This is a genomic window from Psychrobacter sp. UBA3480 (genome assembly GCF_002377945.1).
GTDB lineage: Bacteria > Pseudomonadota > Gammaproteobacteria > Pseudomonadales > Moraxellaceae > Psychrobacter.
Genome location: NZ_DFQV01000020.1, coordinates 484,752 through 542,422, shown reverse-complemented (window position 1 = coordinate 542,422; position 57,671 = coordinate 484,752). Strand labels below are relative to the sequence as shown.

The 57,671-nt window shown below is 42.1% G+C and carries 45 protein-coding genes, 1 tRNA gene and 1 other RNA gene (1 of these 47 only partly in view); 12 read left to right on the top strand and 35 right to left on the bottom strand.

The window, feature by feature from the left end; genetic code table 11:
* The first annotated feature begins 43 nt into the window (after positions 1–43).
* Positions 44–850, top strand: coding sequence for a lytic transglycosylase domain-containing protein (locus tag B2863_RS09555; RefSeq protein ID WP_201571512.1), 807 nt, complete (start codon positions 44–46; stop codon positions 848–850).
* Between the two features lie 171 nt (positions 851–1,021).
* Here the strand turns inward: B2863_RS09555 and tsf are convergent, their stop codons facing one another.
* From tsf to B2863_RS09505, 10 genes are all read right to left on the bottom strand, one after another.
* Positions 1,022–1,903, bottom strand: a complete 882-nt coding sequence (gene tsf / locus B2863_RS09550) for a translation elongation factor Ts (RefSeq protein ID WP_057758434.1) — start codon at positions 1,901–1,903, stop codon at positions 1,022–1,024.
* 360 nt (positions 1,904–2,263) lie between these two features.
* On the bottom strand, positions 2,264–3,055 hold the full coding sequence (gene rpsB / locus B2863_RS09545; protein WP_057758431.1) for a 30S ribosomal protein S2: 792 nt from the start codon (positions 3,053–3,055) through the stop codon (positions 2,264–2,266).
* 466 nt (positions 3,056–3,521) lie between these two features.
* On the bottom strand, positions 3,522–3,971 hold the full coding sequence (locus B2863_RS09540; protein WP_057758429.1) for a chemotaxis protein CheX: 450 nt from the start codon (positions 3,969–3,971) through the stop codon (positions 3,522–3,524).
* Between the two features lie 35 nt (positions 3,972–4,006).
* Positions 4,007–4,456 carry a chemotaxis protein CheX gene (locus tag B2863_RS09535; protein ID WP_201607363.1) on the bottom strand — a complete coding sequence of 150 codons (450 nt, stop codon included), beginning with the start codon at positions 4,454–4,456 and terminating at the stop codon, positions 4,007–4,009.
* A gap of 30 nt (positions 4,457–4,486) precedes the next feature.
* Entirely contained in the window at positions 4,487–4,849 is a 363-nt protein-coding gene (locus B2863_RS09530) for a response regulator (protein WP_057758425.1), read from the bottom strand.
* 61 nt (positions 4,850–4,910) lie between these two features.
* Complete coding sequence (locus tag B2863_RS09525) at positions 4,911–7,091, bottom strand: ATP-binding protein (protein ID WP_296209711.1); 2,181 nt, start codon at positions 7,089–7,091, stop codon at positions 4,911–4,913.
* A 12-nt stretch (positions 7,092–7,103) separates the two neighbouring features.
* Positions 7,104–7,973, bottom strand: coding sequence for a substrate-binding periplasmic protein (locus tag B2863_RS09520; RefSeq protein WP_296209709.1), 870 nt, complete (start codon positions 7,971–7,973; stop codon positions 7,104–7,106).
* Positions 7,974–8,329: 356 nt separating this feature from the next.
* Positions 8,330–9,589, bottom strand: a complete 1,260-nt coding sequence (locus B2863_RS09515; RefSeq protein ID WP_296209707.1) for a multidrug effflux MFS transporter — start codon at positions 9,587–9,589, stop codon at positions 8,330–8,332.
* Between the two features lie 355 nt (positions 9,590–9,944).
* Complete coding sequence (locus B2863_RS09510) at positions 9,945–10,757, bottom strand: crotonase/enoyl-CoA hydratase family protein (RefSeq protein WP_296209704.1); 813 nt, start codon at positions 10,755–10,757, stop codon at positions 9,945–9,947.
* Between the two features lie 223 nt (positions 10,758–10,980).
* Positions 10,981–14,613 (bottom strand): ATP-binding protein, encoded by a 3,633-nt coding sequence (locus B2863_RS09505; protein ID WP_296209702.1) that lies wholly within the window; start codon positions 14,611–14,613, stop codon positions 10,981–10,983.
* A gap of 592 nt (positions 14,614–15,205) precedes the next feature.
* Here B2863_RS09505 and cysM point away from each other — a divergent pair.
* The 6 genes from cysM to B2863_RS09475 all read left to right on the top strand — a co-directional run bounded on the left by cysM (position 15,206) and on the right by B2863_RS09475 (position 23,464).
* A complete protein-coding gene (gene cysM, locus B2863_RS09500; protein ID WP_414706926.1) occupies positions 15,206–16,177 on the top strand; it encodes a cysteine synthase CysM in 972 nt (323 codons plus the stop codon).
* A 142-nt stretch (positions 16,178–16,319) separates the two neighbouring features.
* Positions 16,320–17,144: a 3'-5' exonuclease gene (locus B2863_RS09495; RefSeq protein ID WP_296209701.1), complete on the top strand. Its 825-nt coding sequence runs from the start codon at positions 16,320–16,322 to the stop codon at positions 17,142–17,144.
* A 61-nt stretch (positions 17,145–17,205) separates the two neighbouring features.
* Entirely contained in the window at positions 17,206–18,777 is a 1,572-nt protein-coding gene (gene rlmD, locus B2863_RS09490) for a 23S rRNA (uracil(1939)-C(5))-methyltransferase RlmD (protein ID WP_414706924.1), read from the top strand.
* Between the two features lie 422 nt (positions 18,778–19,199).
* Positions 19,200–21,737, top strand: a complete 2,538-nt coding sequence (locus B2863_RS09485; RefSeq protein ID WP_057758410.1) for a RelA/SpoT family protein — start codon at positions 19,200–19,202, stop codon at positions 21,735–21,737.
* Between the two features lie 55 nt (positions 21,738–21,792).
* Positions 21,793–22,734 carry a bifunctional DNA-formamidopyrimidine glycosylase/DNA-(apurinic or apyrimidinic site) lyase gene (gene mutM / locus B2863_RS09480; protein ID WP_296209698.1) on the top strand — a complete coding sequence of 314 codons (942 nt, stop codon included), beginning with the start codon at positions 21,793–21,795 and terminating at the stop codon, positions 22,732–22,734.
* A gap of 289 nt (positions 22,735–23,023) precedes the next feature.
* Positions 23,024–23,464: a hypothetical protein gene (locus tag B2863_RS09475; protein ID WP_296209697.1), complete on the top strand. Its 441-nt coding sequence runs from the start codon at positions 23,024–23,026 to the stop codon at positions 23,462–23,464.
* 111 nt (positions 23,465–23,575) lie between these two features.
* Here the strand turns inward: B2863_RS09475 and mscL are convergent, their stop codons facing one another.
* The 3 genes from mscL to B2863_RS09460 form a co-directional block, all read right to left on the bottom strand.
* On the bottom strand, positions 23,576–24,031 hold the full coding sequence (gene mscL / locus B2863_RS09470; RefSeq protein ID WP_296209695.1) for a large conductance mechanosensitive channel protein MscL: 456 nt from the start codon (positions 24,029–24,031) through the stop codon (positions 23,576–23,578).
* A gap of 280 nt (positions 24,032–24,311) precedes the next feature.
* The gene (gene typA / locus B2863_RS09465) at positions 24,312–26,162 is read right to left on the bottom strand and encodes a translational GTPase TypA (RefSeq protein ID WP_057758402.1); all 1,851 of its coding nucleotides are present in this window, start codon (positions 26,160–26,162) and stop codon (positions 24,312–24,314) included.
* A 349-nt stretch (positions 26,163–26,511) separates the two neighbouring features.
* Positions 26,512–27,807, bottom strand: a complete 1,296-nt coding sequence (locus tag B2863_RS09460; protein WP_296209691.1) for an OmpA family protein — start codon at positions 27,805–27,807, stop codon at positions 26,512–26,514.
* Between the two features lie 584 nt (positions 27,808–28,391).
* Here B2863_RS09460 and B2863_RS09455 point away from each other — a divergent pair.
* Positions 28,392–29,120, top strand: a complete 729-nt coding sequence (locus B2863_RS09455) for a GspH/FimT family pseudopilin (protein WP_296209688.1) — start codon at positions 28,392–28,394, stop codon at positions 29,118–29,120.
* Between the two features lie 20 nt (positions 29,121–29,140).
* Here the strand turns inward: B2863_RS09455 and B2863_RS09450 are convergent, their stop codons facing one another.
* The 19 genes from B2863_RS09450 to coaD all read right to left on the bottom strand — a co-directional run bounded on the left by B2863_RS09450 (position 29,141) and on the right by coaD (position 48,946).
* On the bottom strand, positions 29,141–29,914 hold the full coding sequence (locus B2863_RS09450) for a pyridoxine 5'-phosphate synthase (RefSeq protein ID WP_296209685.1): 774 nt from the start codon (positions 29,912–29,914) through the stop codon (positions 29,141–29,143).
* A 63-nt stretch (positions 29,915–29,977) separates the two neighbouring features.
* Positions 29,978–30,754 carry a DNA repair protein RecO gene (gene recO / locus B2863_RS09445; protein WP_296209682.1) on the bottom strand — a complete coding sequence of 259 codons (777 nt, stop codon included), beginning with the start codon at positions 30,752–30,754 and terminating at the stop codon, positions 29,978–29,980.
* A gap of 63 nt (positions 30,755–30,817) precedes the next feature.
* Entirely contained in the window at positions 30,818–31,783 is a 966-nt protein-coding gene (gene era / locus B2863_RS09440; protein ID WP_057762330.1) for a GTPase Era, read from the bottom strand.
* A gap of 346 nt (positions 31,784–32,129) precedes the next feature.
* Positions 32,130–32,927, bottom strand: a complete 798-nt coding sequence (gene rnc, locus B2863_RS09435; protein WP_057758394.1) for a ribonuclease III — start codon at positions 32,925–32,927, stop codon at positions 32,130–32,132.
* A 102-nt stretch (positions 32,928–33,029) separates the two neighbouring features.
* On the bottom strand, positions 33,030–33,422 hold the full coding sequence (locus tag B2863_RS09430; RefSeq protein ID WP_290178089.1) for a DUF4845 domain-containing protein: 393 nt from the start codon (positions 33,420–33,422) through the stop codon (positions 33,030–33,032).
* Between the two features lie 131 nt (positions 33,423–33,553).
* Positions 33,554–34,456, bottom strand: coding sequence for a signal peptidase I (gene lepB, locus B2863_RS09425; protein WP_296209677.1), 903 nt, complete (start codon positions 34,454–34,456; stop codon positions 33,554–33,556).
* A 102-nt stretch (positions 34,457–34,558) separates the two neighbouring features.
* Complete coding sequence (gene lepA / locus B2863_RS09420; protein WP_101204270.1) at positions 34,559–36,358, bottom strand: translation elongation factor 4; 1,800 nt, start codon at positions 36,356–36,358, stop codon at positions 34,559–34,561.
* A gap of 363 nt (positions 36,359–36,721) precedes the next feature.
* Positions 36,722–37,963 (bottom strand): capsule biosynthesis protein, encoded by a 1,242-nt coding sequence (locus B2863_RS09415; protein ID WP_296209675.1) that lies wholly within the window; start codon positions 37,961–37,963, stop codon positions 36,722–36,724.
* A gap of 145 nt (positions 37,964–38,108) precedes the next feature.
* Positions 38,109–40,592: a capsular polysaccharide biosynthesis protein gene (locus B2863_RS09410; protein WP_296209672.1), complete on the bottom strand. Its 2,484-nt coding sequence runs from the start codon at positions 40,590–40,592 to the stop codon at positions 38,109–38,111.
* A gap of 75 nt (positions 40,593–40,667) precedes the next feature.
* Positions 40,668–42,440 (bottom strand): polysaccharide biosynthesis/export family protein, encoded by a 1,773-nt coding sequence (locus B2863_RS09405; RefSeq protein WP_296209668.1) that lies wholly within the window; start codon positions 42,438–42,440, stop codon positions 40,668–40,670.
* Between the two features lie 55 nt (positions 42,441–42,495).
* The gene (locus tag B2863_RS09400; RefSeq protein ID WP_102094583.1) at positions 42,496–43,611 is read right to left on the bottom strand and encodes a capsule biosynthesis protein; all 1,116 of its coding nucleotides are present in this window, start codon (positions 43,609–43,611) and stop codon (positions 42,496–42,498) included.
* Entirely contained in the window at positions 43,580–44,251 is a 672-nt protein-coding gene (locus B2863_RS09395; RefSeq protein WP_101204273.1) for an ABC transporter ATP-binding protein, read from the bottom strand. The genes B2863_RS09400 and B2863_RS09395 overlap by 32 nt, the downstream gene beginning before the upstream one ends.
* A 46-nt stretch (positions 44,252–44,297) precedes the next feature.
* Positions 44,298–45,110: an ABC transporter permease gene (locus B2863_RS09390; protein WP_296209662.1), complete on the bottom strand. Its 813-nt coding sequence runs from the start codon at positions 45,108–45,110 to the stop codon at positions 44,298–44,300.
* Positions 45,111–45,335: 225 nt separating this feature from the next.
* Positions 45,336–45,412 (bottom strand) — tRNA-Met (locus B2863_RS09385).
* 121 nt (positions 45,413–45,533) lie between these two features.
* Positions 45,534–45,900: RNase P RNA component class A (gene rnpB, locus B2863_RS09380), an RNA gene on the bottom strand.
* Positions 45,901–45,974: 74 nt separating this feature from the next.
* Entirely contained in the window at positions 45,975–46,691 is a 717-nt protein-coding gene (gene bioD / locus B2863_RS09375) for a dethiobiotin synthase (protein WP_349678897.1), read from the bottom strand.
* Positions 46,688–48,028 carry an adenosylmethionine--8-amino-7-oxononanoate transaminase gene (gene bioA, locus B2863_RS09370; protein WP_296209660.1) on the bottom strand — a complete coding sequence of 447 codons (1,341 nt, stop codon included), beginning with the start codon at positions 48,026–48,028 and terminating at the stop codon, positions 46,688–46,690. The genes bioD and bioA overlap by 4 nt, the downstream gene beginning before the upstream one ends.
* A 55-nt stretch (positions 48,029–48,083) precedes the next feature.
* On the bottom strand, positions 48,084–48,332 hold the full coding sequence (locus tag B2863_RS09365) for a YfhL family 4Fe-4S dicluster ferredoxin (RefSeq protein WP_021814308.1): 249 nt from the start codon (positions 48,330–48,332) through the stop codon (positions 48,084–48,086).
* Positions 48,333–48,427: 95 nt separating this feature from the next.
* On the bottom strand, positions 48,428–48,946 hold the full coding sequence (gene coaD, locus B2863_RS09360) for a pantetheine-phosphate adenylyltransferase (RefSeq protein WP_102094580.1): 519 nt from the start codon (positions 48,944–48,946) through the stop codon (positions 48,428–48,430).
* A 251-nt stretch (positions 48,947–49,197) separates the two neighbouring features.
* On the opposite strand from coaD, the gene smpB reads away from it, so the two are divergent.
* Positions 49,198–49,674: an SsrA-binding protein SmpB gene (smpB, locus tag B2863_RS09355; RefSeq protein ID WP_057758370.1), complete on the top strand. Its 477-nt coding sequence runs from the start codon at positions 49,198–49,200 to the stop codon at positions 49,672–49,674.
* A 140-nt stretch (positions 49,675–49,814) separates the two neighbouring features.
* Here smpB and rarD read toward each other — a convergent pair whose 3' ends face one another.
* A complete protein-coding gene (rarD, locus tag B2863_RS09350) occupies positions 49,815–50,837 on the bottom strand; it encodes an EamA family transporter RarD (protein ID WP_296209651.1) in 1,023 nt (340 codons plus the stop codon).
* Positions 50,838–51,078: 241 nt separating this feature from the next.
* On the opposite strand from rarD, the gene B2863_RS09345 reads away from it, so the two are divergent.
* Together B2863_RS09345 and B2863_RS09340 are read left to right on the top strand one after the other, a co-directional pair.
* Positions 51,079–51,546 carry an Lrp/AsnC family transcriptional regulator gene (locus tag B2863_RS09345; protein WP_101204277.1) on the top strand — a complete coding sequence of 156 codons (468 nt, stop codon included), beginning with the start codon at positions 51,079–51,081 and terminating at the stop codon, positions 51,544–51,546.
* Between the two features lie 161 nt (positions 51,547–51,707).
* On the top strand, positions 51,708–52,466 hold the full coding sequence (locus B2863_RS09340; RefSeq protein ID WP_296209646.1) for a hypothetical protein: 759 nt from the start codon (positions 51,708–51,710) through the stop codon (positions 52,464–52,466).
* A 210-nt stretch (positions 52,467–52,676) separates the two neighbouring features.
* Here the strand turns inward: B2863_RS09340 and B2863_RS09335 are convergent, their stop codons facing one another.
* Together B2863_RS09335 and B2863_RS09330 are read right to left on the bottom strand one after the other, a co-directional pair.
* Positions 52,677–53,318, bottom strand: a complete 642-nt coding sequence (locus B2863_RS09335) for a hypothetical protein (RefSeq protein ID WP_296209643.1) — start codon at positions 53,316–53,318, stop codon at positions 52,677–52,679.
* Between the two features lie 10 nt (positions 53,319–53,328).
* On the bottom strand, positions 53,329–54,612 hold the full coding sequence (locus B2863_RS09330) for an ammonium transporter (protein ID WP_339343198.1): 1,284 nt from the start codon (positions 54,610–54,612) through the stop codon (positions 53,329–53,331).
* A gap of 606 nt (positions 54,613–55,218) precedes the next feature.
* Here B2863_RS09330 and B2863_RS09325 point away from each other — a divergent pair.
* Positions 55,219–57,671 carry the 5' portion of a YgiQ family radical SAM protein gene (locus tag B2863_RS09325; RefSeq protein ID WP_296209639.1) on the top strand. The gene runs 7 nt beyond the window's last position, so only the first 2,453 of its 2,460 coding nucleotides appear in the window; it begins with the start codon at positions 55,219–55,221; its stop codon lies off the right edge, out of view.

Genomic DNA, 57,671 nt, shown 5'->3' with positions numbered 1-57,671 from the left:
AGGCAAAACAATTTGCTGTTATTCGATAAAAAGTGATTTTACTATGATAAATACGGCTACTTTAATGACTCGCTGCTTATCTCCCCTTTTACTAAGTGCCATTGCTCTTTCGACCTTTTCTGTCGCTGCCAATGCAGGCAATATGTATATCTACAAAGACAAAGGTGGACAAGTACTGTTGACCAACGTCAATCCTAGTGGAAATTTTGATAAGTTTACGAAGAAAGTGAAAGTAACTTATTATAAAGACTCTAAGATGTATGACGGAAGTAGCGATAGCTATGGTAGCAGTGCCGCTAGCAATAGCGGAAGTCGCAACTCTTACGACAGCTACATTCGTGCGTCCGCTGAGCGCAATGGTGTTGACCCTGCCCTTATGAAAGCGATGATGCATACTGAATCCGCTTTTAATCCAAACGCACGCTCACCAGTGGGGGCGCAAGGGCTTATGCAGTTGATGCCAGCGACTGCGCGCCGCTTCAATGTCAGCAATCCTTGGAACCCTGCAGATAATATCGAAGGATCAGCTAAGTATATCGCTTGGCTCATGCGTCGCTTCAATAATAATGTCGAACATGCTGTCGCAGGCTACAATGCGGGCGAAGGCAATGTCGATAAATACGGTGGCATTCCTCCGTTCAAAGAAACACGCAACTATGTTCAAAGAGTGATGAGCCGTTATCATAGCTTGTATAAGAACGATGCAGGACTGTTTGGTGCGAGTATCAGTGCTAACAATCAAACCAGTAGCACCAGTACAAGTAATGGCTTACAAAATGTCAGTTATGGCACTAGCAGCAATGTGAATAGTGCCAGCTATGCCAACTCAGCCTATGCTGCTTTACGCTAAGCCAGTTATCTAAAAGTCAGACATAAAAAAGCCCATTAACGAATTAATGGGCTTTTTTATGTTTGGACGCTTTATATCGTGATGCTTTATATCGTGATGCATTAAGAGTGATAAAGCCAAACTGTGAGCCACAATTAAGTACTCACAGCCTATTCCAACACTATTTGATACTTACTTGTTAGCGGCCTGAGTTGCAGCAACTTCAGCAGCGAAGTCTTCTTGCTTCTTCTCGATGCCTTCACCAACTTCTAGACGTTTGAAGCCAAGTACTTTTACGCCTTCAGCTTTTAGGACTTCACCAACTTTTTTGTCGTTGTCCATAACGTATGGCTGACGTAGTAAAGTTACTTCGTCTAGGTACTTACGTAGGCCACCTTCGATCATTTTTTCAACGATATTATCAGGCTTGCCAGACTCACGAGCTTTCGCTTCGATGATGTCTTTTTCGCGTGCCAATACGTCAGCAGCAACATCTTCATCATCTACAGCAACAGGGTTGAATGCAGCGATATGCATAGCAAGGTTTTTACCAGTGTCAGCGTCGCCACCTTCAAAAGATACAACTACACCGATGCGCAGACCATGACGGTATGCAGCGATGTTAGCGCCTTCAAGAGTTTCAACACGGCGAATCTGGATGTTTTCACCGATTTTCTGTACTAGTGATACACGTGCTTCTTCAACAGTCTGACCTTCGCCATAAGACAATTCAGAGATAGCAGCAACGTCAGTTACGTTGTTTTCTAATGCAAGGTTAGCAACTTTTTCTGCAAATGCAGTGAAGCTGTCATCTTTTGCAACGAAATCAGTCTGGCAGTTAACTTCTAACAAGAATGCTTTGTTTTCGCCTTGAGCGATGATGATAGCGCCGTCAGCTGCGATGTTACCCGCTTTTTTAGCTGCTTTAGCTTGACCAGATTTACGTAGGTTATCAATGGCAACTTCAACATCACCGTTTGATTCTTCTAACGCTTTTTTACATTCCATCATGCCAAGACCAGTACGGTCACGCAATTCTTTTACCATTTTGGCAGATACTTTTACTTCTGTCATAAGAGTCACCTTAGTATAGTTATGTATAGGAGTGCTGTATTTCTATTCGATATCTTGGTATTACTTAAAATCTAACAGATAGCTCGTTTTGAACGATTACTAATATAGCCATCAATGATGTCAAACAAATAACATCTGTACAATATAGCGATATGACCAGTAGGAGCGATAATACTCGCCCAATAGCTGCTCGCTTATACGCATAGCATTATTAATAAGGCTTTATTCAATAACAAGGCATGACGAGTAAAACTACATCATGCCTATTATGAGCTTATACGCTGTTCAAAACATTATATGGATGCTGATAGATACACTATCAAGACATCCTTACAAAGTTAAACTTTTTAAGTCAGCTACTTATTCTGCTGGAGTTGCAGCAGCTTCTTCTGCAGCTGGCGCTTCTTCAGTTGCAGCAGGTGCTTGCTCAGCTTTACCACCAGCTTGAGTTTGTGCGTATTCTTTACCAGCGATGATAGCATCAGCCATAGAAGTTACGTACAAAGTCACAGCACGGATAGCATCATCGTTAGCTGGGATGATGTAATCAACGTTATCTGGGCTAGAGTTAGTATCAACGATACCGATAACTGGGATACCCAAGTTTTTGGCTTCTTTGATAGCGATAGCTTCGTGATCTACGTCTACTACGAAGATAGCGTCAGGTAGGCCGCCCATGTCTTTGATACCACCTAGTGAACGCTCAAGTTTTTCCATATCGCGAGTACGCTCTAGCGCTTCACGCTTAGTTAGCTTAGCGAAAGTACCGTCTTCTGCTTGCTTTTCTAGCTCTTTTAGACGGTTTATTGACTGGCGTAGAGTTTTCCAGTTAGTCAACATACCACCTAACCAGCGATGGTCAACGTATGGCATACCAGCGCGAGCTGCTTGCTCACGTACGATACCGCTTGCAGCGCGTTTAGTACCAACAAATAATACTTTGTTTTTCTTAGCAGCTAGGCCGTTTACGTAAGTCAACGCTTCGTTGAACGCTTTTACGGTGTGCTCTAAGTTGATGATATGGATTTTGTTACGTGCGCCAAAGATGTATGGACCCATTTTTGGGTTCCAAAAACGTGTTTGGTGACCAAAGTGAGCGCCTGCTTGTAGTAAGTCGCGCATTTCGATTTTGGTTGGATTCTTTGTAGCCATGAGAATATATCCTATTGGTTGGGTTATGCCTCCACATCACAAAAACAGCCTATTTAGCGACACGCATCTGCTACCGGTTAGTTTTCATTAGTAAAGCACTAACAGATCACAAATTAATCAAGTCGCCAAACACCCAGCAATTTTTTGCCATGATGTGTGTGTCATTGGTTGGTTTAAAAAAAGAAGCTATCGCTAGATTGAAGCAAATGCTCAAATCTAAACTATAAAGTGAATTATAAAAAATAGCTGCGCTGTATTTTATCACATAACGTCTTGGAATCTCCAGCAGTTTGTGTGTAGCGTATCAATAAGATAAAAACAAAATATGGCGATAATAAAACAAAAAAAAGCGACACATTTGCATCGCTTTTTTCATGATTGTCTTTTTAATCGCTATTTTTCAAGCAGGGTTACTGCCGTCACTCTTTTATAGTTATCACTCGTTTACAGAGTGATTGACTATAGCTTATGCAATGCAAATACCAATGACCGCCTTGTAACCACGCCACGTAAATGGTGTGATGTAACTTTGACGATCTTTAGGCAAATAAGACACGCTTGGCGCACTCTCTACAATGTGCGGCGGAGAGATAATAAACTCTGAACCAAATTCTGTCCGAGCGTTACCTGAGATTGTATTGGCCATTTCACCCAACAAATCTTTCATCATGGTGATTGAAGAGTCAGGCTCGCCCATCACTTTGATGACTTCTCGCAACATCACGCTTGGTGCACTGACATAGACGCAGCCCTCTAAAGGCCCTGATATCTTAATGACACCGCTATAATCAAAGCCAATCGCACTTTTGTTGTTGTTCAAGTAAGGGGTATCAATTGACACTTCCGAGCCATCGATTTGCGCAAAAAACGCATTGATCGAGCTTAGAAATACACCCAATTTTTCTACTTTAACCATAATATATTAATATCCATCTGTATTACGTGGCAGCATTAATCTTGCAAACAAACCACAATCTCGCCTACTTGAGAATGCCAAGTGATGGGGATGATAAAAGAACGCTCATCGTTCGGCAACACAATACTTTGTGGCGCACCTTTGAACACAAATGGTACAGAGATATGAAACTCTGAGCCAAACTCTTTACGTGCATTGCCTGCGATGGTATTAGCCACTTCCCCAGCCAGATCTACATAGTTCTCTTCACTTTTATCGGTTTCGCCCATGCTGTCTAATATTGAAGACAGCAATTCACGCGTCGCCGAAAAATATACCACGCCTTTTTGGCCACCAGATATACCAATCACGCCCGTATAATCGTGGACTTTTGGCTGTTTGTTTTCTAGTAAGTAAGGAGTATCGGCAATAAGCTCTTCTCCCCCAAACTGGTCAAAATAATTACTAATAATACTTAAAAAAATCTGTAGCTTTTGCTCTTTCATAATGACATCTGCTTTGGTCGATGAATGGTATTAGTCTTGCATCAGCTCATACAAAGACTCTACAAGCTCCTCTTCTGAAAAAGGCTTGCACAAAAATCCGCTAGCACCTAGCGACAGTGCTTCGATACCGGTGGCTTTGTCCGATAACGCTGATACCACTAAAATGCGTACTTCAGGATCAATCGCGATGATTTTTTCAATACATTCTAGCCCATCCATTTGTGGCATGGTTAGATCCATAGTGATCACATCAGGACGATGGACATTGAACTTTTCGATGGCTTGAACACCGCTAGTCGCTGTCGCAACCAACATGAACTTTCCTGAATCGTATGCGCGCTGAATACGGTTTCTAATAATATTTGAATCATCAACAATCATTAACTTATGCATAACTTATCTACTACCTTTAATGAAGTGCTTGTCGTCCCTGACAATATAATTACTATTTTGATTAAGCTTTAGGTAAAGTAATGACAAACCGTGTCATCTGACCCAGATCGCTATTTACGTTAAGCTTGCCATCATACTCTTTTACTTTTGCTTTAATGATATCAAGTCCAACACCGCGGCCACCATCTTCATCTGAGTGCTCTTTGGTAGAGAATCCAGAAGAGAACAGCTGTTTGAGCAAGTCACCTTTGCTAAGCTGAGTTGCCTCTTCCGTACTGAAACGACCTTCTTGAATCAGTTTATTACGGATGCTGTCGTAGTTGATACCTTGTCCGTCGTCTTGAACAACCAGCATAAAGTTTGAACCGTTGTCTTGCACTTCCAAATCAATGGTCCCAACGTCAGTTTTGCCAGTAGCATGACGCACACTTGGCGACTCGATACCATGGACTACCGCATTACGCAGCAACTGAATACTGATTTCTTTGATTGGCTTTGCCAGATTTGCCGGAATGCTGGTTTGGGTTAGCGTCGTACTTTTTAGCTGTACTTGCTTGCCCTGTCTTGCAGCAATTTCTTTTGTAAATTCATTATAAAAAGACAATAAATCGTCATCTGCTTCATTGTCTAAGTCGATATCTAGCCCACCATCGAAGTCAGCATTGCCAGCTGTATGGTCTGCTACTGGATTTTGAGTAGCGACTGGTGCTTGTACGGTTGACGACTTAGCTGCTGTCGGTGCTGAGCGGTTGATACGCTCACCCAACGTCGCAATCGTGTTCGATAAGCTGAGTAAGTCATCCAAATGTACTGCCAATGGTAAGAAGTCATTACCAGACAACTGACCTTGGTTTTGCAATGCATGCAACTTGTCTTCAGCATCAGAAGCAATCTTCGTAAAGCTGTGTAGTTTTAGTGCTGATGCTTCACCTTTTAAGCTGTGCATTTCACGATAAATAGCTTTCAATTTACCTTCAAGCTCATATTGTGAGCTACCAGGATTTTTCAAGATGTTATTCATCTTCTCGATATGCGCTTGGGTATTACCAATAAACTCATTAATAATCTTTGGATTTACATTCAAGATAGTCGTTAACATCTCAATCTGCATATCGTTTTGCGAACGCTCTTTTTCTAGGCGCTGTTCTAAGTAGACTGCATCTGATACATCATTCACGTTGACCAAGATACGGGCAATGTCTTTATTGTCATAAACACGTGAGAATTTAAAATCTAAGAAGCGGTTATCAAGATTTTTGTCTTCAGACAAATTATGCAGCATGACTTTATTTAATGGATTAAGTGAATCTACCAGCTTTTCTTTAACGCGAGGGTTATAGAGCTGCTCAATGAATTGCTGTGTGGTCTTGAGGTCTTTATCAGAAATACGACCGCGCAAGACATTGGTAAAGTTTTCCCCTGCTAAGCTATCAGAGCCGATGATATTGTTCAACGCTCGAGAATGCTGTTGACCAATATTCAAGTCCTTATCAAGTAGGAAAAGACCCGTGTTTACTGTTTCCATAATTTCTTGCGTTTCTTGGCGAGCGGCAAGTGCTTCAGCATCCGTCTCACGTAGACGACGTACAAAGAAGAATACGAAGATTAGGAAGTAGGTAAAGATAGCGGCAACACCAAGTACCTGAATAAGACGAATGGTAGTTGCTTGACGTTCTGCACTATTAAATACATCTTTTGTCAGACTATCTAAAGAATCGTTAATAAACAAACTTGATGTTTTAGCCTGCTCAACGGCCTGCGTCAATTCATCAGCAGAAGGCACCATAACGTTATCAGCATCTTTTAAGTATGCTTGAATTTTGGGCTCTAGCGCTTTCCATTGCTCATTGGCAGCGGCGATGTTGGTTTGTGCGTTGCTATCAATTTTTGGTAAATCGTAACTATTACCTTCTTCATCTGTGATCGTGCCACCTTGCTCAATCGCTGCAATAGAGTTGGTAATCAACGTTGTGTTTTGCTCTAAACGACTTAATGCTCGTTGTATGTGTGGAGACTTAGTATCCTCACCATAACTGCTGTCCAAGTCGAAAAGATCTTTAATTACCGCCTGTGCACTGTTTGCCACTTGGTTGGTTTGGTCAATTAAAGCGGTGTTTCTTTCTAATAAGTTTGAGGTATAAAACGTGAACGCTAGCAAAGCACCGATTAGAGATAAAAATAGTGCAATTGAAATAATCAGACCTTGATAGCGCTTATTGTCGACATTAGGTACGGTTGCCATCTTCAGAATTCCTTAGTTCACTTGCTTAGTATTAGTATCAGAATCACTTTCTTCAGCAGTCTCTGCTGCGCCCAACCAACGATTCTCAATCTCTTTAAACGTTCCTTTTTGTTTGAGCTTTGCAATACCTTCATCCACTTTACGAATTAAGTCATTATTGCCTTTCGCCATCAGAATAACCTGCTGGGCTGATGGATTGTCTTCACCCTCATAAGAGACGATAGTGACGTCATACTCTGGATGGTTTTTTGCCGTAAACTGTAAAATAGGTAAGTCATGCAGAATGACATCGACCTTGTCCTGCATCAAATCTTCAAATAATAGATAAGCTGTGCTTCGAGTCGTCATTTGGCTATATTTACCCATCGCTCTGAGCTGATCATCTTGCTTTGAGCCTTCCATTGCCGCAACATGCATGCCTTGCAAATCATCTAAGCGATTTATTTTTAGGTCAGCATTTTTGTACATGACTGCAGATGGATTAAAGAAATAAGGAGTAGAAAGGCCATATTTTACAGCGCGGTCATCTTTGTAAGAGATACCTGAGATTGCTAGATCACGTCCACCAGACTCTACTGTGTCAAACATGTTCTGCCAAGTTTCCTTGTAGAACTCGACTTTGAAGCCTTGTTCTTCACCGATAGCACGGATTGAATCAATATCAATACCTTGCATATTCCCATAATCATCTTGAAACGAGAACGGTGGCATCGTACCTGTTGTGGCCACCTTTATGGTTGGCGCCGAAGCAGGCAGCTTGCTCACAAAGCTATCTGTGTTTTCCGTTACTGTTGCGCTTGCATTTTCTTGAGTAGAAGAGTTGCCACAGCCAAATAGGCCAACACTCAATAGAATTGGTAACGCTCGATATAACTGCATCATAATCTATCCTTGAAACCTAACGTTGTTTTACATCTTAGTGAATGACAATCTAGCAATGTTAAGTAATGTCTATACATATTTGCTTACAGAAAGTTACGTTAGATAATACTTGTCTAATTTTATGATTGCAATAATTATGTTTGGTCATTATCTACGATTAGTTATATATAGCAAAGTATGCATATACTTTTGAACAACATATACTCGTTTATAATCAATCAATTCCATCATATAAAACGCCTATAAAATTTAATTTGGCTTTGAATAAAAATATATAGATTGCACAAAAAAGCACTCATACGCTGTGAACGTATGAGTGCTTTTTAAAATACCGCTAACTTACAATAGAGATGCTTTTACTCTGCATCATCCAAATTGAGATTACGATCAATTTTCCAAATCAGGAAGGAACCGAGACTCATTAGTGAAAACAGAGCAATACCAACCTTGAGGACTGGATTGACTGGAAACAGGTTCAATAACAAACCACCAAAGATACCGACTGAAAACATTAGCGAGCCTTGTAGTGCGCTTGCCATACCAGCACGGCGTTTCTGAAAAGCGAGCGCAATTGCAGAAGCATTGGGCTGGGTCAGACCCAGTCCTGCGATACAAAAGAAAATACAAGCCAACACCAGCGGCAACCAAGCATCTGTCCCTAAAAGTAAGCCAACCACAAATAGCACGCCCGCAGAGATAACCTGCATAATTGCTCCAAATCGCAAAATACTTAGTATTCGAAAGCGATTGGTAAGCCATTGGTTCAACTGAGTTAAACCGACAAAACCCGCCGCATTCATTCCAAATAACCAACCAAAATGTGTCGCTGAGACGCCATAAGTATCCATGATTAGCTCTGAAGCGGAGCTGATATAGACAAACATTGCTCCCATTAACAATCCGCCACCAATTGCTGGGTAATTAAAAGTCGGATCTTTTAACAAATCCCAATATTGACTGAGCACTTCTCTTGCAGGGCGTACATTGCGATTTTCTTCAGTCAAAGTTTCAAAAAAGAAAAACTTAGTAAGTAGCAAGTTTAGAGCGCCAAATGCAGCTAAGAACCAAAAGATAGAGTGCCAATCAAAAAACTGTAAGAATAGCGCGCCAAGCGATGGTGCCAATATGGGTGCTAAGCCCATCACTAAAATCATGATGGAAAAAGCTTTCGCCGTTTGTTTGGCAGTGAGGCGATCTCGAATTGCGGCACGAGTAACTACTGCACCGACACATGCGCCCAATGCTTGTAAAGTACGGCCTGCAAACAGTACGTACTCATTATCAGTGGTCGCACAAAGAATAGAAGCGATAACGTATAACGTCATACCTATATATAAGGGTTTGACACGGCCGACACGGTCACTGAAGGGTCCGTAAAATAGCTGCCCAAATACCAAACCTAAAAAGTATGCAGGGACAGAGTTGGCCATAAAGGCCGTTGAAACACCGAAATCATCGGCCATCGATGGCAGCGCTGGCAGATACATATCAATGGATAATGGCCCTACCGCAACCATCAGCCCAAGCATCATAATCCATGCAACAGGCAAATCAGCAGAGCGCACTCGCTCAGAAGCGATAGGTTTGTTTGGAAGGGAGGGTTTTGAAGCAGACATATTTAGACCGTTTTATATAGTGGCTATTATTTTTAATATTTTATTTTTCGACGTTTAATTGCTTGTACGTGTTCTTAGGTAGGCTTTCATCATTTTACTGGCTTATCCAGTAATCAAAATAGATACCTTTCACAACAATAGTGCATCTTTACCCACATCGGTGCAAGCAGACAATGCTATATCGTGCTATCTGCTTGCATTTCAATGGCTATAAGATATTGGCGAAACGACCGCTAACAATTAAAAATCGTCAAAATAATTAATCAAAATATGTCTGGTTTTCTTAGGTAGCAATTTCTTTTATCAGAATGAATCAAACGAAAATAACACTAGAAAATTTACTGATAGCAAAAATTTAGCGGAATTGACGTTTGCCAAATAAGGTGCTGGCCTGCTTTGCTTTTCTGAGGGCAAGCTTACGATTACGACCAAGCATCATTTTAAGCTGCCATGCTTTTTCTTTATATAAAGTCTTAGCAGGCTGATCGTACATCGCATTTATCACACGTTTACTTGCTAGCACCGCATCAGGAGAGCGCTCTGCAAACTCGGCAGCAAGCTTTTGTGCTTGTTCAAGAGGCACTTCACTACAATGGCTAATCAAGCCTAACTCTTTGCCTTCATTAGCATCGATGATACGGGCGCTCATGGCGAGCTCTTTTAGAGTATCTTCTCGTAGGACCCCAAATGCTGACTGGGTCAGTCCCATGTCTGGCACTAACCCCCATTTAGCTTCCATAATAGATAGTTGACAGTCAGGGTGACTGACACGTACGTCACAAGCCAATGCCAACTGTAGTCCAGCGCCGATACAATACCCTTCCAATACCGCTATGACAGGTACTGGCAGATCACGCCATACCAAGCATACTCGTTGGAACGCACTTTGCCATGGTTTAATCAATTCCCAAAGCGCAAATGCTGTGTTCTTTGGATGATTTAAGTCTCCTAAATCAATACCTGCACAAAACGTCCCCTCTGCCCCCTTTAGAATGACCGCGCGCATGGTTCTGTCCTTGCTAATGCGACCTGCCAGCTTAATCAGCTCATTGATTACCTGAAAACTCATGGCATTTTTTTTATGTGGACGATTTAAGGTAACCGTCAGTATGTTGTCTGTAATACTAACTTGTAAGGTCTCATACTGGTAACTTGCAATCGCGTTCATAACAATCCTTATTAATGAATAAAATAAATCTGGTACTGATATTCACAATATTAGCAGGCTTGTCTTTGTTGTACCGTAGTAATAACTGACTGCCACGATACTATAGTCAGTTTCATATACAGCAGATATAGAGTGTTTAGTTGATAACGATAAGCAAATCTAACAAGACTACCTATCACTTTCTGAACCTGAATGATTTTATCTGCTTTACCTTACCCTCAACTTATATCATTTTCCACGTCATATCATTTTCGCTCAAGCGATGATAGTTAAGCTGAGGATAAGAAGATAAATCCACCTTTTGCAAGTTGTCTAGCGCCGTTAACAATGCCTCATAATAAGGCTCAATCATTGCAAACTGCACAGGTGTCGTATGCTGTACATTCAGCAAGCACTTATCTTCCAAATCTTGGCTAGCCTGACGCAGTTGCGGTACACCTGTATATCGACTACCGCCCAGTATACGATGGGCAATTTGTGCCAGCATATTGCGGTCATGCGCTTCCCATGCCTGAATAAGCGCCTGTTCCTCATCATTGATAGTATCAATCATCATGATAATAAGCTTGGCCGCCAATTCAGGTTTGTTCGCTGAACGAGTGAGCGCATCTTGCCAATCTAAAATGTTTGAGGTATCACTTTTGCTTATATTGTTGTGGCTAAGGTCATTATTAATTTGCTCGTGTAAAGTCGTATTATCGTGAGCTGTTCTATCTTGAAAGCTTTGGTCTTGAGGGCTTTTATCTTGAGAGTTATCGATAGACTTTGTTGGTGATTGTAGTAGTGGCGATTGACCTTGTTTTTGTAGACGTAAGCTCTCATAGCGCGGCTGAATATCACGCGCAGCATCTCGTCTATAGCCTTCACGAGGCTGGCTATCGCGCAAATAATCATCACGGATTTTTTTCAGGGATAGTGGACGGGTAATTTTCGGCTCGCTACTGACAGAAGCACTATTACGATCTACCCCGTCTCCTCTTATTATTGGATAAGTAGCGATTGAGTTGTCTGAACTGGCTTGAGTCTCTTGCCCATTTACATTGTTGGAGAGCAAGTCGTTCGATAAATCATTGTCATTGATTGAGTAACCGCGCAGCGAGTCAATAGCAATTAGCTCAGCTTCTGATGAGTCGGTGCCCCGTACATTAGCATCCTGTACATTAGCATCCTGTACATTAGCACCTTTGAAATTATTACCCTGTAAATCTGGATGCTGTAAACCAAAGCTCTGTAAATCTGTATCAGGCAGCGCGGTCAATTGTGGTGTGGTACTCTTGCGACCAAGCCATTTCTGTAGCACTTGCAATAACTGCGGTTGGCTAATAGGTTTGCCAACATAGTCGTTGATACCACTGGCTATAAGTTTGTCACGTTCATCTGCCAACCCATGCGCGGTCAGAGCGATAATAGGGATACGGCTATCCGCATTTTCAATATTTCGAATCTGCTTAGCTGCCTCATGTCCCGACATCCGTGGCATTTGAATATCCATAAATATTAAATCAATATTATCTTTGTCTTGCGTAGCTGCTTTATCGTCAGCGCTCGTGTCTTCATGATAGAACGCGCTATTTGTTTTTTTGTTTATCTCATCACGTGTTTCTGCTTTAGAAAGTTGCGTTTTATTCGATAGGCTTTGCTTATCGCTCTTGGCAGTTTTGATGTTTTTGGTTTGTTGTTTACTGATAATTTCGATAGCATCAAACCCACTGCTCGCAGTAACTACCTGAATCCCTAACTCACTCAATAGAGCATCAAGCACTAGTAAATTGGGCAAATGGTCATCAACTGCCAGCACCGTGACCCCTTTCCAGCGTGGTTCCTGCAGGCTTTGCGGCGTACTACGGCTTTGGGTATCGAGCATCGCGTACAGCTGTCTTTTGTCTAATGGTTCATAAAGTATGTTGGCATGATAGCGGTTGAGTAGCGCTTGATCGGCAGCTACTTGGTAGCCGAATACAGCAAGCTTGCCTTGATAATGCAGACGAATTTGCTTGAGGAGCGCCATCATATCGTCTTGCGTGTCATCATCAACGATGACCCAATCCCAATAGTTACCGTGCTCTTTCAACGACTCCAGTACACCCGGCAACGAGTTGGCTTGAGTCAGCTTAATTGGTAAGTACTGCAAGCTAGCCTTGAGTACTTGTATCGAAGCGGTATGATTGATCCAAACCAGTACATTAAATTCATCGGTCTCGCTTGCTAGTGGCGCCAATACTGGCAATTCAATCGTCTGCCCTGTGGCTGCCTCTAGCACGTCGACATGGGCTGGCATGCGAAACCAAAATGTCGCGCCTTGATTGGCAATATTTTCTTGAGCATTATCATGAAATCCAATATCACCGCCCATCAAGCGTGTTAACTGTTTGGAGATGACCAGACCCAACCCTGTACCACCATACTGACGTGTGATTGATGGATCGCCTTGGCTAAAGCTTTGGAACAGCATTTTTTGATCTGCCAGAGAAATACCTTTTCCGCTATCTTGCACGCTAATCATCAGATAGTTATCACGGTGGTCATCTAAGCTCACACGCACCACCACATCACCACTATCCGTAAATTTAATGGCATTACCAACGATATTGGTTAATACTTGCTTAAGACGTAGGGCATCGCCGTTGATACGCATCGGCACATCATTGTAAAACAGTACTGCCATGCGTAAACCCTTCTCCGCAGAGACAGGAGATAGCATATCGACTACATCATAAATGGTGTCATAGAGATCGAACTCATGGCGATCCAATACCAGCTTGCCTGCCTCAATTTTAGAAAAATCTAAGACATCATTTACCAAAGCAAGCAAATGGGCTGAGGACTTACGTATGGTCTGTACATACAAGTCCTGTTCAGGATTAAGCTCGCCATGACGTGCCAGCAAATTAATAAAGCCATCGATACTGTTTAATGGTGTACGCAGTTCGTGACTGATATTGGCTAAAAACGCAGATTTTGCTTGGCTAGTTGAAATGGCCGCATCACGTGCATTTCGAATAGAGATGTTTTGCATTTCCATCTCATCAAATGCCAAACGTAAATCATCCTCCGTTTGCTCGGCATGGTCTTTGAGCTCTTGAAAGCTTCTATGCAAGCGGCGCAATGTTCTGACTAGATCTTGCTGTAATAAATTCAGCTCGCCATCTGACTCTACTGGTACAGGTTGGTATAAATTATCGACATGGGTACGCTGCAACTGCAAACGCAGCTCATAAATGGGAGCAATCCAACGTTTCGAATAGATATTTAGGCTCAGTAGTAGAATCAAGATAGTAAACAAGCCAGTAATCACTAACGCCATCGCAATACGGTAGCGTGCAATGTAGAGCGGCTCATTATCCATATCGACGAGCAACCACAATGTCTGCCCTTCAAATTCTCCCAATACACTGCCATACGCTGTGCCTACAGGCGTTGGGCGTTGTGACAAAAAACTGGCAGAATCACTGATCAACGGCCACTCTTCATTGAGGCCATAACCGACTGTTGCTAGTACTTGATTACCTTCATTAATAATAGCAATGCGCTGTACATGCTGCTCAGACTGCATACGTCCAAGCTTATCTTGGATACCCTCTAGCGTCGTCATCGCCGCTTGTTGGGTCCTCTCAGCACTACTCCCTACTTGCTGGCGCTCTTGTTCTAGCAGCTCAGGAATCAGTTCAGCTATGACTGGTGTATAGCGAATAAGTACCGCTTCGGCCAATACTTCTTGCTCAGAGTCGCTTGCACGCATGGTTTCGTGAAATACCAAGATGCCGCCTACTGCTGCCAACACACAGATAGGCAAAAACACCAGTATGATCAGCTGACCATAAGCACTACTGGTATCGAAACGTTTTTTATATGCCATGCTAGGTCTACTCTCTACTAAGGTTCTTGCCGTGAATTTTTGTGATAATGTCAGTATTCGTGTTACTTGCAGCGCGTCATATCAGAGCATCTGGGTAAGGCGCTATTTTTAATGAAGCTATTAATCGTTAATAAATTAACTGATTTTGACGAGGCAACTACTATACAGCTCAAGATTATCTTAACAGGATTCTATAAGTACTGGTTAGGCATTCCATGTGATGAATAACGTTATAATTAAAGTGCCAACCACTCTGTGTTAAAGAGAATATGGCTTTAAGCTATCAACTCTACTTTTGCAACCCTCAACGTAATATTGACATTGACCTGATACAGTGACTATTAATCTTTGATGCGATAAGCGCAGCTGAAAACAAAATGATATAATAAAGCCACTTTTTATTTACCACAATATATCGCTCATAGTCATAACATATGAGAGCGCACTCTAATGCCTTTCGTTTTTAGCTCGCTTATCACCGTAAACCTATAACCCAAGCGACTGTCTAAAATTATGATCCAACAATAAAAACAGTGTTTCCATCAAAAACAGGCCATTAAAAACATATTTAAAAAATAAAAAAGGATACTTTATGTCCACTACAGCCATGTCAAATGCTAACTTTATTACTCAAATCACTACCCTCGCTGATTGCGTTGGTCAAACGCCATTGGTACAACTTCAACGTCTGCCTGAGCAAGAGCACATTGCCAATGGTGCCACAGTACTAGCTAAGCTTGAAGGCAATAATCCAGCGGGCTCAGTAAAAGATCGTCCTGCTTTTAATATGATCTATCAAGCAGAACAGCGCGGTGATATCAAGCCTGGTGATATGTTGATTGAAGCCACTAGTGGCAATACTGGTATTGCATTGGCCATGGTCGCCGCGATGCGTGGCTACCCGATAACATTGCTGATGCCAACCAACTCTACCCAAGAGCGTAAAGATGCCATGATTGCCTATGGCGCAACGCTGATTGAAGTAGACGAAGGTATGGAAGCTGCGCGTGATTTGGCATTACAGATGCAAGCAGATGGCAAAGGGGTTGTATTGGATCAGTTTAACAATCCTGATAATAGTCAAGCACATTACCTGACTACAGGCCCTGAGCTATGGGCACAGACAGAAGGTAAAATTACGCATTTTATTAGCTCGATGGGCACGACAGGTACGATTACTGGTGTATCACGCTACCTAAAAGAGCAAAATCCAGACGTCAAAATCATCGGCCTACAGCCTGATGAAGAAGCTTCGATTGCTGGTATTCGCCGTTGGCCAGCGGCTTACATGCCAGGTATATTTGATGCAGATTTGATTGATGAAGTGATGGATATCGATCAGCGTATTGCCGAAGTCTATATGCGTAAATTGGCGAAGACTGAAGGTATCTTTGCTGGGGTATCTTCGGGCGCAGCTGCATGGGCAGCGACCCAAGTGGCAAAAGCAAATCCTAATGCTGTTATTGCCTTTATTGTCTGCGATCGTGGCGATCGTTATTTATCAACGGGTTTATATAACGTTGACGATAGCAATACGGATAACAGCAGCGCAGAAGTTAATTAATGCATAAGAAATACCATTTAGTATCGTTAATTTAAAAGAAGTGCAGAGCAGCCAAGTGCAGATGCAATACTTAAAACCAGGTTAGCGCTGTCATTCTTTTATAATGAATTAACTATAAGCTCATAAATAGTCAGGATTATCTATGTCACAAGCGCTACCATCCGACCCTATATTGGTTTTTGATATCGAGACTGTCGCCGATGTCGATGCAGCACGCCGTATCTATCCGCAATTGGCCGATCTCAACGATGCGGATGCGTTAAGTGCGCTGACAGCGATACGTACACAAGAGGCAGGGCACGACTTTATGCGCTTGCCACTACAGCGTATCGTCTGTATCTCAGCTCTGTATATCAAAGATGGTAAGTTATCGCTATTTTCTTTGACTGCCGATAAATTTAGTGAAAAAGAAATCCTAGCCAAGTTCTTTAGAGCATTTAACGACATTGAGACACTGCCGCAACTTATTAGCTGGAATGGCTCAGGCTTTGACATACCTGTACTGATATATCGTGCCATGCAATATGATTTGTCAGCACCATGGCTGTTCGAAGAAGGCGGGCGTATTAAAAACATGCGCTTTGATAACTATGTTAATCGCTTTCATACGCGTCATCTAGACTTGATGGATCGGTTTAGCCAGTACGGTGCTAGTCGCCGCGAAGCCATGGATATCGTCGCAAGTCTATACGGATTACCCGGTAAAACTGACGTGGATGGCAGCATGGTTGGCGCGCTTGTTAGTAGCGGTGACTGGCAGACCCTATCTATATACTGTGAGTCTGATGTTATGAATACTTGGCTTATTTATTTACGCTGGTTACGTCTAACAGGACAGTTGTCTTCACAAGATTTTGATGCTTGGCAGCAGCAGAGCTATGACTATCTGGCAAAGTATACCCAAGCTGACGGTAGTCCGCGACATCAAGAGTTTATCGCTGACTGGTCATCGGCACCCGAATTATAGAATTCGCATTATTAGTAGTTTTTATTCCCCTCTTCTAGTTATTTATTATTAAGGCAGGTTTATGCAACCCACCGATTCAAAAACATCTACAGCATCTGATATGGCAGCGCAAAACAGTAACGCTCAAACGAATGAAGCTCAAACCAACGACACCCAAACGATTGTCATTCCACCTAGTAAGAAAAAATCAAAGCCATCATCAAAGACACGTCGTCGCCTAAAAGATGCAGAGCCAATTCCATTTAATATTGATGGCTTGTCACATGATGGTCGCGGTGTTGCTGTTTATGGTAATGGTTTTGATGTTGCGGAAGGTCATGCTGAAGACAAACATGGCAAAAAAATCTTTGTTAGCTTTGCTCTACCAGGTGAAAGCGCCTTAGTGAAAATAACCAACAGCCGTGCTAGCTTTGAAGAAGGCGATGCCATTAGTATTACTGCCAACCCAAACCCTGAACGTGCTGTACCACCCTGCCCGCATTTCGGTACTTGCGGCGGTTGTAACTTGCAGCACTGGCAGCCAGATGGACAAATAAACTTTAAGCAGTCAGTACTGGCTGAAATGCTAATGCACCAAGCCAACGCAGAGCCTGACAATTGGCTCGCCCCTGTGGTCGGTGATCGTCTTGGCTATCGTACCAAAGCACGTTTGGGCGTGCGCTATGTTGTCAAAAAAGAAACCGCGCTTGTCGGCTTCCGCGAGCGTTCAAGCAACTTCTTGGCAGAGCTAAATGAATGTCATATCTTAGATCCACGTATTGGTTTTGAGATTGAAAACCTAAAAACGCTTATTAGCACTTTAGAGAGCCGTGACAAGATTGCTCAGCTTGAACTTGCAATGGGTGAGCAACTGCCAGAACTACCTGATGGCAATCAGCCAGTTGCGCTCATCGTACGTAATTTAGAACCATTATCAGACGCTGATATAGACAAACTAAAAGTATTTTTTGCAGCGCGTAATTGGCAGCTATATTTGCAGTCGAAAGGCGTTGATAGCATCCAACGTATTGCGTTGACAGACACTGATGATTTGAGCGAGCAGTTTGGGCGTTTATATTATCAATTGCCAGAGTATGATCTGACTTTTGAATTTATCCCTACTGACTTTACTCAAGTAAATTTATCTGTGAACCGTCAGATGACTAAGCTTGCTTGTGACTTGTTGGACTTAAAAGCAGGCGAACGCGTACTAGATTTATTCAGTGGTCTGGGGAACTTTAGCTTGCCATTAGCGCGCCTCGTTGGTGAGACAGGCTCAGTAGTCGGTGTCGAAGGCAGTGAGGCCATGACCGAACGTGCTGCTGACAACGCTCGTCGCAACGGTATCAACAATACTGAGTTTTACAGTCAAGACTTGACTCAAGACTGTACTGATAAGCCATGGGCCAACCAAGGTTTTGATGCACTGTTGATTGATCCACCGCGCTCTGGTGCTTGGGAGATTATGCAATATTTGCCAAAATTCAATGCTGAGCGCATTGTTTATGTCTCTTGTAATCCAGCCACCCTTGCTCGTGATACAAAAGCATTATTAGAACAAGGCTATCGTCTGACTCATGCTGGCGTGATGGATATGTTCTGCCATACGGGTCATGTTGAATCTATCGCTCGCTTCGAGAAGGTAGCGGTTTAAGTTATTAATTTTCAAAAATGATTAATAGCTAGAAATGACTGATAGTTAAACCTGATTAAAGAGATAATTAAGCGTTAATACAATTGTCTAAAATAACTCAAAGCTTTGATAAGTTTGTGCTAATAAATAGCCATTATTTAGCGTAATTGACCACAGCCGTACAGAGGCTCGCTTGATTTGTCACTTTAAAATGAGATAATAGTAAACAATCTTCCTATGTTTTTGGTGATGTTTCCAATCGCTACATAGCAAGCATTTGCACTCATAGCTTTATATATTTTACGCGCATTTTATAGCTGCTAAAAATAACATTTTTAGCAGTTGTATTGGTTTATAGCTGACACTTTATGGATCGTTAATTCAGAGTGTGTGCATAGTAGATGAGGTTATAATCAATTCAAAATAGCTAAGAGGAGTCGGCTATGGTAAAAATTCGTGAAGGATTACCGCTGGTGGATGGACAGACCACGCAGGCCGATAGTGCAACACTTGCGGCGCAACTGGTGGCGAGCCAACGCTCTCACCAGTCAGCCAATAGCTATGCCCAAATTCCCCTCGACATCAAATACCAGTTGGCAACCCACAAGCTACATACTACTTTTGATCGCTCAGCTGCACACACTTATCATTTGCATGATCCTCACACTGAAGACGAGTATTTGGATGATACCAATACGCTATCAAACAAAGAGCTTGAGGCAGTTGACTTAGATCAAGCCAACATCGACGTACCTACTTGGCTAGATAATGTGGCCAAGCGTATTGGACAAGAGTCAGTACCCAACCTAAGTGCAGCTTGTGAGTTTATTCGCAGTCATATGAATACCAGTGAATCTGAGCGTTCAGGCGCTTATGTGACCGGTATTGGTATGACCGATATTTTGACCTATCTTTATCAAGATGAAGACGCATTGGTCGCGGCCATGCTGTATCGCAGTGCCCGCAAATCAATCATCAGTCTCGCTGAAGTTGAAAAAAACTTTGGTCCAGATATTTTGACACTTGTTAAAGATACCCTTGCAATGGGTAAGCTGTCGGAGATTATCGAGAGCAACAAGCGTTTAGAAGACCATTTCGTCAATAATCAACGTGATCAGCTATCAAATATTTATAGCATGCTCATATCTGTCACCAACGACGTGCGTGTGGTACTCATCAAATTGGCAGAGCGTACCTTTGCCATGCGTGAGTTGACGTTTTCTAGGCCAGAGCGTCAAACTCGTGTCGCACGTGAAGTCATGACTATCTATGCGCCATTAGCCCATCGTTTAGGTATTGCACAGTTGAAATGGGAGCTCGAAGATTTAGCTTTCCGTTATCTCGCGCCTGATCGCTATAAAGAAATTGCTAAGCTGCTGTCAGAAAAACGTAGCGAACGTGAGTCCTATATTCAGCGCGTACAAGACAAATTAAATGAATCATTAGCAGATGCCAGTATTGAAGGCGAAGTATCTGGGCGCGTCAAACATATCTACTCTATCTATCGAAAAATGAAGCTCAAAGGCTTATCTTTCGATCAGCTTTATGACATTCGTGCCTTACGTGTGTTGGTCAATAGCCCTTCTGACTGTTATCACGTTTTAGGCCTAGTACACGGTTTATGGCGTTACATTCCTGAACAGTTTGATGACTATATTACTAACCCTAAGTCTAATGGTTATCGCTCGCTACATACTGCTGTAATTGCAGAAAATAAATCACTAGAAGTCCAAATTCGTACTCATGAGATGCACTTTGAGGCCGAACTTGGCATGTGTGCGCACGTTAATTACAAAGAAGGTCTAAAGAACAAGAAAGACAATTATCTGAATCAAAGAATCAGCTCATTGCGCCAATTATTATCTATTAATAATGAGACACGCAATCAACCACGCTCAGCTGTGGTAGCGGGCGAAGAGATAGACGATATCGAGTTTGACGAAGAAGAGCAACTCGTTGATTTTGATGAGCTAGAACGTATTTATATCTTTAGTCGCGATGGTGATATTACCGAACTACCAAAAGGCGCGACCGTTCTCGATTTTGCCTACTATGTGCATACTCAAGTTGGCAACCGCGCGCAGGCGGCCCGCGTCAATCAACGCTATGTGCCACTGACGTATCAGTTGAAAACAGGTGAGCAAGTTGAGATTATCACTAAGGCTTCGCGTGAGCCCAATCGTGACTGGTTAGTAGCATCCTTAGGTTATATTCATACTAATCGCGCCCGTTCAAAACTGCGCCAGTGGTTTAATAAGCAAGACCGTGATAAGAACATTGAAATAGGTCGCCAAATGCTTAGCAAAGAGCTTGAGCGCCTATCTGTTCATCCTAATAGTATTGATCTGAACGACTATATCCAGCATTTTCATGTCAATACGACCGACGATATTATTGTAGGGCTGGTGACAGGTGATATTGGCCTGAATCAGTTAACCAGTCATATCTCTCGTCAGCTACACCTTGAACCTGAGATACCACCAGAGAGCTTTGTACCTCATGTAGATAACAGAGATACAGGTAAGCTCGATGCGTATAAAATCCATATCGATGGTTTGGATAATATCGAAATCAATTTGGCAGGTTGTTGCCATCCTGTCCATGGCGAACCGATTGCTGGCTACATCACTTTATCGCGTGGCGTCAGTGTTCATAATCGAGGCTGCCCAGAGTACTTACGTCTGGTCGAGCGTGACCCTGAGCGTAAGATAGAAGCCGCTTGGCAAGTGCAGACGGGGCGTTATCAGCCCGTTGATATTCATGTCGAAGCATATGACAGGCGCGGTTTGCTACGTGATTTGACACAGATAATTGATAAAGAAAACGTCAATATTCGCCAAGTGCAAACGTTAAGTAATGACGACAATATTGCTTTTTTAAAGTTCCATATTGAAGTCTCAGGCTTAGCACATCTATCTAAGTTGCTCGCAAAACTAGAGCAGCAACATGGTATTTTGCACGCGCGCCGTGCAGTCGTGTAAATAAAACCTTAAGTCAGTCGTTGTTTATTCCACAATAGAGTTGTCAAAAAATACTATGCCTGAATTACCTGAAGTAGAAACCACTAAAGCCAGTCTTGCTCCATTGTGGGGGCAACAGGTAGTTGATGTTAAAGTATTTCAACCAAAGCTGCGATGGATGATGCCAGATAACTTAGACGAGCTGGTTAATTACACATTGGAGAGTGTCGAGCGCCGAGCAAAGTATCTGATTCTTAATTTTCTGCCAGCAGTTGCACAGAATAACGCTTCAATGTCAGCCAGTAAAGTTGAACCACTTCAGCTTCTTATTCACTTAGGAATGTCAGGCAGCTTACAGCAACATAGCTATGGTACTGATAAGCGTAAACATGACCATCTGGTCGTCGTTTTTAATGATAATGCTAACAAAAAGTCTCAGCTACATTACTATGATCCTAGACGTTTTGGTTCAGTACTATGGCATAAAGATTACGGCAATAAACTACTAGATCATCTAGGTCCTGAACCACTTTCAAAAGATTTTACCGCAGACTATTTATACAGCTTAATCCAGCGTATTGATTTATCTAGTCAAGATAGCAATGGGTCATCGTCAGATAATACTAAAACGAATAAGCGACTGAAACCCATCTCCCGAGCGATTAAATCTGTCATCATGGAACAAGAAGTCGTAGTTGGTGTTGGCAATATCTATGCGACTGAAAGTCTGTACTTGTCCGGCATCCACCCTGCTACACCAGCCAATCAAATTTCGCACGAACAGATTGTCATTTTAGTGAATCATATTAAAGAAATTTTAAAGAAAGCGATAAAATTGGGCGGTTCGACACTACGAGATTTCACAGTAGCAAGCGGTCAGACTGGTTACTTTCAACAAACTCTAAATGTGTATGGCAGACAAGGAGAAAGCTGTCTACATTGCAGTATGACACTAGAAAACATCAAGCTTACTGGTAGAGCTAGTGTTTATTGTCCAAATTGTCAGCCGTTAAAATAGCTAATAACTGATACCCGCTTACTTGTGCTACGTTTATATTAAATGAAGACAATATTTGAACAGAGTATTCATTCTAAAAGTACCAAATATTGTCAAAGCTATAACTAGATTATTCTCATTTTTGTTGCTTATTAGCGCACATCTTGCTTTAATAGTGCTAGCGCTTACATAAATAGTGCGTATTATTTATTTTTCTGTAATATTTAGACTAACTATTGTTGCCGCAAGATTCCTGTGTGAAGATAGCAGCAGCCATTAATCATACTACTATGAGTTTCAGGATATCGTTATGACTGTTAAAGCAAAAACCCAACGCACAGTTAAGCAGAGATTTTTTACTGTATTGTCAACTTTAGGATTGGTAGTTGCGACCATTCAGCCTACTTTTGCAGCTATAGAAATTGATGAAACTGATTTCGGTCCTTCATACGAGACGATGGTAGTCGATACGATTGTTGGTAAGCCACTGCAACTCGTGAATGCTGTTGCTGGTACGGCAGCTTATATCGTTAGCTTACCTTTTTCACTTATTGGTGGTAATGCAGATCAAGCACAGCAGAAGCTATTTGTTGAACCTTGGGATGCTATGGGACGTTGTTTAGGCTGTACAGTTGCTGAAGACAACTATTATAAGTCTCAAGTTGTTGATAATAACGTGGTACGTATCGTTGTCGATCAACCATCAGAAATTCTAATTAATACCAATGACTATGTAGTGGTCACTCCGTAACAATTTGCTTTTAGTAGGCACATCAAATAGTTCACAAAAAATGACTGTGACTATTTCATAGCAAAAAGGCTAACGAGGAGTTAGCCTTTTTATTGTCGAAAAGTCGATAATTTATTTCGTAATACTAGTATTACTTAATTTGGCACTGATTTCGCGCAGCAACTTCACTTCCTCTGATGGCTCTTCTACTGCTTCTTCTATAACTTCCTCTACCTCTTCAGCACGGCGCATTTTATTGACACCTCTCACCATCATAAAGATGATGAAAGCTAAGATTAGAAAGTTAATAAGTACGGTAATAAAACTACCGTAAGCCAATACAGGTACACCTGCTTCTTTGAGCGCATCATAAGTCATAACAATACCATCAGGTGCATCGCCTAAAACTAAGAACATGTTCTCAAAATTAATCTCGCCGCCAAAAATAAAAGCGACAATCGGCATAATAATATCATCTACTAAAGATTTTGTGATGGTAGCAAAAGCCCCGCCGATGATGACACCGACTGCCAAATCCATCACATTGCCCTTGACAGCGAACTCTTTAAACTCTGAAACCATACTCATTGTTTTTTCCTCAAAATTTATCTACAAACCAATAGATATTTATATAATTAGTGTCACATCTAGCTTTCATGTTAATAATTGAATACATTAACGTCACTATTCATTCTGTCTGTATTTTTCCAAGATTACAACCCAAAAAAAAGCAGTATAAAGTGAACCACTAATAGCTCACCTTATACTGCTCATTTTTGAATCACTCAGTGCCCGTAGAAACTACTGACACTAAGCATTTGCGTCAAACATCAATACTATGAATTACTAAGTAACTCACTTATTGATATTAAGCACCTTTCTTACCACGGCCGTGACGCTTACGCTCACTTTCAGTTAAGTAGCGTTTACGAATACGTACCGCTTTTGGCGTTACTTCGACTAGCTCATCGTCTTGAATAAACTCAAGCGCTTGCTCAAGAGTGAATTTCACTGCTGGCGTCAACGTCAATGCTTCGTCAGTACCACTAGCACGTACGTTGGTTAGCTGTTTAGCAGTCGTTGGGTTAACAGTCATATCATCGTTACGAGAGTTAAGACCAACAATCATACCTTCATAAACTTCAAGCTGTGGCTCAGCAAACAACTTACCACGTTTCTGTAGGTTAAATAGAGCAAAACCTAGGCAAGTACCATTTGCCATAGAAACCAATACGCCGTTAGAACGACCACCAACATCACCAATCTTCTGTGGACCGTAATGTGAGAAGCTCGAGGTCATGATACCACTACCTGAAGTCAGGGTTAGGAACTCAGAACGGAAACCGATCAAGCCACGCGCTGGTATGGTTGCCTCGATACGCATACGGCCTTTACCGTCCAGCTCCATGTTAGTCATCTCGCCTTTGCGTAGACCAACTTGCTCCATGATAGAACCTTGATGCTCTTCTTCAATATCGAAGACAACGTTTTCATACGGCTCTTGTAGCTTACCATCAACTTCTTTAACGATAACTTCTGGGCCAGAAACACCTAGCTCAAAACCTTCACGGCGCATGTTTTCGATAAGTACTGATAAATGAAGCTCGCCACGGCCTGATACTTTGAATTTATCAGGAGACTCAGTGTCTTCTACACGCAATGCTACGTTATGAATCAATTCACGCTCAAGACGCTCACGAATGTTACGTGAAGTCACAAACTTACCTTCACGACCAGCAAATGGTGAATTATTTACTTGGAAGTTCATAGATACTGTAGGTTGATCTACCGTTAGTGCTGGTAATGCTTCAACGTTGTTAGGATCACAAATAGTATCAGAAATGTTTAGTGCATCGATACCTGTGATACAAACGATATCACCTGCTTGTGCATCTTCAACGTCAATACGATCAAGACCATGGTAACCCATGATTTTTAGAATACGGCCGTTACGCGTCTTACCATGCTTATCAATAACAGTCACTGGCGTGTTAAGTTTAACTTTACCACGTTGAATACGACCAATACCGATTACACCAACAAAGCTGTTGTAGTCAAGGCTTGAGATTTGCATACGGAACGGAGCGTCAGCATCAACCTGTGGTGGCTGAACAACGTCAACGATAGTTTTGAACAATGGCGTCATATCATCAGCTAAATCATCTGCTTCTAGACCTGCAATACCATTCAATGCTGAAGCATAAACAACTGGAAAATCAAGCTGCTCATCGTTTGCACCTAGGTTGTCAAACAAATCAAAGATTTGATCCATTACCCAATCAGGACGTGAGCCAGGACGATCGATTTTGTTAATAACAACGATCGGCTTTAGACCTTGTTCGAATGCTTTTTGCGTCACAAAACGAGTCTGAGGCATTGGGCCATCAACAGCGTCAACAACCAAAAGTACGCAGTCAACCATAGACATTACACGCTCAACTTCACCACCGAAATCGGCGTGACCTGGGGTATCCACAATGTTGATACGGTATTCAGTTTCTGAAGTTTTATCTGTCCAGCGGATAGCTGTGTTTTTAGCCAAAATGGTAATACCACGTTCTTGCTCAATATCACCTGAGTCCATTGCACGCTCAGCAATGTTTGCACGGTCGCCAAAAGTACCAGACTGATGTAATAACTTATCAACCAAAGTTGTCTTACCGTGGTCAACGTGGGCAATAATTGCAATGTTACGCAGGTGTTTGATATCGTTCGCCATATAAAATGCTCGTTTCGTCTTAAAAAAATGCAGTAGCAGTAAGCGCTGCTGAATAAACTTTCATCATCAATCAGATAGATATTGAATCTAAGATGACGCAGAAAAGAATGCTATCAAATAAAAAATTTCAATACAATCAAATATCTATACTGACGAATTCATCATACAGATTGCTATGCTAATGTACATGCTGTTAATTTACAGAATGTTTGGGTGGCTAGTATAACATTATTGATTCATAAATTTATGTAATAACTCACTTTTCTCAATACATAAATAAAAAAAAGCCACCCGTTGGGTGGCTTTTTTTGTAACTGTATATTTTACTATACGATTATTTTGCTAATACTTACTGAACAACCATATCTTTAGTTTGTTCAACAGTCATTGTTTTGTCACCAGTGATGATGGCATAAACACGACGGTTCATAGCACGACCTTCTTCAGTGTCATTTGAAGCGATTGGGTTGTTGTAACCATAGCCTACAGTTGATAGACGGTTTGGAGCGATACCGAATTCATTAGTTAGCATAGATTTAACAGCAACGGCACGAGCTTCAGACAGACGTTGGTTATAACGTGCTGAAGGACCAGTCTTAGAAGCATGACCTTCTACACGAGCTGTAGAGTTAGGATACTCACGCATCTTCTCTGCTACTTTAGCGATTTCTGGCTTGTACTGGTTTTTGATAGCTGACTTATCGTTATCAAAGAATACACGTAGTTCCATTTTCAGTTCGTCAGTAATGTCTACTGGTACTGGGCAACCGCGCTCATCAACTACAACGTTCATTGGAGTGCCTGGGCATGCATCGATGCTATCAGGTACGCCATCACCGTCAGAATCAAGATCAGCTTCAACAACGACTACTGGAGTGTTGTCAACTACTGGCTCTTGCATAGGTGGTACTGCTACTGTAGGTGCTAAATGGCCACCTAATACTACTTCTAGACCGGCCAAAGCCATGCCTTCCCACCAGTTGTTGTCAAAGTTATGAATCGCACGAGCTTCACCACGTAGGCTTAGCGCGTCATTGATGCGATACATAGCACCTAGACCTAGGTTACCGATAGTGTCTTTAGAGTTTGATACTTCAGTACCAGCAGCAACTACTTCACCGTTAGAATTAGTATACTGTTCTTGGTTCTCTACTTTGATTTTAGACTGACCAGCACCTACTAGTACGTATGGCTTAAGTGCGCTATCAGTGTAGCCAGTGAATTCTTCAGTACCGATCAAGAAGTTACCAGAAATCATTTCTTGTTCAATATCAAAGCGGTTAACGCCGGCATCAGCTGAATCTTCAGAAGCTTCGCCGTTTGCGTCAGATACACCATATTCTACTTGGAACTGAGTAGAAGGAGTAAGTTCGATACCTAAAGCTGCACCAGTATACAGGCTGCTTTCTTTGGCTACGCCACCATTGCTGTTACCACGGCTACCATCACCGATAACATCGCCGTTAGCGTTTTCATACAAGTTTTTACCAGTAGTAAGAACTTCACGCTGTTTGTCAGAGGTATCACTGAATTCTTCAGTCATGTGATAACCAAGTAACAATGGGCTAATAGTAACACCAGCATTAGCTGCCATCGGTGCAGCCGCTACAGCAACAAGGGCTAGAGCTATTTTGTTCAATTTCATGGACTTCCTCCAAAGGATAATTTTAGTGATGCATTAAGCAAAACCGATTCTCAAGACGTACTAAGATAAACATCTCTTACGCATTTTAAGTGACAAAGCAAAACCAATTAAGGAGTAGCTTAGCGATTATTAATTCAGTTTACAACTTTTTTCGTTAACGAGCTACACATTATTACACGATAATGTTGTAACTAAAACACAATAAATAGTCTAAGTTACCCAGAACTAACACACCTTACGCTTCTTATCTTTTACACATCAGTTTGCGATAGATGAATAGTCTATTGATAGCTATTTTCTTGAAGCATTTTATTACAATTAGAATTTTTTCTCTATTGCTAATGTCTTTCTTTCACTAATTGAAACATTTTTTGACAGTCGCTATATATTACATATATATTGTAAAAAACCAATATTCTTCTGAAAATCAAGTGATTAGGTGTTGTATGTGTTTTATATACAGTGGAATAAGAGAAAGTTTAAAGAATTTGGACAATTGGTGTGCTTAAAAAATAGTCAACACAAGGATGTGTGAGACGTTGTTTTCTACTTGAATGACAGATAGCTATAGGATGTAGCGCATTATGAACTTACTTAGTAAGGTACTGGCCCATTACAAGACAATAGTCATTTTTACCTTTTGTTTACCTATTTGCAGAATAGGCAGGTATGGAATTGATAATTTCTTAGCTATTGTATCTAGGTTATTCAATAAACTATTGAAGTTAGTCAGTTATAGGAAATCATTCCTTCAGAACAATAATATTCTCAGTGCTAAGCAATCAAACGGCTTTACTCTCGTTGAGCTAATTGTGACGACAATGGTATTGGGAATTATCGCAGCTATTGCAGCGCCAAATATCTTAACGCACTTAGCACGAATGGAAGCTCAACGTGTCAAGCATCAATTAGAGAACACCTTGTCCTTAGCAAAGGCCGAAAGTTATATAAGTCGGCAGGATGTCTTGGTTTGTTTATCGAATGATGCACAGCAATGTCATAGGAACAGTGATAAGACACTTCTGCTATTCGTAGATAAAAATAACAATAAGCATTTTGATTCTCAAGTAGACACGTTATTAACTCAGCAATCCTTAAACCTAAGATATAGTACAGTGAAGTTAAGAGTTGGCGGTAGGCGACACTATACTAAATTTTGGGGCGATAGCGGCAGACCTCGAGGACACTTTGGCCATATAAAATACTGCCCCACCTCTTCTTATAACAAGTCAATGTACCAAATTTCTTTTAACCAATCCGGTATCGTCAAACATAAACTTAATGCAGACCACCCTACAAAATGTAATGGGTAATAGATGCCGTATATGCAAACCTATTTATACATTGCCTCTTTCATCATTGTCACAGCGCTTTCTAACCCTACAAACACCGCATCTGCAATAAGTGCATGACCAATATTCAATTCGTATATACCATCAATCTTTGCAATGGCATTCACATTGTCACACGTTAAGCCATGACCCGCGTTAACAAGCAATTTCTCGTCTAGGCTCTGTGCTGTAGCTACTGCTTGTTCAATTCTTTGAAGCTCAGCCAACTGTGCGGCAGTATCATTTGCTAAGCCTGCTTCGGCATAAGCACCAGTATGCAATTCTATTGCGTCTGCACCACACTCTATCGCAGCTGAAATCTGCTGGTCATCAGGATCAATAAACAAAGAGACCTTAATATTAGAATCTTGTAGCTTATAAACATACTCTTTTAGAGACGTAATTTGCCCTGCAACATCGAGACCACCCTCTGTCGTTAACTCTGCACGCTTTTCAGGTACTAGACATACCCAAAAAGGTTTAACTTCGCAGGCAATTGCAAACATCTCATCCGTTGCGGCCATCTCTAGGTTCATCCTCGTCGACAACTGCCCTGCCATTTCATAAACATCCGCATCTTGTATATGACGACGATCTTCGCGTAAATGTATAGTGATACCATCTGCCCCTGCCTTTTCGCACAATAATGCAGCAGCCAAAGGACTTGGATAACTCACACCGCGCGCTTGACGAAGTGTTGCCACATGATCAATATTCACGCCTAACAAAGGTTTTTTTGTATTGTTTTCAGATGAGGTAGATACAGAGATACTCATAAAAAATCCTTTGGACAATTAAGCCTAACTTATATAGTTGATACTACGATGATATTTGAGACTTTATTGATAACGTTGCTGCTGCTGCCATAACAGACGGCTTTGTAGTGGCTGATAGTCAAGCAAATGATCAATAAGATTTCGATGTAGCTTTGACCAATGGTTCAGCGTCTGTTCAGTAATACCTAAACGTGCCATTTCTATAATATCCGCACCCTTAAAAACAGTCTGTCCAGACTCACTGGCTAAATGCTCAGACTCTTCATTATGTACCAATACAGGGAGCAAACCTACATCCGGCAAAAAGCGGTAAGTACAATCAGGCTCAATGGGGTCTTCAACGTTGTCATGCGTTAACGTTAAAGTGAATCCTAATTCGGTAAATAGATACTGCTCAAACTGACGTAGACAGAGACGAAGCTCGCTATTACTTAGAGTTTGTTTGAGTTGTTGTAGACTGATTTGATAATGCTGCCACAATACTGGCATTGGGTCTTCAGTAGGTAACAACCGCCACAGAATCTCGTTTATATATAGTGCGGCATACTGATGTTGGCCGCTGATATTAGCGTAAGGTATAGCTTCTAAGACAGCAGGTGTACTATCTTTTTGAACACTGTCAGCTTGAGTCATATCTTGCGAGGCAATATTAATTTGACTAAAGGTTTTTAGGTCGCGTTTGCCAGTAGCAAAAAGCTGTAACGGCATAAATAGTGGCGCGCCTTTTTTTCCAACACCATGTATCACACCATGTTGTTGAGAAAAAAGATAATACAAGGCGCGCTTTTCTTGATAAGGACGCTGATGCAATAAATACCCGACGAGCGCTTCATTACGCATTTTTTATTACCTAAATAGCTAAAAGGCACACAGTGCTTTTGAAGCGTTCGTTTTTAACCGCTATCAATAGCCCAAACTGGTCAACGCACGCTCGTCATCAGACCAACCACGTTTCACTTTGACCCACAAAGTTAACATGATTTTTTTACCGAACAACTGCTCCATATCTTTACGAGCATCCATACCAACTTGTTTGATACGCTGGCCTTTGTCACCGATAACGATGGCTTTTTGACCACCACGTTCAACATAGATAGTCGCATCGATGAAAGTACAAGCTTTGCGTGGACGTCCTGTTTTTGGATCAGTATGTGCAGGTTCGTCTTTAAACTCATCAATCTGTACCGTTAAATCATATGGCACTTCATCACCCGCACTACGCATGATTTTTTCGCGTATGATTTCACTGGCTAAAAATCGCTCAGAGCGATCGGTGATTTGCTCTGTATCATAAATAGGCGCAGCAACTGGTAAATGCGAAGCAATCACTTCTTGCAAACGATCTAAGTTTTGATTTTTTAGTGCAGATACAGGAACGATATCAGCGAAATCAAAACTATCGTTGAAAGTTTCGATAAGTGGTAGCACGCTGCCTTTATCTTTTAGAGTATCTGACTTATTGATAACCAATACGACTGTTAGATTGGTCTCACCGAGCTTTTGCAAGGTCAATAAATCATCGTCACGCCATTGATCTGAATCAACAACAAACAGTACTAAATCTACATCTACTAACGCCGATACCGCCGCTTTATTCATACGTTCGTTAATAGCACGTACTTCGTTACGGTGAATACCTGGTGTATCAACAAACACCGCTTGCATTTCATGGTTTGACAAAATGCCATGAATACGATGACGGGTGGTTTGTGGTTTGCGTGAGGTAATAGACAGCTTTTGACCCAATAAGTGGTTCATCAAAGTTGATTTGCCCACATTTGGACGTCCAACAATGGCCACATAACCTGCTCTAAAATCATCAGCCATACGAGCATTGCCACTCGGTGCAAAAAACTCTTCAATGGCCATATCATTGTCTAATGCAATATCTTCTGCATCAATACCATGAATCTCTTCGGTAACTTCGATATTGTTCTGGCTTGAATCAATATCTGTATTCTCACCCAAATTTTGGGTGCTGTCTTCATTGTTTGATGGCAAATCAGTATGATTGCTCATAAGTTAATCCTATAGGGTTTGTGTCTAGCCGAACAGTCGTTGATGCTAAATTTATTCAGTCACCATTAAAAACGGGCTAGAGACATTTAAAGTTTTAAAATAAATAATATGTGAGGTAGTTTTAATGTATGTTTGCCAAGTTATAAACCAATCTAAACCGATACTATGCATCTAAAAATGCGTTTATGGATATCGGCTATACCCGTTTTTTGGCAGATCCTGGCAATTTATGTAATTGGTTAATCATAAGCTCTGCTGCTTTCTGTTCAGCGATACGGCGGCTCTCACCAGATTCAGTAATATCAGGACAGTTATTGATATTTACATGGCAACGTACAACGAAAATTTGATGCGGTGCATTACCACGCGTTTCCATGAGCTCGTAGTTGGGCAAGTCAAACTGTTTAGATTGTAACCACTCTTGCAATCGACTCTTGGCATCCTTCAATGCTTTTTGGTCATTGACATTATCAATCAAATCACCATACCAAGAGAGAACACATTTACGAGTAATATCCATATCCTGGCTGTCTAAATAGATAGCACCAATCAGAGACTCTACGGCATCGGCTAGTATAGAAGCACGATTGCGACCGCCACCTTTGCGCTCACCTACTCCTAATATAAGATGGTTAGACAACTCTAGGTTTTGGGCGATAATTACCAACGACTCTTGGCGCACCAGTGTTGCACGCATACGCGTTAAGCGACCTTCATTTTGACTAGGATAACGATGATATAAAGCTTCACCCACAATCATCCCTAACAGTGCATCACCTAAAAACTCTAGGCGCTCATAGTTTTTTTTGCTATCAAATGAGCGATGCGTTAATGCAAGTTTAGGAAGGCTCAAGTCATTGAACTCGTAGCCTAACTTACGCGTTAATACTGCTAACCGCTGAATAAATTCTGAGCTAACAACAAGCGTGTCAACAGACGTACTATTTTTTTGGGAAGTAGGAACCGCTTGGGAATGGTGCGAAGTTGGTTTCATGCGTGGTTTGTGGTTATCCCTTCTGCTTGACAGATTTAGTTTAATAATATTATTTGATATATTTTATGAAATAATGAAGGTGCTATGTCGTACTATTGCGACTTACTCTGCTGTTGCCATTTCAATGTTACCTTCGAAACGGTTTATGATATCGACATTGCTAAAAAAGTTATTAGTTACTGCATATTCTTTATAGATAGCCAATTGACCTGTTTTTTTATCAGTAAAGGTAAATACGTCTTCCGCCTTGGTATCATAGTCAGCATTGATAGATAACTGTTTGTTGACACGTTCAACAAATTGCTTGGCTGTTTCGTTATTATTATTGGCTTCTTTTAGCTGTGCACTTAATACCTTGGTCAATTGATAATCACCAATCTGAGCCGGTACAATAGCTACTGTCAACTTAGTCGCAATACCCAAAAGCATAATAATAAGAACAATGTTTGTCACACTGGCGCCGCGCTGCATCGCCAAACCAGATAATTGCTGCATTATGATATCCTTCTAAAGATAAACGACTATTTCGAATAAGTGTATAAATAATAAATAGCTATTGATTATTTATCAACGATATTAGCATAAAACTATTATCAACCAATCAATCTCTAGACAATCTCATAATCTTAATTGATAGTACCATTACGTTCAAAGGTTGGTAGGTTAAGACCAGGTGGTTTATGCATCCAAATATAAACTGCCTTACCTGCTAGGTTTTCATCAGGAACGAAGCCCCAAAATCTACCGTCTGCGCTGCGATCTCGGTTATCACCCATCACAAAATACTGATCTTCTGGTACGTCAATGCGCCACTCAGTACCTTCCGACTTAACCACCTCTGGTGATTGTTGCTGCAAAAATGGCGCGTATTGTGAACTGTTCATGCCATCTAAATAGCGCACGAGGTGCTTATTGTCACCTTGGACTTCTTCAAAATATTGTGCCGCGTCTTCTTCTTGTTGACCCATTGCAGAAGCACTCTTTTCAGTCAACACTTGCCCTGGACCGATTTGCCCTGGTAAGTATAGCTGTGAAGTCAATTCAGCATTTGCCGCGAAACCTACAGACTTAGTCTCAACAGGTACATCATTGATAGATAACGTGCCTTGACTATAGCTTACGGTGTCACCAGGCAAACCGATAACGCGTTTAATATAATAAATGCTCGGGTTTTCAGGATAGCGAAACACTGCCACATCACCATGCTCAGGTTCACCAGTATCTAGCACCTTATTGTAGGTTAACGGCAGGCGCACGCCATATGCATACTTATTAACAGCAATAAAGTCACCCGTATATAGCGTCGGCACCATAGACGATGATGGGATATTAAATGGCTCAATTAAAAATGAGCGTACTATCAATACCACTGCTAACACAGGAAAAAAGTCATAAGCCCAGCGAACTAGTAAGCCTTCTTGACCCCGACCACGAGTTTTGCGCTGTTTGAGCGCTAGCTTATCTAACAGCCAAACAATTCCTAGGACTATAGTTAACGGCACTAAAATTAAATTAAAATCAAAATCCATACCAAATTGCCTATTAACGAGCGGCTTATCTAACACCTTTACGATAAGACTCACTACATTTGACTGTTATCTACAATGACTATCTTAGGTTACGTTTAGCGATTAGCTATCAACTTGCAACACAGCTAAGAAGGCTTCTTGTGGAATTTCCACGTTACCTACTTGCTTCATACGTTTTTTACCTGCTTTCTGTTTAGACAGTAGCTTTTTCTTACGTGACACATCGCCACCATAACATTTTGCTAATACGTCTTTACGCATGGCTTTTACCGTACTACGACCGATAATTTGGCTACCGATAGCGGCTTGAATGGCAACATCAAACATTTGACGTGGAATCAACTCTTTCATCTTCGTAACCAGTGCATTACCACGATAACGTGATTGGGTTTCGTGCACGATCATCGCTAAGGCATCAACTTTATCGCCATTGATTAGTACATCAACTCTCACCAACTTATCGGCTTGATAACGTTCAAAGTTATAGTCTAGCGATGCAAAACCACGTGAGACTGACTTTAGGCGATCAAAGAAATCCATGACCACTTCGCCCATTGGGATATCAAATATCAGCTGTACTTGTCGACCCATAAAACGCATATCAACCTGAACGCCGCGACGCTCAATACATAGCGTCATTACATTGCCTAAGAATTCTTGCGGTACTAAAATCTGACAGCGGGCAATTGGCTCACGGAACTCTTCAATGTTGTTTGGTTCAGGTAGATGTGATGGATTATCTACATAGATTACATCACCGTTCTTTTTCTCAATTTCGTAAATAACTGAGGGCGCTGTAGTAATCAAATCCAGATCATATTCACGCTCTAGACGCTCTTGGATAATCTCCATATGCAGCATACCCAAGAAGCCACAGCGGAAACCAAAGCCAAGCGCATCTGACGTATCTGGCTCAAAAAACAGCGACGCATCGTTGATTTGCAGTTTTTGCAAAGCTTCACGGAATTTTTCAAAATCACTCGAATCCACTGGGAACATACCAGAATAGACTTGTGGCGTGACTTGTTTAAAGCCTGGGATACGATCCACATCAGGGGTCTTAGCGTGAGTGATAGTGTCGCCTACTGGTGCTCCGGCAATATCCTTAATACCCGCAATAACAAAGCCGACTTCCCCTGCTTCTAAAACACCCGTATCTACAGGCTTAGGGGTAAAGACACCAATCGAGCCAACCAGATGTGCCTCTTGAGTCGATTTGATATATAATTTGTCACCTTTACGTATAGTACCTTCACGTACCCGTACCAATGAGACTACGCCCAAATAATTATCGAACCAAGAGTCAATAATTAGTGCTTGGAGTGGCGCTTCACGATCACCAGTTGGTGCCGGAATAAACTCTACTAGCGCTTCTAGCAGCTTATCAACACCAAGACCAGATTTGGCTGATACTCGCGGTGCATCAACGGCATCGATACCGATAATATCTTCAATTTCTTGAATGACGCGCTCAGGCTCAACTTGCGGCAAATCAATCTTATTTAACACCGCCATGACTTCTAAGCCTTGATCAACGGCTGTGTAGCAATTGGCTACTGACTGTGCTTCTACGCCTTGAGCGGCATCAACAACCAATAGCGCACCTTCACAAGCTGCTAATGAACGCGACACTTCATATGAGAAGTCAACGTGGCCCGGGGTATCAATAAAGTTAAGCTGATAGCGCTCACCATTTGGATGATCATAAAACAGCGTTACTGACTGTGCTTTGATAGTGATACCGCGCTCACGCTCAATATCCATTGAGTCGAGTACCTGCGCCTGCATCTCGCGATCTTGCAAGGCACCGCACATTTGAATAAAACGATCGGCAAGGGTCGACTTACCATGATCAATGTGGGCAATGATTGAAAAGTTACGAATATTGGCTAATGCAGTCACAAAGCGCCTACTAAATTAAGGGTGATAGAATAATAAAACTAAAAAATAAATACTGTCAGATGCAATTGATAAGGTGCGTGTACTTCTTTGAAGGTTAACCGTTACAACAAGCCGATTGGGCTAATACCACTGTCTAAAACCTATAGCCAAGCACATTAACTCTTATGCGCAGACATAAAAGAGTATTCTAGCAGTTTTCCACTGCAAAGTAAGGCGATTTTGTTAGAAGAGATGTGACTTGCAGATGAAATGAGAAGCTAAACAAGGATAACGCAACAATCGTTACACTTGTTGAACTTCGTTTCTTTATATAGATACCATTATAGTTACTATGACTTCTTAGAAAGAAAAGCAAATAAATGACTAGGGTAAATTGGTTTTAGACATATCTACGTCTGTCGTTTCGCTGCCAGTTTGGCACAAATACTTATACATCCATGGCGATCTGCCATAAAAAGCACCATTTATTTGAGTTTGCTCTATCAGGTACTCACGAAATCTCAAATAAAATTCATTATCTGGGCCCTTAGGCTGCTGCCAAAAATCATCAAGCGGCTTTTGATCTGTTAGCTTAGGAATATCATAAATTGCACGACCCATAACCTTAGTGGGTTTCTTATGATAAACCGACTGCAAGCCTGTCGTACTGTTAATAGTCACCATGCCAATACTATATTTCATCAAAGTTGGCAGGTGCATATCACAGCCATAGAAAACACGATGAGATACTTGATAGCGCTCTGCTAGGCTGGCTACCAGCTCCCGATAGTCTCTATGACCACGATCTAATGGATGATGCTTAAACACGAGTAACTGTTTTTGCTTAGCAAAATTTGCAAAGCTTGCGATAGACTCGTCAATGAACTGTACCACATCACGATAATCACTATGATGGGTAATCTGTGAGTCATTATGTACTTGTAAACTAATCAAAAAGTAATTGTTACTTTCTTGTTTGGTCAGTCTATTTTGCAGATGTTTGTCTGGTAAATATCCTCGTAGCTTCCGCCACGGTGCTTTTAACCAAGCGATGGCCTCTTGCCAAGCAGTCATACCACGATAATGCGAATAATGTGGATAACGACTTTTATAAAGCCAAGCAATGATGTAATAGACGATGGCCGCGATACTTAAGCGATAAAATCGATTATGTGTGTATAAAGGCTGATCATTGGCTTTCTTAAGTGCTTTAATCTCAGCAGTGTTTAGGCGTGAATAGCCGTTAATCCCATGTTCTTGCAAGGTAATATAATCAGGACGCAAGTACCCTTCTTCAAAGACAAAGAATGAAATACCTAACTTTTCACTGATACACGCTGCTTGAGTATGATGCGGTCGACAATCGCCAAAACATACAATCGCATCAATGGCATTTTCTTTAATGAACGCCTGCAACCAAGAAGAAAATTTCGCTAATGTATTGGTATATTCATAGGTATTGTCGTGATGGTAAAAAAAGGCATCGCCTGCATTAAAATTGATTTTGCTTACTTTAATGTCTTGAGTTTGCAAGAATGACGAAAAGCGATTAAAAAACCCACCCATTTTCCCTTGTAGTAGCAAGACGTGTCGATGAGTAAGCAAGTGAGACATCGAAGCTGCCATAATACAGGGCTACCATTAAATGAGAAAATAAGAGATAAAAACAAGAAAGGTCGTGCAACCGTGTGAAAACACATAGCGTAAAAGTGATTATACCGAAAAAGCACCTATTTGTCGCAATGCAATTATACGGTGCTACTCTAATAAATTAACGAGACATTTTACGCAACTTCTGTTGCCACTGGTGACGCTGCTGCATAAAACGTGTGGTCGCGTGACGTCTTAACTTTGTAGATAAAGACGAGGTCACAGTCTTAAATGAACTATCTAAAGTACTAGCCATTTCAGATTGCGATTTTTCACTATTCTCAAGCAGCTGTAAATCTTTAGGAGGATACAAATAATCGATCACCTGCTCTACTTGTGCTAGCCCGTAGCCATCAGGCAAACGGTAAAGCGGGTAGCATATAAGCGCGCCATATATTAGCTGCTCAAGAGTCAAATATATATCTCGTTGACGTCTTTTTAGGTAAGTCGCTTTCGGTAGCGACTGCCCGTCCATATCTGTGGTTAATCCCCAACCTGCATAAAACGGCAATCCATAACAAGTGACGTCCAATCCACGCAGCAACGCTTCAAAACCAGTCAGTGAGCTGATCGTATGAACCTCATCCACCCATTCTAAGCAATCAGGCATCGCAGTATCGTAGGCAACCGCTTGAACCAGTTGTAGATGGGCTTCTGATACTTTACCTGCTCGCAGTCCTGCTTCTACATCAGGATGCGGCTTATAAATCAAATAAGCGTCTGGGTTATCTTGTCGTACACGTTCGATCAAACCACTGTTTGTCTTTATTGTAGAGCCGCAGTACTGTACTGACAAATCGTCCTCTACCTGACCGATAATAAGAACGCGTCGTCTCCCAGATATTTTGGCCTCCTGCATCCACGAGTTATTTTGAATACTAGAAACATCTATACCAACCCCAACATTGTATTTACTTACCCGCTGATTCAGCAGTTTGTCTTGCAGTTTGTTTACGCGAAGACGCTGTTCAGAACTTAATGGCTGACAATTTTGCAGCAATGTTTCTAAGTCTGAAGGCTGGGTCGCATCGTAATAAATACCTTGTTTATCTATGACAACAGACAGTGGCGCCAGTAAAGTAGCACCTAAACCATTTGATCGGATAAAACCATCTTCCATACAATAAATAACTGGCATATCCGAGCTTTGTTCAGCAAGTTTACTCTGTAGCTTCTTCTGTACTTGCTGACGTTTGGCCAAACCCCATACCAGTAAAGGCTGGCTGAAATTGACACGGAAATGGTCTGGATGTAGAAGGTTTTTTAGACGTGGTTTTGGTTTGATAAATAATGTCGTACGCGGTAGGTCTGTGAAAGCTTTTACAAAAGGCAGTTTCCAACGGCTAAACTCATATATCGTCAAATCGCCTTCAAGGCGCGCTTGCCATCGCCGATTGGTCACCAACCACTCAATGGCTGTATCGATATCACAAGCTTGTTTCGTTGCTGGATCTACATAACGACTGTAATCAATATAAGCACTATAAAATAATGTTTCTAACGTCGTTTTAAGCGTTTTATGTGACGTCGCAGGAAACATTGCTAAGTTCGAAAAACTTTTATTGTTGAGGAGTATCTCAGCTGATGCTAAACGACGTTTTTGAACTGATTTAAGTAAGTTTTTAGGTGCGTTAGCATCATCGGTCAGCCCCCACCCACTGTACCAGCTGACCCCGAAGCAATGCACTTTTTTACCTAGCATTAATGCTTCAAAGCCCATATGTGAGCTGACAGTATAGACCTCACTTACTTGTTTAAGCAGCTCAATAGGATTGAGAGACTCTGTCAATAACCTAACGTTTTTAGGCAGCTTTAAGTTGGATAAGTAGCCTGATTTTGACGCAGGATGAGCCTTTATCCAAATATGGGCATTAGGATGGTTGCGACATGCAGATTTTAGCATTTTCTTAAATTGACGTTTATTCACACCAGCGCCTTTAACAGAGGCATCACCCGCTACTTGGTCAATCAACAGGATATGTGATTGTGAAGCGCTTTCTGTTTTGTTAATATTTTCTTCATTAATCAATTTATCCAACGACAGACAATCGATTATGGAATTATATTTACTAAGTTTTTCCTCACATATGCGCGCCATCAGATGACGAGCACGTGCCTCGCCTGCTGCGCGATTACTGCTAGCACTCTTGGTACGCTCAACAATCAACTGCTCGAGGCGTGAGTGGTGCGTCATGTCAAAGTAGATGCCAATGTCATCGACAACCACGCTTAAGCCATGGCGACTACTAATACCTGAATCCAATGAACGCAAAAATCCATCTTCAATACTTAAAGTATTCAGGTCCTGACGGGTGGCAGCTTTATCAGCTCGTTGGAAGCTTTTCTTATGCCCCCATCCAATAAATGCCTCAGGTTGTGGTTTTTTCTTGCGATTTATCAGGCTTTGTTGCAAGCCTGACCACGGATACCAGCGCTGGATATCAGCTTGCAGCACTTGCGAGAGTAGCAAGTTATTGTGACACATACCCTTACCAATCACTGCCAGTTGCTTTGGCGATTGATACTGTGACGAAGGCGAAAGTAGCGCATGATCAGAGGTAGACATAGTAGATACCTTGACTTCATTCGCTACTTCTTTTGCCATATCTTTAATACCTTTATTCGTTAATTTTGGTTAAATCTGTTCAGCCGACATCGTTACATCATGAATAGTTAACCGTTATAGATCTAAAACAACCTTGGCAGCAATTGCTAACTGATAAACAATCTGTGATAGACCGCGCGCAATCTCCACACGCTTAGTTTTAACTTTCGGTAATACCATAATCTCGTCACCCTGCTGGATACGATACGCAGTATTGACCACTTGGCTCGCCCCATTTTGATGAATAATTAAGATATCTTTTGTATCAGCGTTATCAGAGAAACCACCAGAGTTAGCCACATAATCGCCAACGGTATAGTCAGGATTAAAGGTAAGTGCGCCTTGTGCTCGTACTTGACCGTTGACTGTAATGACTGACGTTTGTGCTGGTATCTCAATGATGTCGCCTTGTTGCAGAATGATATCCTGCCACGAATTTGGCACAACGACAATTTGACCGTCAGTCTGAACATTACGCGCTTTGGCAACGAACTGTTTAACCAATGCTGCATCATCTTGACGTAATGCGGCTTCTTCACGAGTCGTCGACTGAGTGGCAAGCGTTAGCTCTTCTAGACGATCGAGCGACTCGTTAATCATGCGTTTTTGTTGCTCAGCAACAGATTCACGATAGATGGTTAGATGCGTCAATTTTGCCAGTGGGCTTGGCTGTAATTGTGGCACGATATCTTTTAGACGCGCGCCATATGGTACAACCATAGCGCCATTACCAGTATGTGCACCTTTTACCTGCACAGCGATGGTACCTGCGTAACGATCTGACGTTACTACCATTTGATCGCCGTTATAGACAGGAACGTTTTGGGCTTCACTTAATGAGTAGTACTCTGCCGTTTGTGCACGTCCTGCACTACGAGTGATACTGACATTAGTAGCATTGGCTGCCGGATTAGACACTTGTAACACATCACCAATAGTCAGATCATTCACGTCAAACTCAAAGGTATATTCGTTTTGAACTTGACCGCTTACCACAAATGTCTTTTTCTGTGGTGCCACGGTAATGACATCACCATCACGGAATGAAAAAGCCTGTAATTTACCTGCTAGCAAAAAGTCATATAAATTAACTTGCTGTAGCATTTGACCATTGCGCTTAATTTGAATATCGATATAACTACCACGCGTTGGGTCAACGCCGCCCGCTCTATCTAAATAAGACAATACCGAGTCTGCTGCTAGACCACCGTAATAGCCTGGCTGCTTAACAAAACCTGTGACGAATACTTTAACTGGCTGCGCCTGCTCTAATGAAGCATAAACCCCTACATTCGAGCGATAGATACGACTGACAGCATTTTTGACCACGTTTTGTAAGCTACCATTTTGCACACCAGAGACACGTACTGGCCCAACGTTCGGTAAGAAAATATTACCCTGTGGATCGACGGTCATGGTAGCCGCATACTGGTAAGCGCCCCACATTCTTACTTGGACGTTATCACCAGGGTTAATCACATAACTGTCATTAAAAGTAGAGCCTGAAGTCGTCGAAAATGCCCCACGGAACAATTGCTCACCGAACATCATATCTTGAGTTTTAATATCTTGATAAGGACGCGTAGTATTGATAACCGACTGGCTTGGTAAGCTTGCTGCGTTAACCGCTTCTTGAGTCGTTGCTTGCCCTGGAACTGCCCCAGCAAATGCTTGGGTAGACACGTTAATATTGCTCTGGTTCTGAGATTGACTCATGTTATTGTTGCTTGTGCCAAAGCCCGAACCTGATATTTGATCTGCATAACTGCTTGCAGCTATTGCAGACATACTAGTCGCCGCCATTGCCAAGCTTGTCGCTATCACGATAGAACGTGGTTTCATATTCATGAGTTATATTCCTTTCCTGATCTATCGATCATTACTGATATCTGGTTTTTCAAGATTAGCTACGGTGATCACGGACAACTGCCATTACTAAACGCACAAATCCGTATAGCATTAAGAGCAACGCAAGCGATGTCCAAATGAGATACGCTTGGCGCGGATATGTTGCATCTTCAGCTTCATAGGGCGTTGAGATCACAATCAAGTTTTTCATTTTCTTGAATGCTTCTAGTCTTGATTTCTCAAGCGATGACAACGACAATTTATACAACTCGGTAGCAAAATCCACATCTGCTTTGATGGTCTCAAACTGTACCGCTTGACGGTTTAATTTGGTTGTATTTGGCGAGGTCAATTTGGTTTGTTCTTGAGTAATTTGTTCTTCAACAGCCTTTATCTGGCTTCTTAGTGAAACCACTTGCGGCGCATCTGGATTTAGATAACTGAGTAACTGACGCTCTTCGGTACGCAACGAGCTTAGTTGCGCTTGCAAGCTGCCAATTAACTGATTGACGATTTGCGCATTGGCTTGTGGGTCATAGATTTCGTTTTCATTCTGATAGTTTAATAGCTGCTCTTTGGCATCGTTTAAACGCTCTTCTGATTCGTCTAACTGAGTTTCTGCAAACGCCAATTGATCACGAGCCACTTCCTGTGAAATGCGGTTCACAAAACGCTCAGATTCTCCTAAGATAGCTTTGTTCAGCTCAAAAGCATACTTTGAGTCAAAGCCTTCTGTTGATACCGAAAGCACATAGCTTTGCTCATCGAGATCAATGTGAACCCGTTTTTTGAAGTATTCAAGCAAATCTTCTTGAGTCGCATCAGGATCGATTTCATAAATAGGATCAGAGCCATCAACATAGTAAGCGTCTCGGAACTTAAACTTACTATCGAGTCGCTTCACCATATCATTCGACAAAATATACTCTGTCAAATAAGTCGCGTCTTCTTTACTAGTACTATTAACGCCCAATAGAGCTGATAGTCCGCCACCAGATGGTACGCTCGAATCACTGACTTGCTTCACTACCACGTCAGCAGTCGAAACGAAACGCGGATGCGCCAATGTCATTACATAGTATATAACGAGCAACCAAGGAAGGATGACCAAGCCAATAAACAGCGAGAAGTTAATTATCTTACTTTTTTGCTTTGTGGATATGCTTTTCATAAACCTCAATCGCTTCTGTTGTATCGTCAAACACGTGTGCTGTTTGATCCATTAGTACAATACCAATATCGCAGTTTCGTTTGATGTCACCAATATTGTGCGACACTATTAAAAATCCTGCTTGTGCGCGGCGGGCCGCTAAAATCTCTTCACTACGCTTACGGAATGCTGCATCACCAACGGCACCTGCTTCATCGAGCATATAGTAATCAAAATCAAAGGCCAAGCTAAGTCCAAATGTTAAGCGAGCTTTCATTCCTGATGAGTAGCTTTTTACCGGCATATCAAAATAACTGCCAATATCAGCAAACTCTTCGACAAAACGAATTTTTTCATCAATATAAGGGCCGCTTGAATATAAGCGGCAAACAAATCGGACGTTTTGACGGCCTGTTAGACTACCTTGGAAACCACCTGCCACCCCAACTGGCCACGAGATGGTCGAGTCGGTAATAATCTCTCCATGATCCGGTTCATCAAGTCCACAGATAATACGTAGTAATGTTGATTTACCAGCACCATTACGACCGAGCAAGCCCACACTTTGTTTATCACCAATAGTCAGATTTAAATCTTTGAACAAGTAATGACGGCCTTTCTTTGTCATAAATGACTTAGAAATATTTTTTATCTCAATCATTTACTTACCTTTCTTAATATTAGCGCTCATAGTTATTGATATTACCTTAACGAGAACGGATCATGTCACGTTCAGCATACTTATAGAGTAAAAGTCCCAAAAAGTTCACAACGAACATCCATTCTAAAAAGTACCAAATATCAATATGATCGGCTGGATAATTCGGCGCGAAGGCGTGTCTAATCAGCTCAATGTTGTGAATAAAAGGGTTATATAGCAGGTAGCTAAAATAAGGTTCAGGGACTATATGTATAGGATACAGAATACCTGAAGTAAAATAAATTATCGTAAATATAACCGAAATAAATTTACTTATTTCTCCACCATAGAAGCCGATGACCATAGATATGAGTGCCACTCCAAAACTAAAAAGAAACATCGTAAACCAGCAAAACAAAACTATTTGTAGACTATCTAAACTAGGATATATACCAAAAAAGGTCAGACTTGCTAACAATATTAAGAAGGTAACGAAATATATAATCAATTCAAGAAAGGAACGTGCGATGATGACATCAATGTGCTTTATCGAACGATACATCAATAAGCCTTGGTTGGCGCTCACCGCCCCAAGTGATCTTATGGCTATTCGTTGAAACATACGAAAAGGCACCATACCTGCTACTAGGAATAAGGAGAAATCCATACCTGGTACTAAGCGTTCGCGTATGGCACTAAACAACACTAAAAGTATTACTATTTGTATCATCACTTCAAGCGGTGCCCAAAGGTAGCCTAAACGATATCCACCAAAGCGAGTCTGTAGCTCGCGCATGATCAGTGCATGAAATGCTGCACCCATGACTTTAAGGCCACTGCGATGCTTAATAGGACGATAAGGAGGTAGTTGGACAGACATGGCGTTACAGGACTTTACCGAAAACAGCCCCTATGATAAGTAAGCGCGACATAAGTTACAAGAATTAATCTGTATATAGACAGATAAACCTATGATTTAGTAAGAAATCTGTAAGTAAATCACACCTAAAATGCTATGTATCAACAGCTTCTAGTTTATAAAACCATTTATTTTGGGCAAAAAAAAACCAATCTCGATAGATTGGTTTTTTCGTACTGCTATATATGGTGGCGATGAAGAGACTTGAACTCTTGACCTCACGATTATGAGTCATGCGCTCTAACCAGCTGAGCTACATCGCCGTTTTAGGCTGCACATTATGCCCAAGCTGTTGACTGCCGTCAACCCCTAATAAGCATTTTTTGCAAAAAAACGAATTTAATTCAGATTAATTGCAACTATTACTACTACAAACAATAAAAAAGGTTTGGTAAACCGATAAGCCGGGTTCTGTCGTGGACGATCATTCCTCTAGGCGTATCATCGCTAATACGCTCAAGCAACCTACCCGCATCGAACGCGGGCCGCGCCATGCCGATGCCTATTTGGTCTTGCTACGCGTGGAGTTTACCATGCCGTGAGATGTTGCCATTCACGCGGTGCGCTCTTACCGCACCCTTTCACCCTTACCGATAATACCCTAAGATACCAAAGGCGGTCTACTCTCTGCTGCACTGGTCGTCAAGTTACCCTGCCCAGCCGTTAGCTGGCACGCTGCCCTATGTAGCCCGGACTTTCCTCCCCTGCTCATCTGTTGCCAGTGTGCAGCGGCGATCGCCTAGTCTACCAAGCGCGCTAGTATAGCAAACTTATAACAGTCTGCGAATGTCTTTTGAATTTATTTTTAAAGACAACATAAATAGGCTAAACAAAATTTTCTGGCAGTGCTTCAATATTACCGACCAGATTATCTTTTAGATATGGTATTTGTAGCCAATGCGCTTCGGGATAATGATTGTCTAAATAGTTTTTTAGAAATTCAATCGTGCTATTTGCGATTTCAGTATCCGTTTGCTCAGCATCATCATGAATATGATTATAAATGACACTATGTACCATTAATCCGCGCGATTTTATGGCTTCTAAACTCAGCAACGTATGATTGATGCTGCCCAATCGCCCAGAGGTGACCAAAATAACTGGATAGCCTTGCTCGGTAATATAATCTAATATCAGTAGATTCTCTGTAATCGGCACAAGTAAACCACCTGCACCTTCTAGTAGTACCGAATCATATTGTGCCTGCAAACGCTTGGTAGCGTTAGTAATCATATCAGGATCAAGTGTCTCTCCTGATAACTTAGTAGCCAGATGAGGAGACGCAGGCTTCTTATAACGATGAGCACAAGTCGTAAAATTGAGGTCACATGGCTGTAAAGAAATGTCCATTAATTGACGATGCGTAATAATGTCATCAGCGATATTCATTTCACCATTATCTGGATTTATCGATACGCCCGTCTGTACTAGCTTTTGAGTGATGACGCTCACACCTTGCTGCATAAGCGCTTTGGCAAGCAGTCCAGTAGCATAGGTTTTACCGATATCGGTATCGATACCAGAGACAAATAAAACACTCATGATTGACCTCGGTCTTCTAAATACGTACGCACTACTTTCAGTAGTGATTGGCATAAAGTAGTCAGTTCATCATCAGTAATCACGTAAGGCGGCATGATATACACCAGCTTGCCAAATGGTCTGACCCAAATACCACTATCAATCAACAAAGATTGAAATACAGGCATATCAACCGCTTCATGCAACTCAATGACGGCGACTGCACCCAAACAGCGCACTTCAGCAACGCCTTCTAATAACTCAGCAAGCGCTAGTTGTTGCTCCATAATGCGTTGCATATTTGCGGTACGCGCTTCAATGTCATAAGACATAATCAAATCAATCGATGCACACGCAACCGCACAAGCCAGTGGATTGCCCATAAAGGTTGGGCCATGCATCAACGCTGGATAGTCACTATTATGGATGGTATCGGCAATTTTTCGGGTACATAACGTTGCGGCAAAAGTCATATAGCCACCCGTCAGCGCCTTGCCAATGGTCATGATATCAGGGCTGATGCCAGCATGTTCACATGCAAACAATTTACCACTGCGCCCAAACCCAGTGGCGATTTCATCCGCAATCAATAGTACATCATGCTCATCGCACAGTTGACGCAGCAATTGCAGATATTCAGGACTATAAAAACGCATCCCGCCTGCGCCCTGAATAATTGGCTCAATGATAAACCCCGCCAGCTGCTCGCCATGCTCTACAAAAAACTGAGTTAATGATTCACGCTCATCTACTGGCAATGCGCGATCAAAGCCAAGTGGCGGCGCAGGAACAAAATGCTGCATCGGTAACTGTTTACCATATAGGCTGTGCATACCATTAATAGGATCACAGACACTCATGGCATGCCACGTGTCTCCGTAATACCCTGAATGGGTTGAGGCAAACTGCTGCTTATTTGGACGCTTAGCAGCTACTTGATATTGCAGCGCCATTTTTAGTGCCACTTCTACCGCGATACTGCCACTGTCCGCATAAAAAATCGCATCAAGTCCAGCAGGTACAATATCGAGTAGCTTTTTGCCCAAATCTATCGCTGGCTGATGAGTCAATCCACCGAACATGACATGCGCCATTTTACCCAATTGCTTAGTTAGTGCTTCATTCAGTTTTGGATGGTTATAACCATGAACGCTCGCCCACCATGACGACATACCATCGATCAGGCGCGTGCCATCTTCGGTGATGATATAAATACCTTCAGCGCGATCGATTACGATATTAGAATAAGTGGGTGGCAGGCTGGCATATGGGTGCCAAAGATGTTGCTGATCGAAGTCGTTTGTGACTTGGATGGATTGCGTGGTTGTTGTTTGCGTGGTTACTTTTTCCATGGTCATCGTATTGTCCCTAAAACGTTGTAAATCCAAACGTCATCAATCGCTTATAAATACTTTATTGACCCGTAATACGTTTGTATTTAGATAGCAGGTCGCTTTCAGTCTCGACATGATTAGGATCGTGAGGAATACAGTCAACTGGACAAATCACAACGCATTGGGGTTCATCAAAATGTCCAACACATTCTGTACATAGATCAGGGTCGATGACATAGATATCATCCCCTTCCGAGATAGCTTCATTGGGGCAAGCGGGCTCGCACACATCACAGTTGATGCACTCATCAGTGATTAATAGTGCCATGAACTGTTCCTTATATTTTTGCTTATATCAGTCATATATGGCTGCTCTTTGCTATTTTAGCAAGTGCTAGCAGCATATCTTTGATGCAGTACCTTTTATTTACTATTTAATTTTTTGTCGAATGCTTGCAAAACACAGGGTGGAACGAATTTATTGACGTCACCGCCAAGCTTGGCAATTTCGCGAATCATGGTAGATGAGATAAATGAGTAATTTTGAGATGGGGTCAAAAACACCGCCTCAAAGTTTTCATCAAGCTCACGATTCATATTGGCTAGCTGGAATTCGTACTCAAAATCTGACATTGCACGTAAGCCACGCAAAACTGCCGTGGCGTTTTTTTCACGCATAAAGTCAACAAGCAGCCCTTCAAAACCAATTACAGATACTTGCGGTAAATCTGCAAATACGGTTTCGACCAAAGCAACGCGCTCTTCAAAATTGAACAAGGGTTTTTTATGATGGCCTGAGGCAACCGCGATAACGACCTCATCAAATAGCTTGACGGCGCGTGTGACCAAATCTACATGACCATTGGTAATAGGATCAAAGGTACCAGGGTATAGGATTTTGGTATGTAGCTTTGAGGAGTTGGGAGAAATAGAGTGGCTCATAGCATGACTGATATAATCGGTGATATTAGGCCATATGCTAGCAAATTTTGCTCAAACTTAATACTTATCTGCTACATTTGTCCTAACAGCTGATTTACCTTTTCATCAGAGGCTTTGATACAATAGGCAGTTCGACTCATCCATCTCATAATCGAAATAAAAAACAAGACCAGTTATTGGATTAGGATGAGGAATTAGTGGGACTGATTAAATAAGGAGCCTGCGTTTTAGGTCATCCTTATGGAGAAATTATGTCAAAAAAATCAAAAAAGCCAGATAATCAGATTTGTGCCAATAAAAAGGCGCGTCATGAGTATTTTATCGAAGAAACCTTTGAGGCAGGACTGGCATTACAAGGTTGGGAAGTAAAAGCCATTCGCGCAGGAAAAATGACGATTACTGAAGCGTACGTCATATTCCGCAATAACGAAGCTTTCTTGTTTGGTGCGCACATTCAGCCATTACTATCGAGCTCAACGCACGTTAGTCCAGACAGTATTCGTACCCGTAAACTGCTGCTGAACCGTCGTGAGATCGAAAAACTATCTGGGGCAATCAATCAGAAAGGCTATGCTTGTGTACCGCTGTCTTGCTACTGGAAAAACTCATTGGTGAAATGCCAAATTGGCCTAGCCTTGGGTAAAAAGCAGCATGACAAACGTAAAACGCTAAAAGATCGTGACTGGGAACGTGATAAGCAACGCGGTTTCAAACAGCATTTAGATTAAGCGTTATTTAATCTATGTCAAAAAGGACGGCTCAATATTTACTGAGCCGTCCTTTTTTGTTATCCACGATATCTATAAATATTACCGTCCAGCTTTAGCTACCAATAACAACTCATACAAGCATTTAGCAATCCATTCTACTATGCCATCTGCTCTTCTAGAGATAATGCTGTCTTTCTACTAGCCTGACGTAATTGCCTAACACCATGGGCAATCAAACACCCAATACCTAACCAAATCAAACCGTAGCTATAAATCATCGCTGACTCAAATGGATTGCCTAGCACGGTCACTGCCAAAATAAATAGCAACGCTGGCTCCAAATAGCTCATCATGCCATAGACATTGACTGGTAGCATTTGACTGGCATCAATATTGGTCTTCATTGCCAAAACACTGAGCACACCCAAACCTACTAGCATCATGATAAAGAAACCAGAGCCACTAACCAATGCCAAACTGCTTGGGGCAAAGAAGAATAAGTAAGCCAGCGCAAAGGGCGCAAATATCGTTAAATCAACCAATAAACCAGTTACTGCGCCAATTCCCTGCAGTCGGCGTAAAATGTAGTAAATAGGATACGTACCGCATACCCATAGCGTCGCCCAAGAGACACTTTGCGTACGGATAACTTCGCTACCCACACCCAATGCAGCAAAGGCCACTGCCAACCATTGCAAACGGCTTAGTTTTTCGCCAAAGAGGACACAACCAAACACCACCATCATTAATGGGAATAAGAAGTATCCCATCGCGGTTTGCACACCTTGGCCATTCACTGGCGCCCACATAAACAACCAAAACTGGCTAAGGAATATCGGTGTAGGTAATAGCAACCAAGCCCACTGCTTAGCGCCTTTGAGCAATTTTAACTTATCAATGTGCAATCCCAGACGCCCACTTACCATTAAGTATCCGACCAACGCTGCCCACATCGCGAGCATACGCCAGATAAAAACTTGCGTCCCTGATAATGGCGACAAAAAACTGCTATATGCATAGAGTACGCCAAATAGCACATTGGACAATATGGCAAAAGACACCCCTAATATCAGAGTGCGTTGTTGTACGCTACCTGTCGTCCAAATCGCAGGTAGTGGCAAACGTGCAGCAGTCGTTGCTAGCGTATTAGCGAATACATTGGAGAGCATTGAGATAGACATGATAAGCACCGTAGCTATTAATAGATGATAAAAAACCAATTGCTAGCTCTTTTTTAAAGCAGTTCTGATTGGTATGCTCTATGTTACTAGGGTGCTTTGATATATTATCTCTATATAGATGTACTTATGAATAAATATCTCAAATAGGTGTCATATAAATGATTATTTTCTTATATTAGGATTTTTAGTGATAATATTTATAAAAATCGATAGAAAACTCTCCTATTAAGGATGCCCTGATATGAGCCACACTTTAGATAATATTGATAAAGCTATTTTGAACTTGCTGCAAGACGATGCGACATTACCGCTTAAAACTGTCGCAGAGCGAGTGCATGTATCCATTGCGACGGCGCAGCGGCGTATACAAGCGCTAATAGATAGTGACGTGATTACCAAACAAGTAGCCATCGTCAATCCTGACAAAGTAGGCTATGGTCTGACAGCAGTAGTAATGATAGAAATGGAGCGCTCTAATACCTCAATGCAACATCGGTTTGAGCGCTTGATGGATGCGCAATCACGAATCATGAGCTGCTATGAAGTATCGGGTGATTTTGACTTTATGTTGATGGTGAATGCAAAAAACATGAGCGACTATCATCAGTTCACTCGCAGCTTACTGACTTACGAAAATAATGTGCGCAATTTTAAAAGCCAGTTTGTGATGAACTTTACTAAGAGTGGAACCAAAATCACCCTAGATTAATTATAATTAGTTAGTCACCGCTACACTTACCTATCATATGACAATGGATGATAAGTAGCTAAGTTGCCTCTGAACCCTGTACGATATCACCAAATATCTTATGGAAATTAAATTCTAATAGCTGATTCATGAGCCTATTTTTTAGACAAGGAAGCCTAACCATGATTGACCACACAAACGCTGCTAATAAGAACATGAAAGCGTCACTAAAACCGTTAAACCCATTAAATTCAAAAAAGATAATAGCAGGTGCTCTGTTTGCTACGGTACTCGTCAGCTCAGGCTGTGCGACTAGCTCACTATTAGACAATAGTGGACATGTCACTACGAACACGACGAAGCAAATACTGTCTGAAGATCAAATTGTTGCCTTTGGCCGCCCTGCGCAGGCGTTACCAAAAATGCCAAACGCGTCGATGGTTATCGTAGGAGAAAAGAACAGCTACGTTCTCACCCAAGGTGGGATAGAAATGGTGAACTTACTGAGTAACCTCACGCAAAAAAACATTCAAGTGGATAACGACATGAGCTTTCATGTACCCAATAACGATGGGTACTTCCAAGGTGAGATGAAACTGTCTTATGCTAAATTAAAAGATGAGTTTGGGCGCTCAGACTATCAGTTCTTTTTGCAAAACAACGGTAAAGAGTGTACCTCAGCGAGCGATCAACGTATCAATGCTCAGCGCTTTTGTTTTAGCGTTCCTGTCAAAGGCGCTATCTATCCGCAAGTTAGTAACTTGGGGTTAATTCAGTCAAACTATCGCGCATTGACCAAACCATATACGGTGAGTTTTTATACACAAACTCAGCAAGATGTCGTCACTCGTAGCGGTCCAAATGGCGCACAAAAACTGGTACTGCTACCCTTTGCCCTCGCCTTTGACGTGGTTACTTTCCCGTTTCAGCTATTAGATTAGATAGTTAACTATTATACCGCTCATCGTCTAGTATCAAGTTTCAGGCTACGTCATGAAAGCTACGTCATGAAAGCTACGTCATGAAAGCTACGTCATGAAAGCTACGTCATGAAAGCTACATCTTGAAAGCTACGTTATAAAAGCCCCTTTATATAAGGTACGTTATCGAAAGGTATTCCATACTAAATCGTAACGTGCCTGCTTAATATTTTAGAATAACTTTTCGACCAGTGTTTTCGGGTAATTTTGTTTTGCCTTCTCTGCCGCTCGAAACATCATCTCATCTGCTTCGACAGGTCCTGCAACATCGCATAAGCATACATAAGCCAACTGCATCAAATTATTTAACAGGTGCTCATTATCAGGTACAGACGGGCGATTGCCTTCTAAAAATTGACTAATGTTAAGACCATGCCCTTTGAAGGTGCGCTCTTTCGAAACAGTTTGGTGCATGGTCAGAAATAGGTTGCGACTTTCTGTTTCTGATAGCTGACTACGCAGCGCTTCTATGACGGTATAAAATGCCAAAACCAACTCAGATACAGGGATTGGCGCTTTGATTGTTTTATTATGGCTATTGTGACCATTGTGACTGTCAGCCTCGACTGTCTGCTGACTGTCCGTTTGCAACGTAGCCCAAAAGCCTTTCCTAATATCAGACTTATAAGCTTGCAGCTCAGGATAGCGCCTTGTCGCATCCAAGACGCACTGTTGCATCATCTTCACAGAGACAGTCGAGTATCGCTGCCACTGTGATTTAAGCAGTCTCACCTCTTCAGGAGGTAGATAATCGGCAAGCACTTCTGCCATCGCAGTCACAGCTTGGTCTACGGATTGAGTATCAATATTCATCAGCTCTCTCCTATAAATGCCGCTCAGTTAAACTCTTGGAATCAAACATTTGCTTTTGAAATTCAGGGTAACCAAGCTCTGCATGCTCAGTATAATCAAGGCCGCGCTGCTCATGTAAGCGGCTTGCTTTTAACCCAAAGCTTAGATCGATCAGCTTATACATCACTAGACCCAGTCCCAGTCCCCAGCCTAATGCCACGCTGACGCCCAGCGCTTGTACGCCGAGCCGTGATAAGTTAAATAAATCTCCTGTATAGAACAATCCTGCTGCGAGCGTACCCCATGCCCCGCCAAAGCCATGTACTGCCACTGCCGAGACCACATCGTCTACTTTGAACCTTAATAGCGCTTGCGACGATAGGATATAAACCACGGAAGCAACCGCACCGATGATGATAGCGAAGACAGGTGTTGTGGTCGCACAACCTGCAGTAATCGATACCAGACCAATCAAACTGGCATTGACACTATCGCTCAGCAAAATAGCCTTGTTGAGCGTTCGAGAGATAAGCATATAGCTCACTACAGCACTGACTGCTGCAACAAAGGTATTGACTGCGATTAGACCAATATTGCCAGTGATAGACAATGTCGATCCAGCATTGAAGCCGAACCAGCCGAACCATAAGATAAACCCACCTAGCGCTAGCAACGTCATGTTATGCCCTGCAATTAGCCTTGGCGTGCCATCAGGTGCGAAGCGGCCTAGCCTTGGGCCAATGACTAAGATACCTGCCAACGCCAACCAACCACCGATAGAATGCACGACAGTAGACCCAGCAAAATCAATAAAGCCAAGTTCAGCTAGCCAACCCGTGCCACCAAAATAACCACCCCATACCCAGCTGGCAAACACAGGATAAATAAATAGACAAATCAAACATGCCGCTACCGCATAGCCGATAAATGAAACGCGCTCTGCCATCGCACCACTCGCAATCGTCACCGCTGTCGCTGCAAACATCATCTGAAAAAACATTAACGCCCAGTCCATATTGGACAAATCGACAGGCATAAAGTGATCTGTACCGACAAAGCCTGAATTATTGGTACCCATCATTAGCCCAAAACCAACTAAGTAGAACGCTAGACCACCGATACACATATCGGTATAGTTTTTCATCATCACGTTTACCGCATTTTTTGCGCGTACTGAACCGCTCTCAAGTAGAGCAAAGCCTGCCTGCATAAAGAACACCAATACCCCGCCCCAGATAATCCAAGCGATATTTTGATATTCGAGCAGCTGCGCCACGGTCAATGTATCAGTCTCAGCAGCTTGCGCGCTACCCATTGCTGTAAACAATACTGTACTTAGTACCAGCCTATTACTTAGTGATGATTTTAATAGTTTTGGTAATGTCTTTATCGTGTCCAGTCCAACAGATGATGTTCTCATTTTATCTCCAAACACTTATCTATCCGTTCAAATTTTATCGGTGCACTATTTTTACTCATTAATACACACAAATAAGCCCTAAAAAGGGTGGAGCAAAACCTGTGCCAAAACCTATTATTAGAAATTGAAGGAAGTCATAAATATAAGAAAACAAATGACCAGTATCAGATAAATCAGTATTTTGATAGTTATGCTTGCGACGATGTAAGCATAAATTGAACTAGGATAGAGAGTGATTGTTAGAAATAAGTTTTATTGAGCTGATAATGCGACTGTTCTGCTTAAGCTGTTTTTACCATTATATCGTTCCATCAATCACTTACTTTGTATCAGCAGTTTATCTCATGCTATCAATAACTTATCATTAATCTTCCGTCATAGAATAGGTCGCATAGTGAAGGCGATTCATGTTAAAATGAGCGCTTTTAAATTCGCCTTTATTATCAGTGAGTGATAAGGGACGTATTTTTAGTGCCAATTTTCTAATTAACAGGTCCGCCCATGTCTGCCGATACCATCGCCCGCACTGCCTTTAAACAAGGCACCAAGCCACTTTATGATTATGACAAACACTGGGCGAGCTGCTACGAGCCGGCGCCTTATCTGCCGATGAGCCGCAAAGAGATGGACGAACTGGGCTGGGATGCTTGTGACGTCATCATCATCTCAGGTGATGCCTATGTCGATCACCCAAGCTTTGGTATGGCGATTATCGGTCGCTTGCTTGAGTCGCAAGGCTTCCGTGTTGGCATCATTGCTCAGCCAGATTGGAAGAGCAAAGACGCCTTTATGGAACTGGGCAAACCTGTCTATGCGTACGGTGTGACCGCGGGCAACATGGACAGCATGATCAACCGCTATACCGCCGATCGCAAAATCCGTAGCGATGATGCTTACTCTCCCGGCAATGTGGCAAACAAACGCCCTGACCGCGCGGCTATCGTCTATAGCCAGCGCTGCCGTGAAGCCTATCCTGATGTGCCTATTATCTTGGGCGGTATCGAAGGCAGCTTGCGCCGTATCGCTCATTATGATTATTGGTCAGACAAAGTGCGCCGTAGTATCTTGCTGGATGCGCGTGCTGATGTCTTACTATATGGTAATGCTGAACGTGCGATCGTCGATGTGGTACATGGTCTGTCTAAAGGCTATAGCTTTGAGCAGATGAGCAAATTGCGCGGTACTGCTTACTTATTAACCCCGACTCGTCGTCACTGGCAAGAAGACATGACCGAGGTTGCGAGTAACGATGTCGATACCGTTGGCCGTGTCGATCCAATCATCAACCCTTATGTGATGACCGAAGACGTTGATAGCTGTTCAATTGAGCAGAACAAACCATCTGACTCGCCTGTTGGCCAAGCCATGTCATCAATGTCGTCACAATATCAGGGTTTTGTCGCAGAACCTGTCGCCAATAAAGTTATCAACGCTGAACAAGTCGATGAAGAGACGCAAGTGGTACAAATGCGCGGCTTTGATAAGCCAATGACCGCACGTAAGCATAAGCTAAAAATGCCACCACGTGAAAAAACTGTCATTCGTCTGCCTGATTACGAGCATGTCAAATCTGACCCTGTGCTTTATGCTCATGCGAGTCGTATCCTGCATCTAGAAACCAATCCGGGTAACGCCCGTGCGCTCGTACAGCGTCATAGCAGCGGTGCTGGTAATTCGCATACTTCTATCGACGTTTGGCTCAATCCACCACCAGTACCACTCTCGACAGAAGAGATGGATTATGTGTTTGACCTGCCGTATGCACGCTTGCCGCATCCAAGCTATGGCGATGCGCGTATCCCTGCTTATGACATGATCAAGTTTTCAGTCAATATCATGCGCGGCTGTTTTGGTGGTTGTACCTTCTGCTCGATCACTGAGCACGAAGGCCGCATTATCCAGAGCCGTTCAGAAGATTCAATCTTGCGTGAAGTAGAAGCAATTCGAGATACCGCACCGAACTTTACTGGTGTGATATCTGACCTTGGTGGCCCAACGGCAAACATGTATCGCCTCAGCTGTAAAGACGAGACAATTGAGAAGAACTGCCGTAAGCCATCTTGTGTCTATCCTGATGTCTGCGAAAACCTGATTACTGATCATAGTAATTTGACCAAGCTATATCGCAAAGCCCGTGATATCAAAGGCGTGAAAAAGATCCTGATTGCTTCAGGCTTACGTTATGACTTGGCAGTGAAAGATCCTGAATATGTGAAAGAATTGGTCAGTCATCACGTCGGTGGTTACCTCAAGATTGCGCCTGAGCACTCTGAAGAAGGCGTGTTATCGAAGATGATGAAGCCGGGCATGGGCAGTTATGATCAATTCAAAGCCATGTTTGAGCAGTTCAGCCAAGAAGCAGGCAAAGAGCAATATCTGATTCCTTACTTCATCGCCGCCCATCCGGGTACCAAAGATGAAGATATGATGAACCTTGCGCTTTGGCTCAAAAGTAATGGCTACCGTGCTGACCAAGTACAGGCGTTTTATCCAAGCCCAATGGCGACCGCGACTACCATGTATCACACGCACAAAGATCCGCTACATAAGGTCAGCCGTGATGAAGGTGACATGGATATCGTCAAGTCTGGCAAGCAGCGCAAATTGCATAAAGCGTTCTTACGCTACCATGATCCAAAAAACTGGGTATTATTACGTAAAGCCTTACAAGACATGGGTCGTAGTGACTTGATTGGTAAAAACCGTGGTTGCTTGATTCCACCATTTAACGCCAGTTTAGAAGGGCGTGATGCCGCGCAAGATACTTACCAATCAGCGCGCAAAAAGAATAGCCGTGTTGGCAATGACTCAGTGAAGCGTAGTAATGGCTCGTCAAACAACAGTGTGTCAGCTAAAGGTGCAGCGGGTAAAAATGCTGTCGGTAAAAACAGTAAGAAGAAAGTCAGCAAAGGCAATTTCCAAACGCAGCATACTGGTCTGCCACCGCGTAAAAC

Excerpts from the sequence above, each read along its gene's own strand:
- B2863_RS09510 (WP_296209704.1), bottom strand. The coding sequence starts at position 10,757 with ATGAACGCGATTGCAAGTTACCAGTATGAGACCTTACAAGTTAGTATT.
- B2863_RS09485 (WP_057758410.1), top strand. The coding sequence starts at position 19,200 with ATGGTAAAAATTCGTGAAGGATTACCGCTGGTGGATGGACAGACCACG.
- smpB (WP_057758370.1), top strand. The coding sequence starts at position 49,198 with ATGTCAAAAAAATCAAAAAAGCCAGATAATCAGATTTGTGCCAATAAA.
- B2863_RS09365 (WP_021814308.1), bottom strand. The coding sequence starts at position 48,332 with ATGGCACTATTAATCACTGATGAGTGCATCAACTGTGATGTGTGCGAG.
- B2863_RS09555 (WP_201571512.1), top strand. The coding sequence starts at position 44 with ATGATAAATACGGCTACTTTAATGACTCGCTGCTTATCTCCCCTTTTA.
- B2863_RS09410 (WP_296209672.1), bottom strand. The coding sequence starts at position 40,592 with ATGGCAAAAGAAGTAGCGAATGAAGTCAAGGTATCTACTATGTCTACC.
- bioD (WP_349678897.1), bottom strand. The coding sequence starts at position 46,691 with ATGAGTGTTTTATTTGTCTCTGGTATCGATACCGATATCGGTAAAACC.
- B2863_RS09495 (WP_296209701.1), top strand. The coding sequence starts at position 16,320 with ATGTCACAAGCGCTACCATCCGACCCTATATTGGTTTTTGATATCGAG.
- tsf (WP_057758434.1), bottom strand. The coding sequence starts at position 1,903 with ATGACAGAAGTAAAAGTATCTGCCAAAATGGTAAAAGAATTGCGTGAC.
- B2863_RS09450 (WP_296209685.1), bottom strand. The coding sequence starts at position 29,914 with ATGAGTATCTCTGTATCTACCTCATCTGAAAACAATACAAAAAAACCT.
- coaD (WP_102094580.1), bottom strand. The coding sequence starts at position 48,946 with ATGAGCCACTCTATTTCTCCCAACTCCTCAAAGCTACATACCAAAATC.
- B2863_RS09335 (WP_296209643.1), bottom strand. The coding sequence starts at position 53,318 with ATGAATATTGATACTCAATCCGTAGACCAAGCTGTGACTGCGATGGCA.
- lepB (WP_296209677.1), bottom strand. The coding sequence starts at position 34,456 with ATGGATTTTGATTTTAATTTAATTTTAGTGCCGTTAACTATAGTCCTA.
- mscL (WP_296209695.1), bottom strand. The coding sequence starts at position 24,031 with ATGAGTATGGTTTCAGAGTTTAAAGAGTTCGCTGTCAAGGGCAATGTG.
- B2863_RS09520 (WP_296209709.1), bottom strand. The coding sequence starts at position 7,973 with ATGATGCAGTTATATCGAGCGTTACCAATTCTATTGAGTGTTGGCCTA.
- B2863_RS09515 (WP_296209707.1), bottom strand. The coding sequence starts at position 9,589 with ATGTCTGCTTCAAAACCCTCCCTTCCAAACAAACCTATCGCTTCTGAG.
- mutM (WP_296209698.1), top strand. The coding sequence starts at position 21,793 with ATGCCTGAATTACCTGAAGTAGAAACCACTAAAGCCAGTCTTGCTCCA.
- B2863_RS09395 (WP_101204273.1), bottom strand. The coding sequence starts at position 44,251 with ATGATTGAGATAAAAAATATTTCTAAGTCATTTATGACAAAGAAAGGC.
- rpsB (WP_057758431.1), bottom strand. The coding sequence starts at position 3,055 with ATGGCTACAAAGAATCCAACCAAAATCGAAATGCGCGACTTACTACAA.
- B2863_RS09405 (WP_296209668.1), bottom strand. The coding sequence starts at position 42,440 with ATGAATATGAAACCACGTTCTATCGTGATAGCGACAAGCTTGGCAATG.
- B2863_RS09535 (WP_201607363.1), bottom strand. The coding sequence starts at position 4,456 with ATGAAAGAGCAAAAGCTACAGATTTTTTTAAGTATTATTAGTAATTAT.
- rarD (WP_296209651.1), bottom strand. The coding sequence starts at position 50,837 with ATGTCTATCTCAATGCTCTCCAATGTATTCGCTAATACGCTAGCAACG.
- B2863_RS09340 (WP_296209646.1), top strand. The coding sequence starts at position 51,708 with ATGATTGACCACACAAACGCTGCTAATAAGAACATGAAAGCGTCACTA.
- cysM (WP_414706926.1), top strand. The coding sequence starts at position 15,206 with ATGTCCACTACAGCCATGTCAAATGCTAACTTTATTACTCAAATCACT.
- B2863_RS09330 (WP_339343198.1), bottom strand. The coding sequence starts at position 54,612 with ATGGGTAGCGCGCAAGCTGCTGAGACTGATACATTGACCGTGGCGCAG.
- typA (WP_057758402.1), bottom strand. The coding sequence starts at position 26,162 with ATGGCGAACGATATCAAACACCTGCGTAACATTGCAATTATTGCCCAC.
- B2863_RS09530 (WP_057758425.1), bottom strand. The coding sequence starts at position 4,849 with ATGCATAAGTTAATGATTGTTGATGATTCAAATATTATTAGAAACCGT.
- B2863_RS09525 (WP_296209711.1), bottom strand. The coding sequence starts at position 7,091 with ATGGCAACCGTACCTAATGTCGACAATAAGCGCTATCAAGGTCTGATT.
- B2863_RS09505 (WP_296209702.1), bottom strand. The coding sequence starts at position 14,613 with ATGGCATATAAAAAACGTTTCGATACCAGTAGTGCTTATGGTCAGCTG.
- bioA (WP_296209660.1), bottom strand. The coding sequence starts at position 48,028 with ATGACCATGGAAAAAGTAACCACGCAAACAACAACCACGCAATCCATC.
- recO (WP_296209682.1), bottom strand. The coding sequence starts at position 30,754 with ATGCGTAATGAAGCGCTCGTCGGGTATTTATTGCATCAGCGTCCTTAT.
- B2863_RS09430 (WP_290178089.1), bottom strand. The coding sequence starts at position 33,422 with ATGCAGCAATTATCTGGTTTGGCGATGCAGCGCGGCGCCAGTGTGACA.
- B2863_RS09475 (WP_296209697.1), top strand. The coding sequence starts at position 23,024 with ATGACTGTTAAAGCAAAAACCCAACGCACAGTTAAGCAGAGATTTTTT.
- rlmD (WP_414706924.1), top strand. The coding sequence starts at position 17,206 with ATGCAACCCACCGATTCAAAAACATCTACAGCATCTGATATGGCAGCG.
- rnc (WP_057758394.1), bottom strand. The coding sequence starts at position 32,927 with ATGAAACCAACTTCGCACCATTCCCAAGCGGTTCCTACTTCCCAAAAA.
- B2863_RS09390 (WP_296209662.1), bottom strand. The coding sequence starts at position 45,110 with ATGTCTGTCCAACTACCTCCTTATCGTCCTATTAAGCATCGCAGTGGC.
- era (WP_057762330.1), bottom strand. The coding sequence starts at position 31,783 with ATGGCCATTGAAGAGTTTTTTGCACCGAGTGGCAATGCTCGTATGGCT.
- B2863_RS09455 (WP_296209688.1), top strand. The coding sequence starts at position 28,392 with ATGAACTTACTTAGTAAGGTACTGGCCCATTACAAGACAATAGTCATT.
- B2863_RS09415 (WP_296209675.1), bottom strand. The coding sequence starts at position 37,963 with ATGGCAGCTTCGATGTCTCACTTGCTTACTCATCGACACGTCTTGCTA.
- B2863_RS09460 (WP_296209691.1), bottom strand. The coding sequence starts at position 27,807 with ATGAAATTGAACAAAATAGCTCTAGCCCTTGTTGCTGTAGCGGCTGCA.
- B2863_RS09540 (WP_057758429.1), bottom strand. The coding sequence starts at position 3,971 with ATGGTTAAAGTAGAAAAATTGGGTGTATTTCTAAGCTCGATCAATGCG.
- B2863_RS09345 (WP_101204277.1), top strand. The coding sequence starts at position 51,079 with ATGAGCCACACTTTAGATAATATTGATAAAGCTATTTTGAACTTGCTG.
- B2863_RS09400 (WP_102094583.1), bottom strand. The coding sequence starts at position 43,611 with ATGAAAAGCATATCCACAAAGCAAAAAAGTAAGATAATTAACTTCTCG.